The sequence below is a fragment of the Undibacterium sp. GrIS 1.2 genome, assembly GCF_040544435.1.
In the GTDB taxonomy this organism is placed as follows: domain Bacteria; phylum Pseudomonadota; class Gammaproteobacteria; order Burkholderiales; family Burkholderiaceae_D; genus Undibacterium.
This window is the reverse complement of the sequence record NZ_JBEONP010000026.1, coordinates 1-57671: the sequence shown is the minus strand read 5'-3', so window position 1 is coordinate 57671 and position 57671 is coordinate 1. Positions and strand designations below refer to the sequence as shown.

Annotated in this window: 47 protein-coding genes and 1 tRNA gene (1 of these 48 running past the window's edge); 20 read left to right on the top strand and 28 right to left on the bottom strand. The window is 46.2% G+C overall.

The genetic code is table 11. The annotated features are described in order from the left end of the window. Nucleotides 1-723, bottom strand: the start of a protein-coding gene (rpoD, locus tag AAKU61_RS12765) for an RNA polymerase sigma factor RpoD (RefSeq protein ID WP_354332750.1). The gene continues 1521 nt to the left of window position 1, outside the view; the window shows 723 of its 2244 coding nt (coding positions 1-723); it begins with the start codon at nt 721-723; the stop codon falls past the left edge of the window. Here rpoD and AAKU61_RS12760 point away from each other — a divergent pair. Next, a complete protein-coding gene (locus AAKU61_RS12760; protein WP_354332748.1) occupies nt 710-1288 on the top strand; it encodes a hypothetical protein in 579 nt (192 codons plus the stop codon). The two genes, rpoD and AAKU61_RS12760, sit on opposite strands and share 14 nt — an antisense overlap. A gap of 264 nt (nt 1289-1552) precedes the next feature. On the opposite strand, the gene dnaG is transcribed toward AAKU61_RS12760, so the two are convergent. The 4 genes from dnaG to AAKU61_RS12740 all read right to left on the bottom strand — a co-directional run bounded on the left by dnaG (nt 1553) and on the right by AAKU61_RS12740 (nt 5790). Next, nucleotides 1553-3346, bottom strand: a complete 1794-nt coding sequence (gene dnaG, locus AAKU61_RS12755; protein ID WP_354332747.1) for a DNA primase — start codon at nt 3344-3346, stop codon at nt 1553-1555. Nucleotides 3347-3384: 38 nt separating this feature from the next. Next, on the bottom strand, nt 3385-3834 hold the full coding sequence (locus tag AAKU61_RS12750) for a GatB/YqeY domain-containing protein (protein WP_354332745.1): 450 nt from the start codon (nt 3832-3834) through the stop codon (nt 3385-3387). Between the two features lie 176 nt (nt 3835-4010). Beyond that, entirely contained in the window at nt 4011-4223 is a 213-nt protein-coding gene (gene rpsU / locus AAKU61_RS12745; RefSeq protein ID WP_005877634.1) for a 30S ribosomal protein S21, read from the bottom strand. Nucleotides 4224-4539: 316 nt separating this feature from the next. Further along, nucleotides 4540-5790, bottom strand: a complete 1251-nt coding sequence (locus tag AAKU61_RS12740; protein ID WP_354332742.1) for a BaiN/RdsA family NAD(P)/FAD-dependent oxidoreductase — start codon at nt 5788-5790, stop codon at nt 4540-4542. A gap of 691 nt (nt 5791-6481) precedes the next feature. On the opposite strand from AAKU61_RS12740, the gene AAKU61_RS12735 reads away from it, so the two are divergent. Beyond that, the gene (locus AAKU61_RS12735) at nt 6482-8725 is read left to right on the top strand and encodes a TonB-dependent receptor (protein ID WP_354332740.1); all 2244 of its coding nucleotides are present in this window, start codon (nt 6482-6484) and stop codon (nt 8723-8725) included. 111 nt (nt 8726-8836) lie between these two features. Here AAKU61_RS12735 and ybiB read toward each other — a convergent pair whose 3' ends face one another. The 8 genes from ybiB to AAKU61_RS12695 all read right to left on the bottom strand — a co-directional run bounded on the left by ybiB (nt 8837) and on the right by AAKU61_RS12695 (nt 19956). Continuing rightward, nucleotides 8837-9844 carry a DNA-binding protein YbiB gene (ybiB, locus tag AAKU61_RS12730; protein ID WP_354332739.1) on the bottom strand — a complete coding sequence of 336 codons (1008 nt, stop codon included), beginning with the start codon at nt 9842-9844 and terminating at the stop codon, nt 8837-8839. Between the two features lie 71 nt (nt 9845-9915). Continuing rightward, nucleotides 9916-12699: a nitrate reductase gene (locus AAKU61_RS12725; RefSeq protein ID WP_354332737.1), complete on the bottom strand. Its 2784-nt coding sequence runs from the start codon at nt 12697-12699 to the stop codon at nt 9916-9918. Nucleotides 12700-12919: 220 nt separating this feature from the next. Then, the gene (nirD, locus tag AAKU61_RS12720; RefSeq protein WP_354332735.1) at nt 12920-13291 is read right to left on the bottom strand and encodes a nitrite reductase small subunit NirD; all 372 of its coding nucleotides are present in this window, start codon (nt 13289-13291) and stop codon (nt 12920-12922) included. Nucleotides 13292-13330: 39 nt separating this feature from the next. Further along, nucleotides 13331-15772, bottom strand: coding sequence for a nitrite reductase large subunit NirB (nirB, locus tag AAKU61_RS12715; protein WP_354332733.1), 2442 nt, complete (start codon nt 15770-15772; stop codon nt 13331-13333). A gap of 71 nt (nt 15773-15843) precedes the next feature. After that, entirely contained in the window at nt 15844-16611 is a 768-nt protein-coding gene (locus AAKU61_RS12710) for an ABC transporter ATP-binding protein (protein WP_416200163.1), read from the bottom strand. Nucleotides 16612-16694: 83 nt separating this feature from the next. After that, the gene (gene ntrB / locus AAKU61_RS12705; protein ID WP_503012611.1) at nt 16695-17642 is read right to left on the bottom strand and encodes a nitrate ABC transporter permease; all 948 of its coding nucleotides are present in this window, start codon (nt 17640-17642) and stop codon (nt 16695-16697) included. An 8-nt stretch (nt 17643-17650) separates the two neighbouring features. Continuing rightward, nucleotides 17651-18823: a CmpA/NrtA family ABC transporter substrate-binding protein gene (locus AAKU61_RS12700; protein ID WP_503012612.1), complete on the bottom strand. Its 1173-nt coding sequence runs from the start codon at nt 18821-18823 to the stop codon at nt 17651-17653. A gap of 473 nt (nt 18824-19296) precedes the next feature. Next, nucleotides 19297-19956 (bottom strand): ANTAR domain-containing response regulator, encoded by a 660-nt coding sequence (locus tag AAKU61_RS12695; protein ID WP_354332730.1) that lies wholly within the window; start codon nt 19954-19956, stop codon nt 19297-19299. Between the two features lie 146 nt (nt 19957-20102). Here AAKU61_RS12695 and tsaD point away from each other — a divergent pair, with 146 nt between their 5' ends. Next, entirely contained in the window at nt 20103-21143 is a 1041-nt protein-coding gene (gene tsaD, locus AAKU61_RS12690) for a tRNA (adenosine(37)-N6)-threonylcarbamoyltransferase complex transferase subunit TsaD (protein WP_354332728.1), read from the top strand. 59 nt (nt 21144-21202) lie between these two features. On the opposite strand, the gene AAKU61_RS12685 is transcribed toward tsaD, so the two are convergent. The 3 genes from AAKU61_RS12685 to ybaK form a co-directional block, all read right to left on the bottom strand. Then, entirely contained in the window at nt 21203-21667 is a 465-nt protein-coding gene (locus AAKU61_RS12685) for a cache domain-containing protein (RefSeq protein ID WP_354332726.1), read from the bottom strand. A gap of 184 nt (nt 21668-21851) precedes the next feature. Then, the gene (plsY, locus tag AAKU61_RS12680) at nt 21852-22457 is read right to left on the bottom strand and encodes a glycerol-3-phosphate 1-O-acyltransferase PlsY (protein ID WP_354332724.1); all 606 of its coding nucleotides are present in this window, start codon (nt 22455-22457) and stop codon (nt 21852-21854) included. A 125-nt stretch (nt 22458-22582) separates the two neighbouring features. Beyond that, nucleotides 22583-23074 (bottom strand): Cys-tRNA(Pro) deacylase, encoded by a 492-nt coding sequence (gene ybaK, locus AAKU61_RS12675; protein WP_354332722.1) that lies wholly within the window; start codon nt 23072-23074, stop codon nt 22583-22585. A gap of 539 nt (nt 23075-23613) precedes the next feature. Between ybaK and AAKU61_RS12670 the strand changes: the two genes are divergently transcribed. Further along, on the top strand, nt 23614-25143 hold the full coding sequence (locus tag AAKU61_RS12670; protein WP_354332721.1) for a TonB-dependent receptor plug domain-containing protein: 1530 nt from the start codon (nt 23614-23616) through the stop codon (nt 25141-25143). Continuing rightward, complete coding sequence (locus tag AAKU61_RS12665; RefSeq protein ID WP_354332772.1) at nt 25082-26389, top strand: TonB-dependent receptor domain-containing protein; 1308 nt, start codon at nt 25082-25084, stop codon at nt 26387-26389. Before AAKU61_RS12670 ends, AAKU61_RS12665 begins: the two co-directional genes overlap by 62 nt. Before the next feature lie 205 nt (nt 26390-26594). On the opposite strand, the gene xerD is transcribed toward AAKU61_RS12665, so the two are convergent. The 3 genes from xerD to AAKU61_RS12650 form a co-directional block, all read right to left on the bottom strand. Then, nucleotides 26595-27497: a site-specific tyrosine recombinase XerD gene (gene xerD, locus AAKU61_RS12660; RefSeq protein WP_354332770.1), complete on the bottom strand. Its 903-nt coding sequence runs from the start codon at nt 27495-27497 to the stop codon at nt 26595-26597. 41 nt (nt 27498-27538) lie between these two features. Continuing rightward, a complete protein-coding gene (locus AAKU61_RS12655) occupies nt 27539-28069 on the bottom strand; it encodes a methylated-DNA--[protein]-cysteine S-methyltransferase (protein WP_354332719.1) in 531 nt (176 codons plus the stop codon). A 588-nt stretch (nt 28070-28657) separates the two neighbouring features. Continuing rightward, nucleotides 28658-29677 (bottom strand): TRAP transporter substrate-binding protein, encoded by a 1020-nt coding sequence (locus tag AAKU61_RS12650; protein ID WP_503012610.1) that lies wholly within the window; start codon nt 29675-29677, stop codon nt 28658-28660. 156 nt (nt 29678-29833) lie between these two features. On the opposite strand from AAKU61_RS12650, the gene AAKU61_RS12645 reads away from it, so the two are divergent. Then, nucleotides 29834-31954: a two-component system sensor histidine kinase NtrB gene (locus AAKU61_RS12645; RefSeq protein WP_354332718.1), complete on the top strand. Its 2121-nt coding sequence runs from the start codon at nt 29834-29836 to the stop codon at nt 31952-31954. A 40-nt stretch (nt 31955-31994) separates the two neighbouring features. After that, nucleotides 31995-32585, top strand: a complete 591-nt coding sequence (locus AAKU61_RS12640; protein ID WP_354332716.1) for a response regulator transcription factor — start codon at nt 31995-31997, stop codon at nt 32583-32585. 153 nt (nt 32586-32738) lie between these two features. On the opposite strand, the gene queG is transcribed toward AAKU61_RS12640, so the two are convergent. Together queG and AAKU61_RS12630 are read right to left on the bottom strand one after the other, a co-directional pair. Beyond that, the gene (queG, locus tag AAKU61_RS12635) at nt 32739-33854 is read right to left on the bottom strand and encodes a tRNA epoxyqueuosine(34) reductase QueG (RefSeq protein ID WP_354332714.1); all 1116 of its coding nucleotides are present in this window, start codon (nt 33852-33854) and stop codon (nt 32739-32741) included. After that, complete coding sequence (locus tag AAKU61_RS12630; protein ID WP_354332712.1) at nt 33847-34089, bottom strand: hypothetical protein; 243 nt, start codon at nt 34087-34089, stop codon at nt 33847-33849. The genes queG and AAKU61_RS12630 overlap by 8 nt, the downstream gene beginning before the upstream one ends. Before the next feature lie 17 nt (nt 34090-34106). Here AAKU61_RS12630 and tsaE point away from each other — a divergent pair, with 17 nt between their 5' ends. The 3 genes from tsaE to AAKU61_RS12615 all read left to right on the top strand — a co-directional run bounded on the left by tsaE (nt 34107) and on the right by AAKU61_RS12615 (nt 36358). Continuing rightward, complete coding sequence (gene tsaE / locus AAKU61_RS12625; protein WP_322119957.1) at nt 34107-34592, top strand: tRNA (adenosine(37)-N6)-threonylcarbamoyltransferase complex ATPase subunit type 1 TsaE; 486 nt, start codon at nt 34107-34109, stop codon at nt 34590-34592. After that, on the top strand, nt 34556-35980 hold the full coding sequence (locus AAKU61_RS12620) for an N-acetylmuramoyl-L-alanine amidase (protein ID WP_354332710.1): 1425 nt from the start codon (nt 34556-34558) through the stop codon (nt 35978-35980). The genes tsaE and AAKU61_RS12620 overlap by 37 nt, the downstream gene beginning before the upstream one ends. Nucleotides 35981-36088: 108 nt before the next feature. Beyond that, nucleotides 36089-36358: a hypothetical protein gene (locus tag AAKU61_RS12615; RefSeq protein ID WP_354332708.1), complete on the top strand. Its 270-nt coding sequence runs from the start codon at nt 36089-36091 to the stop codon at nt 36356-36358. An 85-nt stretch (nt 36359-36443) separates the two neighbouring features. On the opposite strand, the gene AAKU61_RS12610 is transcribed toward AAKU61_RS12615, so the two are convergent. Then, nucleotides 36444-37088 (bottom strand): VTT domain-containing protein, encoded by a 645-nt coding sequence (locus AAKU61_RS12610; protein WP_322119960.1) that lies wholly within the window; start codon nt 37086-37088, stop codon nt 36444-36446. A 76-nt stretch (nt 37089-37164) separates the two neighbouring features. Between AAKU61_RS12610 and mutL the strand changes: the two genes are divergently transcribed. From mutL to AAKU61_RS12595, 3 genes are all read left to right on the top strand, one after another. Beyond that, on the top strand, nt 37165-39066 hold the full coding sequence (gene mutL / locus AAKU61_RS12605) for a DNA mismatch repair endonuclease MutL (protein WP_354332706.1): 1902 nt from the start codon (nt 37165-37167) through the stop codon (nt 39064-39066). Nucleotides 39067-39106: 40 nt separating this feature from the next. Continuing rightward, the gene (gene miaA / locus AAKU61_RS12600; protein WP_354332704.1) at nt 39107-40045 is read left to right on the top strand and encodes a tRNA (adenosine(37)-N6)-dimethylallyltransferase MiaA; all 939 of its coding nucleotides are present in this window, start codon (nt 39107-39109) and stop codon (nt 40043-40045) included. A gap of 90 nt (nt 40046-40135) precedes the next feature. Continuing rightward, nucleotides 40136-40212, top strand: a tRNA-Met gene (locus AAKU61_RS12595). 39 nt (nt 40213-40251) lie between these two features. Here AAKU61_RS12595 and AAKU61_RS12590 read toward each other — a convergent pair. From AAKU61_RS12590 to AAKU61_RS12565, 6 genes are read right to left on the bottom strand one after another with little or no spacing between them, the layout of a single operon-like run. Further along, the gene (locus AAKU61_RS12590; RefSeq protein WP_354332766.1) at nt 40252-41253 is read right to left on the bottom strand and encodes a tyrosine-type recombinase/integrase; all 1002 of its coding nucleotides are present in this window, start codon (nt 41251-41253) and stop codon (nt 40252-40254) included. Next, nucleotides 41139-41471 (bottom strand): helix-turn-helix domain-containing protein, encoded by a 333-nt coding sequence (locus AAKU61_RS12585; protein ID WP_354332702.1) that lies wholly within the window; start codon nt 41469-41471, stop codon nt 41139-41141. The genes AAKU61_RS12590 and AAKU61_RS12585 overlap by 115 nt, the downstream gene beginning before the upstream one ends. A 42-nt stretch (nt 41472-41513) precedes the next feature. Beyond that, the gene (mobF, locus tag AAKU61_RS12580; RefSeq protein ID WP_354332700.1) at nt 41514-44102 is read right to left on the bottom strand and encodes a MobF family relaxase; all 2589 of its coding nucleotides are present in this window, start codon (nt 44100-44102) and stop codon (nt 41514-41516) included. Then, the gene (locus AAKU61_RS12575) at nt 44103-45335 is read right to left on the bottom strand and encodes a type IV secretion system DNA-binding domain-containing protein (protein ID WP_354332699.1); all 1233 of its coding nucleotides are present in this window, start codon (nt 45333-45335) and stop codon (nt 44103-44105) included. Further along, nucleotides 45335-45658 (bottom strand): hypothetical protein, encoded by a 324-nt coding sequence (locus AAKU61_RS12570; protein ID WP_354332697.1) that lies wholly within the window; start codon nt 45656-45658, stop codon nt 45335-45337. Before AAKU61_RS12570 ends, AAKU61_RS12575 begins: the two co-directional genes overlap by 1 nt. Continuing rightward, nucleotides 45655-45996, bottom strand: coding sequence for a hypothetical protein (locus AAKU61_RS12565; protein WP_354332695.1), 342 nt, complete (start codon nt 45994-45996; stop codon nt 45655-45657). Before AAKU61_RS12565 ends, AAKU61_RS12570 begins: the two co-directional genes overlap by 4 nt. 1202 nt (nt 45997-47198) lie before the next feature. Here AAKU61_RS12565 and AAKU61_RS12560 point away from each other — a divergent pair. The 7 genes from AAKU61_RS12560 to AAKU61_RS12530 all read left to right on the top strand — a co-directional run bounded on the left by AAKU61_RS12560 (nt 47199) and on the right by AAKU61_RS12530 (nt 57530). Beyond that, nucleotides 47199-48755 carry a type I restriction-modification system subunit M gene (locus AAKU61_RS12560; RefSeq protein ID WP_354332693.1) on the top strand — a complete coding sequence of 519 codons (1557 nt, stop codon included), beginning with the start codon at nt 47199-47201 and terminating at the stop codon, nt 48753-48755. Then, a complete protein-coding gene (locus tag AAKU61_RS12555) occupies nt 48739-49980 on the top strand; it encodes a restriction endonuclease subunit S (protein ID WP_354332691.1) in 1242 nt (413 codons plus the stop codon). The genes AAKU61_RS12560 and AAKU61_RS12555 overlap by 17 nt, the downstream gene beginning before the upstream one ends. A 105-nt stretch (nt 49981-50085) precedes the next feature. Next, a complete protein-coding gene (locus AAKU61_RS12550) occupies nt 50086-53301 on the top strand; it encodes a type I restriction endonuclease subunit R (RefSeq protein WP_354332689.1) in 3216 nt (1071 codons plus the stop codon). A 121-nt stretch (nt 53302-53422) separates the two neighbouring features. Continuing rightward, the gene (locus AAKU61_RS12545; RefSeq protein WP_354332687.1) at nt 53423-54277 is read left to right on the top strand and encodes a phosphoribosyltransferase-like protein; all 855 of its coding nucleotides are present in this window, start codon (nt 53423-53425) and stop codon (nt 54275-54277) included. A 1-nt stretch (nt 54278) separates the two neighbouring features. Further along, complete coding sequence (locus AAKU61_RS12540) at nt 54279-54578, top strand: hypothetical protein (protein ID WP_354332685.1); 300 nt, start codon at nt 54279-54281, stop codon at nt 54576-54578. Between the two features lie 161 nt (nt 54579-54739). Beyond that, on the top strand, nt 54740-55723 hold the full coding sequence (locus tag AAKU61_RS12535; RefSeq protein WP_354332683.1) for a reverse transcriptase family protein: 984 nt from the start codon (nt 54740-54742) through the stop codon (nt 55721-55723). 541 nt (nt 55724-56264) lie between these two features. Continuing rightward, a complete protein-coding gene (locus AAKU61_RS12530) occupies nt 56265-57530 on the top strand; it encodes a tyrosine-type recombinase/integrase (protein ID WP_354332681.1) in 1266 nt (421 codons plus the stop codon). Nucleotides 57531-57671 lie beyond the last annotated feature (141 nt).

Here is a 57671-nt window from a genome sequence, read left to right as displayed (position 1 = left end):
GCGCGTCAGCAACTCAACCGAACCCATTTCACGCATATACATACGGACAGGATCAGTAGTGCGACCGAAATCAGAATCAACGGTAGACAACGCCGCTTCAGCAGCAGCCTCAACCTCGTCGTCATCGCTGGTAACGGTAACTACGTTATCAGACAGTAACAATGTTTCAGCATCTGGCGCACGTTCATAGACGGCGACGCCCATGTCGTTAAAAGTACCGATGATGCCTTCAATTGCTTCAGGATCGACCACGTTTTCTGGCAAATGATCGTTGATCTCGGCAAAGGTTAGATAACCACGATCCTTACCTAACTTGATCAAAGTTTTCAGCTTTTGGCGACGACGCTCTAACTCTTCTGCGGTCGCTTCTGGATCGGCAGAGAAGGCATCTTTCAGCAAAGCTTTTTCTTTTGCTTTGCGATCCTTCGCCTTGGCTTTGTCGATCGCTTTCATTTCTGCGCGCTCAACAGCATTCAGCGCAGCTAAATCTTCATTCTCAGGCTGATATTCTTTTGGCTTACGACCGCGACGACCTGGCACTTTAACACCAGGCAAAATATAGCCTGAGGTGTCAATTGCAGCCAACACGGCAGCATCCGTAGTCTGGCTAACAGCAGGCGCAGAACCGGACTTGATTTCCTGAATTTCAGGTGCTTTGTCAGCCTTTGCTGAATTCTTAGTTGGTTTAATCACTGTCTTTGGATCGGTCTTGTTAATTGTCACAGAAGCTTTCAATGGTGCAGTTTGTGGCTTGTCCGCTTTTTTGCCCGCCGGCAGATCAGAAGCGTGCTTATTTGAGTCTTTTAATGCGTCTTTGGATGAATCTTTAGATGCGCCATCAGCCTTCGCTACTGGCTTTGCAGTCTTGCCCGTCGCTTCCTTAGATAACGCTTTAACGCTCGCCTTGGGTTCATCTCTTACAATATTCCTGGCTTTGGATTTATCTACAGCAGTTTTAGTTGCGTCCAGCTTAGCCACTGCTTTTATCACTTTAGGTGCTTTAACATCTTTCGCAACCTCTTTTTTTGCCGGCATTTTTACGGCCGTCTTAGTCACTACTTTTGTTGTTGCTGGCTTAGTTTTACTAGCCGAAATTACAGCCTTAGTAACTGCAACTTTAGGGACAGACTTTGCCGGAGCCGTTTTGGCCACCACTTTTTTTGCTGCTGAGGATATCGGAGTGTTCGCGGGTTTCTTCATTGCTTTAGCCATTGAATCAAACCTACCAGAACAGAGGTGGCAATCTAGTTCATATAAAAAGACAATGATCATCCGTCAGATCAATTGATCTGTACGAAGAACTACACCCTTTTCTATGTCAGACTACCCGAGTCTCAGCGCCAGTATTTTGGGTTACTCGGAGGAGCATTACGCTCACCTAAACAACACATTCTAAGCAGTTCTAAAACCTCTCCGCTCAGAATGAAACAACCTAAGACCTTGAATCGAAAGCTTTTAATTATACCACGAGCATAGGCTTTACTCTAGCCCCACCGTATTTCAGTTCAATTTTATTGAGCAAAAAATAGGCAACGCCATGCTTAACCAAAGATCATCGCACTGCCACTTCTGCCACAGCCTGGCGACGCAAAGCCTCTTGCAACTGCATAATTTCACGATAACGGGCAATATCAACCGCATCACGCAAACCTGATGCAGCCAGCGCCTCCATCTCCGCCTTTAATACCTGAAACCGCATTTGCCGTATTGCACCCGCCAATTCTTGCTTTACCACGTCAATATCGGTTTCGGTTTGCTCGGCTATTTCTGCAATCAAGGCATCATAGTCTGCACCTGTGGTCCGTAAATGCTCAGCCAAAGCCGCAAAATTGGCCTGCTGCCCCATGGTTTGCGCCACCAACACCAACTGCGTCAACATCTCAGCGCCATCGGGCGCAAGTTGTGCTGCATCAGCCAAAGCTGCCGCATCAAGCAATAAAGAGAGCGATGGGTGGGCAACTAAAATCCGCATGATTTGTCGCTCCAGACCAACCGGAGCACTGCGCCTACTTTTTGGCGGCGCAATTTTTATACGCGATACAGGCTGAGCCAATTCAAACAATGCTTCAATTTCTGACGGTGTGGTCTTAGTAACTTGAGCCAGGCTACGCACCATTTGCAAACGCAAACCAGAAGGCGGCATTTGTTGCAACAACGGCTTTGCATCAAACTGGACTTTTGCCCTCCCCTCAGCCGTAGATAAATCGCTATCACCAATCACTTCTTTCATGAAAAACTGTGACAGTGGCATCGCATCCTGAACCTGCTGAGCAAAGGCATCATTTCCTAGCTCGCGGATATAACTATCCGGGTCGTGCTCCGTCGGCAAAAATAAAAATTTAATGACTTTATTGTCATTTGCATGCGGCAAACAAGCATCCAGCGCGCGTCTGGCAGCACGACGTCCAGCACTGTCCCCATCAAAACTAAAAATCACATGATCAGTCTGACGCAACAATTTTTGCACGTGAGTTGGTGTGCAAGCCGTACCCAAGGTCGCTACTGCTTGCGGAAAACCCATCTGCGCTAACGCCACCACATCCATATAACCTTCGGTGACAAGCACATAACCCGCTTCACGTATCGCTTGCCGCGCCTCAAACAAACCATACAGCTCAAAACCCTTTTGAAATAGCGGCGTTTCAGGTGAATTCAAGTACTTCGGCTCACCTTGCTCCAAAATACGACCACCAAAACCTATAACTTGCCCTTTAGTATTGCGAATTGGAAACATGATGCGATCACGAAAACGATCATAGCGCTTGCGTCCACCACCCTCTTCTTCGCTTTTATCGATTACGAGACCAGCCTCAACCAAAGGCGGCGCTGCATAATCAGGGAAAACTGCGCGCAAGCCATCCCAGCCATCTGGCGCATAACCCAACCCGAAACGAGCGGCGATCTCCCCCGTCAAGCCACGCTTTTTCAGGTAGGCAATCGCCCCTTCGGCGCTACGCAATTGTGTACGGTAATGATCGCAGGCTTTGGTCATCACATCAGTTAGCGCCAGACTTTTTGCCTGGACTTCTGCACGTTGCGCAGGAAGTAATTTATCGTCTTCCGGCACTATCATACCGTTGCTTTGCGCCAAGTCTTTGACTGCGTCGACAAAGCTCATTCCCGAATATTCCATCAAAAATCCAATGGAAGTGCCGTGCGCACCGCAACCGAAACAATGATAAAACTGCTTAGTCGGGCTTACCGTAAAGCTAGGAGATTTCTCGTTGTGAAACGGACACAATCCCATGTAGTTTGCGCCGCCTTTTTTCAACTGCACGTACTTACCCACCACATCGACAATATCAACGCGGGCGAGCAAATCCTGAATAAAGGTTTGAGGAATCAAAGCGGCAAACTAAGTGACAAAGAGCAAAACAAGAAATATCAACGAGACAACAAAGCTGCTTTTACCAAACCAGAGACCACCGTCATATCAGCACGGCCCGCCAATTTCGGCTTCAATATTGCCATCACTTTACCCATATCCTGCGCACCAGTTGCACCACTCGCGGCGACAGCGGCGGCAACTTCTGCCTGCATTTCTGCATCAGTCAAACCAGCGGGCATATAGGCACACAAAATAGCCAGCTCTGCTTTTTCGATATCTGCCAAATCCTGGCGATTCCCGGCCTCAAACTGTGTGATGGAATCTTTGCGCTGCTTAATCATTTTTTCTATGATGGCGAGCACCAATGTGTCGGTCAATTCAATTCGCTCATCCACTTCTTTTTGCTTCATGGCGGCAGTAATCAAGCGTATCGTGCCCAGCTTTGTCATCTCTTTGGCACGCATTGCTGATTTCATGTCTTCGGTAATTTGATCTTTTAAGCTCATGGAATTTCCTGACGATAGAATAAGTACAAAAAATTGACTTAACTCCGCTTAGCTAAGTGCGATTTAATGCAAATTGATAAAAACAACAAAGCCCGCTGCGTATTACCGGAGCGGGCATGCTAAAGCCAAATACTAATGCAATTTTTGAATGGCACTGCTAGCAGCACCAAACGAAATTAATACATCTTTTTAGGCAATTGCTGACTACGAATGCGTTTGTAGTGGCGTTTTACTGCGGCTGCCAGCTTGCGCTTGCGCTCGGCAGTTGGCTTCTCGTAAAACTCGCGTGCGCGCAATTCGGTCAACAGACCGGTCTTTTCGATGGTGCGCTTGAAGCGACGCATAGCGACTTCGAACGGCTCGTTTTCTTTAAGGCGAATTGTGGTCATTTAAGTTCGGAACCAATGAAAAATTTATAGGAAGAACGAGATAATAGCAGAGTTTTTAGGCGTTTGGAAGTAGCTTGATTAAATCTTACGCAATCTTGTGCAAAAAAGTAATCGTAAACCTGCTTTACTGGCATTACCAAAACTCAAAAACCACATCGTAAAATTCAACACTTTAGGGAGTATGGTTAAAAACTATAGCTATCGTCCAGATATCGTCTGGACAAATAAAAATACAGTAGGCAGTACCTTAGTCCGATAAAAAACAACGCCAGTCTTTTATTATTAAATCAAACTTTATTCGAACCTGCTAATCCTGCTAATCAACCGCATTACCCGCAGCAACGCCCGATGCCCAGGCCCATTGGAAGTTATAGCCGCCTAGCCAACCAGTCACATCAACCGCCTCGCCAATAAAATATAAGCCAGGAACATTCTTCACCATCATGCTTTGCTGCGACAGCTCGCGTGTATCAACCCCGCCGCGCGTCACCTCAGCTTTACGATACCCTTCCGATCCGTTCGGGATTAATTGCCAGCGATTAATGCTGTCACCCACTTGGCGCAGGCGCTTGTCGCTCATATCCGCCACTCTGGCATCGCCTGCAAAACCATTTGCGGTCAGCAATCCATCCACCAGCCGCGCAGGTAAATGCTGCGCCAGATGATTGGATAAATTTTTCTTAATGCTAGCTTTGCCGGTGATTAGCTCCTCCGCGATATCAATTTCTGGCAGCAAATTAACGGTAATAGATTGTCCTGCCTGCCAGAAACTAGATATCTGCAATACCGCTGGGCCAGACAAGCCGCGATGGGTAAACAATAAATCCTCACGAAATACTGCTTTATTCTTTTTCTCGCCTGTTTCTATATCAACTTCCAGCGAAATACCAGATAAGGGTACAAACGGCTCCCACGTTTTGGCATCGAACGTCAGCGGCACTAATGCTGGACGAGGCTCGACAATTTTCAAGTCAAATTGCCTTGCGATTTTGTATGAAAATTCGGTTGCGCCAATTTTAGGAATCGATAAGCCACCAGTCGCAATCACCAGCTGCTTTGCTGTGATAGCGCCCTGCTCGGTCTGAATCAAGAATCCATCATCAATATGCTGGACCTCAAGAACTTTGCACGGCATGCGCCATTGCACCTTACCGGCATCGCATTCCGACTTCAGCATAGAAATAATGTCCTCTGCGCTGTTATCGCAAAATAATTGCCCCTTATGTTTCTCGTGGTAGGCGATGTGATGGCGTTTGATCAATGCCAAAAAATCTTGCGGGGTGTAGCGCGATAAAGCGCTTTTACAAAAATGCGGATTCTCAGATAAGAAATTATTCGGCCCCGCTTGCATATTTGTAAAATTGCAACGTCCGCCGCCAGAGATACGGATTTTTTCTGCCAACTTGCTGGCATGGTCAACTAGCAACACTTTTTTGCCACGCTGCCCGGCAACGGAGGCGCACATCATGCCCGCTGCGCCTGCGCCAATGACGACGACATCATATTGTTTGCCAGGGGTACTGGATATGCCGGAGGGCTTGGGTGTGATGCTGACGGAGTCGTTCATTTTTATTTTCTTACTTAGATAGTAGAAGCGATTACATAGAAGCCGTGATTGTAGCCGATGAGCAAGTCAGTCACGGACAAGCCAATATACTCCCCATCATTTTTATGAAAAATCTCTTGCAGACCAATGATTATATAGACAATTAAAAATACATCCTTCCAGTATATTGATTTAACGCAATTGAATGAATGATCACTAAGCTCGCAAAATCAGAAAAACGCCCTTTGACTTTGTTAAAAACATGTCCGTAATTATTGTTCGCGCAAGTCCCCGCTATTCTTTTTTAAAACACGTTTCAATATCAGCAAGATGGCCTCATAAGATTCCCGCATACCAATATTCTGTTTTAAATCCGCAACGTAATTTACACATATTGACGAAATTTGAAGACAAGATTAACTAAATCTTGACTTGACTTACGCAAGAAGAGATAACAGAAACATCGGTGACGCAAACGATTGCGCTGTCGGTCACAAAATCAATGTAACGAGTTCGATAACGACGCTTTAAGCGAATGTGTAAAGACACTATTCACACGCTGCTTTGAACACTCATTCAATGGGTAGATGCCCTCCCCGGCCTCCCGATCTGATGCGATTTAATCTGATGTAAATGTAACTCGGTAGATGTAACTCGATGTGACTTGATCTGACTTGATGTAAAAATTATTTAACCTGAAGGATGAAATCAAATGCCTAAACCGACTATTAAGTTAAGCCTGCTCGCGATCGCTGTTGCGACAGCTTTCCCGATGCACGCAGCTATGGCGCAGACCGCGCCTGCATCAACCGACGCCAAAACTGATCCGACTAAATTGGAAACAGTGATCGTTACCGCCAACCGCCGCTCAGAAAACATCAAAGAAGTACCGATGTCGATCTCTGCCATCAAAGGTGAGGCACTCGATACTTACAACGCAGCAGGTATGGATATTCGCTTCCTCGCCTCCCGCGTGCCAAGTTTGAATATTGAATCGGATTTTGGCCGCACTTTCCCACGTTTTTATATCCGTGGTCTGGGCAATACTGATTTCGATTTGAATGCATCCCAACCAGTTGGTCTGATCTATGATGACGTAGTACAAGAGAGCCCGATTCTCAAAGGCTTCCCCGTGTTTGACGTTGATCAGGTTGAAGTTTTGCGTGGCCCGCAAGGTACTTTGTTCGGACGTAACTCACCAGCCGGTGTAGTAAAGTTTGAATCCACCAAACCAACCGGTGTCTTTGAAGGCTATGGCAATGCAGGCTTCGGTAATTATGGCGCGGTCAATCTGGAGGGTGCTGTCAACGTACCATTGAATAGCGATTGGGCATTGCGCGTTTCCGGACAATCCCAAACCCGTGATGACCGCGTGACCAATCCACGCTCGACCGGTACCAAGACACTGGAAGGTTATGACGACAAAGCTGCACGTATCCAGTTAGCCTACAAAAATAGTGGTTTCAGCGCTTTGTTTAATGTGCATGGCCGCGACATGTCCGGCAATGCCACCTTGTTCCGCGCCAATATCATTCAAAAAGGTACGAATAACATCGTCCCTGGTTTCGATTATTCCGTCTATCCTACTGACGGTATCAACAAGCAGACACTCAACTCCAGCGGCGCCAGCATGCGTCTGCGCTGGGATTTAGATGGCATGACTCTTTACTCCGTGACTGGTTACGACAAAGCCAGAGTGTATAGCCGCGCTGACGTGGATGGTGGTTATGGCGCTTCATTTGCATTGCCGATGGGGCCTGGATTTATTCCATTCCCGTCAGAAACAGCCGACGGCATTCCTGATTTGAAACAAATCACTCAAGAATTCCGGGTACAGTCCAATACCAAAGATCCGCTGCAATGGATTGCTGGTGTGTACTACTTTAAAGAAGATATCCAGGTCGATAGTTTTGACTACAACTCTTTAGCTGGCAATGTCCAAGATGGTTATGCCAATCAGCATCAACATTCCAAATCCTGGGCAACTTTTGGCTCGCTTAATTACGCTGTCAATGACCAGTTGAAATTACGCGGCGGCGTGCGTTATACCAGCGACAAAAAAGACTTTGATGCACAACGTTTTGTGACTCCAGGAGGCGGTGCAGGCACGGCACAACTGACAGCGCATCCTAGCTCTACTAACGTCAGTTGGGATTTGGGTGCGAACTATGCAGCTGATGCGCAAACCAACTTTTTTGGACGTATTGCAACCGGCTATCGCGCACCAAGTATCCAGGGTCGCGTTCTGTTTGGCAATGATATTTCAGTTGCAAACCCAGAGAAAAATCTGTCGTTTGAAGCTGGTGTGAAGAAGGACATTCTTGACAATACTGCCCGTATCAGCGCAACCGTATTCCAATACACCGTTAAAGATCTGCAATTAACCGCAGGTAGCGGCAGCGTCAATCAAAACAAACTAGTCAATGCAGATAAAGCAACTGGTCAAGGTTTTGAACTGGAACTGCAAGCTAACTTAAACCGCAATTGGAAAACCACGTTTGGCACCAGCTATAACGAGACTGAAATCAAGGATGCCAAATTATTCGTGGCACCTTGCGGTAACGGCTGTACCGTCACCAATCCTGCTGGCCCAGTTGCCGGTACAGTGCTCATCGGTGGTAATCCATTACCACGCGCACCGAAGTGGGTTGGTAACTTTACGCTGAAATACACGACACCAATTGGCAATGGCGATCTGTACGTATTTACCGATTGGGCATACAAAGATACTTACAATATGTTCTTGTATGAAGCAAAAGAATACACAGCGAAGTCTTTGTTAGAAGGCGGATTGCGTGTGGGTTACAAATGGGGTGACGGCAAATACGAAGTCGCTGCGTATGGCCGCAACATTACGAACAAGCAACAAGTCATCGCCGCAATTGACTTCAACAATTTGACAGGTATTTTGAATGAGCCACGCAGCTATGGTATTCAGCTGAAGGCCAATTTCTAATTGATTTAAAGTCTTTATAAAAATCGACTAGATGCTCGTCAAAAAAACGCCGGATTTAATCCGGCGTTTTTATTTGTGCAGCGACGATCAGTCACTTAACGATTCAAGCATTCAGGTATTCACCGTGCGCTGTTTCAATAATTTTGCCACCGAGATACAGTGCTCAAGCTGATCAGCAATATTCGCAGGGACAGGAATATCACCTGCCAATACCGACCTGATCCAGTGTGCCGTAGTTATAGCATCACAAGTCTCCGGCGTGTCGGGTAAGTCGCCAGACAAACTTTGATGTGTCTGTACCAATGTCGTACATTCACCGGCATGAAACCAATCAATCTGCTGCGCTCGACCGGTACTGGCAACCGTTTCTCCCTCAGTACCACGCATTAAAAATGCATCACCACGCTCATGCGGCGCACTATGAGAAAAATACTCGCGCAACATAATCTGATATTCGGGGTGGGTATAAGAGGTCAAGCGCAAGGCAGCGCTAGTGAATGGCTGTAAGATTTTCACCAGCGTGTGGGTAGAATTGCGCACACCAAGAATACGGCGCATCGCCAAGATGCGCGTCATCGCTGGCGACAAGACATTGATCGGCATAAAAGCTGGTTCTCGCTGTGACATCAAGGCTTCGGCCTCTGCAGCAGAAGTCGCTAACGGTTTACCAAGTGCCTGAAAAATCTCAGCAGTCGTCACGCGCCCGGCATCGGTTAAAACTCCATGTACCAATACTGGCACCCCCTGTCGCGCCAATAGCAAGGCCAGCAAAGGCGTTAAGTTTGCTTTTTTACGAGCACCGTTATAAGTTGGGATCAGCACCGGGGCGTAATCGCTATCGACTGGCGCGGTCAGACGGACTACAGCATATTGCGCAGCCGCCATAAAACCGGCAATCTCTTTGACCGACTCGCCTTTAATCCGCATCGCTAATAAGATGCCGCCCATTTCTAAATCTGAAACCCGGCCTTCCAGCATGGCGCTGTACAGCAGTTGCGCATCTTCTTGCGACATACTGCGCGCACCTTCCTTACCACGTCCGATTTCTTTGATAAACCGGGCTGCAGGGAAAGCCTCTTTATTAGAGGATTGATTGATAGAGTGATCTGTATTTGTCATCTGCATAGCTTACACCGAAGGTCCGCCAACGAGCAAACCGCTCGGCAATCATGGGAAAGCAGCTATTATATTTAAGCAGGCACGGGCGCTGCACGCTGCACTATCATCTTCTTCAACTCAGGTACGCAAGAGCCGCAGCTCATGCCACATTTTAAGCGCGATTGTAAACCTGCAAGCAACTCATCTGGCATGCTATCCGATGTGCCACCCATCAGCGTCAATGCTCGATTGATTTCGGTATCTGCAACGTTTAAACAATTGCAGACAATTTTGCCGCGCACCGCAAAACCTTGCGGCGCGCTGGTGCTTGGCATCAGTAGTAAACGACCTAATTTGGCGACCGGTTCCTGATCAGTTAAATAGGCTTTGAGCCAACCCTCGGCCGAGATATCGCCCGCTAATGACACCGCTGTAAGAGCACCGTCTTTAATCGTGATATGTCGAGCATTGCCACGTCTGGCGTCGTCGTAACGCAAAACCTGCTCACCTGCGATACCAAACAATTGTTCTATCTCCTGTATCAGTTCTGGTGTAGCAGCGACATCATCGGCGGCGCGGAAAATAATGCCAGTTTTTTCACGTCCGAAAGGGATGCAGGTCGCATAGGCAAACTGGCGCATGAATGGGCGCAAGGCTTGCTGCAACTGGAATACTTGCTCAGGCTCGGCCCAGGCAAAGGCGACAAAGCGCCACGGTAATTCTGCTTTCACAATTTTGACCGCAGCGGCTTTAAGTTCCGGCTGTTTAGAGCTTGGATCTATCGCTGGCGAAGTCAGTGTGTTCACACCATAAGCAGCATTCTCACCGTGGCCGCGACCTGATATGTATTCTTCACCCCAATGCATCGCAACAAAAACCTGACCGGCACGCATTTCATCGCTCTCTTGCGCGGCAAAAATCTGTGAGCCGCGCTTGTTAGTCACATGTACCAGATCGCCATTTTTTAGCTGACGTCTTTCCATATCTTGTTTAGTCATCGCGATACCCGGCTCAGCAGCATGCGCGAATAGCTGTGCTACCGTGCCAGTGCGACTCATGCCATGCCATTGATCACGCAAACGTCCGGTATTGAGTTGGAAAGGGTGGCGCGCATCGACCTTATCTTTTACCGGCTGGTATACCGTATTGACAAAGCTAGCGCGTCCGCTGGCAGTCGGAAAAATACCATCCTCATATAAACGTAATTTACCCTGGCTGGCACCCTCCGCGTAGGGCCATTGTTGTGCACCGACAGTTTCTAAAATCTCGTATGAAAGGCCGGTAATATCCAAATCACGACCACGTGTACTTTCGCGATGTTCGTTCCAGACTTGCTCAGGTGTTTCGTAAGGGAAAATTGAGGTAATTTTACCCATCAAAACTTCCAGCTTACGTGCAAACAGGGTGGCGATTTCCCAATCATGTTTGGTCTCGCCTGGCTTATCCAACGCTGGATTAACACGCGTGATGCGGCGCTCCGAATTGGTGACGGTTCCAGACTTCTCCGCCCATGTGGTGGCAGGTAATAAAATGTCGGCATAAGGCACGGTGGCAGTCGTGCTGTAGGCCTCCTGCACGATCACTAACTCGGCCTTTTTCAGAGCAGCGCGAATAAGATTTTGCTCTGGCATTGATTGCGCAGGATTAGTACAAACAATCCAGATAATTTTGATCTCACCTGCAAGCACGGCGTCGAATAGCTCCACCGCTGTTTTACCCGGCGCGGCGGGAACATCGTCTACGCCCCAGAGTGCAGCAACCTCGGCACGGTGTTCTGGATTCGATAACTCTCTGTGACCCGACATCAGGTTAGCCATACCACCGACCTCACGCCCGCCCATGGCATTGGGTTGCCCGGTTAAAGAGAAAGGGCCTGCGCCGGGCTTACCGATCTGATGTGTTGCCAGATGCAGATTAATCAGCGCCGTGTTTTTTGCCGTGCCCGATGCGGATTGATTTAGCCCCTGACAATACAAAGAGAGCGTCGCCTTGGATTGCCCAAACCAGCGCGCCGCCTGCACCAGATCTGCCTCGCTAATTCCGCAAGTTTGCGCGACAAATTTCGGTGTGTAATCTCGTACGGTTTGTTTCAGCTGCGCGAAGCCCTCAGTATGTGCTGCAATGTAATCAAGATCGACTAAGTCTTCCCACAAACACAAATGCAGCATCCCATTGAACAAAGCGACATCGGTGCCCGGCAGGATGGCTAAAAATAAATCGGCATCGCGGGCTGTGTCGGTGCGGCGCGGATCAGCGACGATGACTTTGAGTTGCGGATTATTTTTTCTGGCATCTTCAATCCGGCGATACAAAATGGGATGCGCATAGACCGTGTTGGAGCCAACAATAAAAATGACCTCAGCCAGATCAATATCTTCATAGCAGGCAGGTGGCGCATCGGCACCTAAGGTTTGCTTATAGCCAGCGACCGCGCTGGACATACACAAGCGCGAATTGCTATCGATATTGTTGGTACCGATCAAACCCTTGGCGAGCTTATTGAAGACGTAATAATCTTCCGTCAGCAATTGTCCTGAGACATACAAGGCCACGCTATCGGGGCCGTGCGTTTTGATCGTAGTGGCAAACTGCTCTGCCATGTGTTGCAGCACATCATCCCAGGCCACTTGCGTGCGAGATTGGTCGCGGGCAGATCGCATTTCGGGATACAGAGCGCGGGTTTGTCGCTGGATTGCAGGTTGCGCTGACAAATGCAAAGTGCTGCCCTTACTGCACAAGCGTCCAAAGTTGGCAGGATGTTTGGGATCACCACGTACGCCAATGACTTGCCGTTGTTTGGCAGCGTCCTCTCCGGTCTCAATAATAACGCCGCAACCGACCCCGCAATAGCAACAGGTGGAGAGGGTTTCGGTCATGTTTTTACCTTTTTGATGATTGCCTGAAGCACTGAACAAGTAGATTCAATACATACACAGATTAAATATACTCATTACCAGTATATTTTATTGTCCATATATTCTATGGACAATCAGGCTATTTTTATAAAAATGAGGGGGAGTATATTAAATTTCAGTCTATAACTTGGGAAGTTTTGTGAGTTCTCGTAATTTTTTGTACAAATTAAAAACTTAAAAATCACGTAGTGACTAAACTCATTGCTCCAGCTACACCCAGCCCTAGACTTTTCAGCTCGTCAGCATCTAAAAAAATCTGCTCATTCTCCACCTTGATACTAAATTTTTGCGTACATCCTTCATCGGGAGACACCGCACAACCCGTCTGCAATTCGATATTCCAGTTATGCAGCGGGCATGCAACTTTCTCACCGAAGACGATGCCCTGAGAAAGTGGCCCGCCTTTATGTGGGCACTTGTCCAGTAGCGCAAATACTTTATTCTCGCCATTACGAAAAATGGCGACGTCCGGTTTGGCGCTACGGGTGACGATGCGGGCGCCTAAAACTGGAATGTCATCGACTTTGCAAATCGGCTTCCATTGTTGAGACATAGTATTTCCTTCCGGTTCAACGATTGTTCTGTTCTTGGCTCAGGACGCAGATAACATTTCAAACTGCCGCGTATCGACTTGCGCTTTTTCTGGTTCATGCCAAGGATCGGATTCGCCTTCCAGCGAAAACAGCAAGCGCTGATATAAATCTTTACGACGCTCTTCATCTTCCAATACGGCTTGTTTGACATGATCAAGACCGACGCGCGCGATGTAATGCACGGTGCGCTCCAAATACCAACCTTCTTCGCGGTACAGTTGCAAAAACGCGCCGGAATATTCCATTACTTCTTCATGCGTTTTCAGCTTGACCAGAAATTGTGCGACCTCGGTTTTGATACCTCCGTTGCCACCGACATAAATCTCCCAGCCCGAATCGACACCAATCACACCGACGTCTTTGATACCTGCCTCGGCGCAATTACGCGGACAACCTGACACCGCCAGTTTGACTTTATGCGGCGAATACATCAGCGCCAGTTCACGCTCCAACTGTTGTCCCATCAAGGTCGAGTTTTGAGTACCGAAACGACACCATTCGCTACCGACACAAGTCTTCACCGTCCGCAAACCCTTGGCGTAGGCCAAACCGGATGGCATTCCTAAGTCATGCCAGACTTCACGCAGATCTTCTTTTTTTACGCCAAGTAAATCGATCCGTTGACCGCCCGTCACCTTCACCGTCGGGATATTAAATTTATCCACGACGTCGGCGATCCGGCGCAAATCGCGGGCATTGGTCTCGCCACCCCACATACGCGGAATGACAGAATAGGTGCCATCTTTTTGAATATTGGCATGCGAACGTTCATTAATGTAGCGCGATTGCGGATCGTCGATCGCCTCACGCGGCCAGGTAGAAATCAAATAATAATTGATCGCTGGCCGGCAAGATGAACAGCCATTTGGTGTGCGCCATGCCATGGTTTGCATGGTGGAGATAACCGTCAATAGCTTCTCTTTTTTGATCGCGTCGCGGACTTCCTGATGCGTATGATCGGTGCAGCTACACATGGCTTTGGCTTTGTTTGGCTTGGAGTAATCGCCACCCGCGGTGAACATAATGATCTGCTCCACCAATCCCGTGCATGAACCGCAAGAGGCTGATGCCTTGGTATGTTTGCGCACATCTTCCAGGGTAAACAAGCCCTTCTCTTTAATCGCTTTAACGATGGCACCTTTGCACACACCATTGCAACCGCAGACTTCGGCGGTATCTGGCATGGCAGCCGCCTTAGTAAAACCCTCATGTCCGACATCGCCAGGACGACCGGTATTGGATTCGCCAAACATCAGCGTGTCACGAATCTCAGAGATGTTTTTACCTTCACGCAGCAGAGAGAAATACCAGCTACCATCCACCGTATCGCCGTACAAACAGGCACCAATCAGCTTGTCATCTTTAAGTACTAGTTTTTTATACACGCCACCTATCGGGTCGGACAAAATAATTTCTTCTGTATCTTTGCCGCCCATAAATTCGCCAGCAGAAAACAAATCAATGCCAGTGACTTTGAGTTTGGTAGAGGTGACGGAACCCTGATAACGACCAATGCCAAAATTGGCTAAATGGGTCGCACATACTTTGGCCATTTCAAACAAAGGTGCCACTAAGCCGTACACCGTACCGCGATGATTGACGCATTCACCGACGGAATAAATCCTTGGATCGTAGGTTTGCATCGTGTCATTAACGATGATGCCCCGGTTGCAATAAATGCCTGCGGATTCTGCTAATGCGGTGTTGGGGCGAATCCCAACTGCCATCACAATCAACTGTGCAGGAATTTCTAGACCATCCGAGAAGCGAATCGCTTTAACGCGACCATGTTCGTCGCCGATAATCGCTTCTGTATTTTTTTCTAATAAGAAGTTAAGGCCGCGATCCTCTAATGATTTTCTCAGCATGCCACCGGCGACTGGGTCTAATTGTCTGTCCATCAACCAACCTGGCAAATGCACTACCGAGACATCCATGCCACGCAATTTCAGACCATTCGCCGCTTCTAATCCCAGCAAGCCGCCGCCGATCACGACCGCATGTTGATGCTGTGTCGCAGCCTCTATCATGGTGTTAGTGTCGTGGATGTCGCGATAGGCAATCACTCCTTTTAAATCTTTGCCTGGCACTGGCAACATAAATGGCGTAGAGCCAGTTGCCAGCAATAAGCGATCGTATTCGGTCTGGGTACCATCCTCGGCAATCACCAGACGTTTTACCCGGTCAATCTTGACGATCTTTTTACCCAGATACAGAGTGATATTGTTTTGCTCGTACCAGTCCACATCATTAAGCATGATGTCTTGTATAGTCTGTTCTCCTGCCAGAACGGGGGACAATAATATCCGGTTGTAATTAGCATACGGCTCTGCGCCGAACACCGTAATGTCATACAGATCAGGTGCGATCTTTAGTAATTCTTCTAAGGTGCGGACACCGGCCATGCCGTTGCCTACCATGACCAATTTAAGCTTTTTCATTTGTTACTCCTCAAATCACTGTCTGCCAGCGGACACGGAACATCTGTCTCTATGTCAGTTTTGTATTAGTTTTAAGCTGCATCTTTTGATGGATGCGATTGCCTGTGATACAAAAACTCCAGCACGGCACTGCGATATTCGGCGTACTGCGGATTTTGTGACAGCTCTACCCGTTCACGTGGCCGGTCTAATTTCACACTGAGAATTTCACCGATAGTCGCTGCCGGACCGTTGGTCATCATCACGATACGATCAGACAGCAAGACTGCCTCGTCCACATCATGCGTCACCATCACGACGGTGGATTGTGTCTTGGCGACAATCTTCAACAGCTCGTCTTGTAAGTGGGCGCGGGTGAGTGCATCGAGTGCGCCGAACGGTTCATCCATTAGCAAGACTTTGGGCTCAATAGCGAGGGCGCGGGCGATGCCGACACGTTGCTTCATCCCGCCGGAGATTTCATTTGGACGTTTTTTTTCTGCGTGGGTTAAACCAACCAGTGCCAGCGCTTGCATGGTGCGTTTTTGTAGCTTAGTTTTGTTTTCCGCTGCGCCAAAAACCCGCTCGACTGCCAGATAAATGTTTTCATAGCAGGTCAACCAAGGGAGCAAAGAATGGTTTTGAAATACCACACCGCGTTCTGGCGACGGGCCGGAAATTTCTCTGTGCGCACAAAGCAAAGTACCGGATGTGGCGACAGTTAAACCAGCAATCAAATTGAGCAAAGTGGATTTACCGCAACCAGAGTGACCAATCAGGGTAATAAATTCGCCTTTGCGGACTTTGAGATTAATATCACGCAGCGCATGGAAGCTACCCTTTTTGGTATTGAACATCATCTCGACTTGATTGACTTCAATATATTTTTGATCGCCCGCAGGGTCTTTAGATTGTTCTTCTATCGTGAGGAGTTCAGATGCGGTCATGACGATACCTCTTCATAAGTAAAAGCACGAGCAATAGCGACTAAAATTTGTTCCAAAACCAAACCCACTAAACCAATCACAACAATCGCGATGATGATGTGGGGAACGTTGAGATTATTCCATTCATCCCAGACCCAAAATCCGATACCGACGCCACCAGTCAACATCTCTGCTGCAACAATGACGAGCCAGGCAGTACCAATCGCAAGACGCACACCTGTCAACATATAGGGCAATACCGAAGGGAATAAAATCTTGGTGATAATCTTCCATTCAGATAAGTTAAGCACCCGCGCTACGTTCATATAATCTTGTGGTACTCGCTGTACGCCAATCGCGGTGTTGATAATCATCGGCCAGATGGAGCAGATAAAAATAGACCAGATTGCAGCAGGGTCAGCCGACTTAAATACCAGCAAACCGATAGGCAACCATGCCAAAGGTGAGACCGGTTTTAACAAGCTGATGATAGGATTAAACATGCCCGATAAAAACCGGAATCTGCCGATCATAAAACCTAGCGGAATGCCGACGACGGCTGCCAGACCAAAGCCTAGAGCGACGCGTTTGAGGGACGCATAAATATTCCAGCCTATGCCTTGATCGTTCGGTCCATTGCGATAAAACGGGTCTGAAAAAAGATGAATAGCCTCTTGCAAAGTAACCCAAGGGGATGGGAAGGAAGTCGTTTTAAATGCGATGATTTCCCACACCAGCACTAAAAAACCAATACCAAGTAATGGTGGCAAAACACTGAGAAAAAATGGCCGCATGGAGCGCTGTTTTGAGGCCTTCTTTTCAGACTTTTCTTTGCTCCCTGTATTTTCTATGCTCGGCATGGCGTTGACCTCTTTTACTTCATCAGCAAACTTTACGGTGGATACTTGCTCTACGTTTGTCGTATCGCTCACAACACCATTAACGCCCTGGACCAGTATGCTCATGACGACTCCTAAGCCTTAATCTTGAACGCTGCGGCATAGGCCGCTGGATTTTTCCCGTCCCATACTGTGCCGTCGATTAGCTTGCTACTACGCATCGCCTCTTTTGGCACACTGACTTTTGCCATCGCCGCAGCATCTTTATAAATATCGATACGATTCACTGCTTTGGCAACCTCCAGATAATCAGGATCAGTCTTAAGCAAACCCCAGCGTTTGTGCTGGGTCAGGAACCACATACCATCGGACAGATAAGGGAAATTGACCACGCCATCATTAAAGAATTTCATGTAGTTAGGATCGTCCCAGGTTTTGCCCAAACCATTTTGATAGCGACCTAAAATACGTTGATTGATCACGTCAACTGAGGTGTTGACATAAGACTTATCTGCGATGGTTTCTGCCATCTTATTTTTGTTGGTCAGCGAAGCATCGATCCAGCGACTCGCTTCTAAAATAGCGGCGGTCATTGCTCTGGCAGTATTCGGATTTTTTTGCACAAATTCAGCTGTGGTACCCAGCACTTTTTCTGGATGATCTTTCCAGATATCTTGTGTCGTTGCAGCAGTGATGCCAATACCATCGGCAATCGCGCGATGGTTCCATGGCTCGCCAACGCAATAGCCATCCATATTGCCAACACGCATATTGGCAACCATTTGCGGTGGCGGTACGGTGATGACTTTGGCGTCCTTCATAGGATTGATGCCATAGGTCGCTAGCCAGTAATACAACCACATCGCATGCGTACCGGTAGGGAAAGTCTGCGCGAAGGTGTATTCGCGTTTATCCATTTGCACTAGCTTGGCGAGGCCAGGACCATCGACTGCGCCTTTATCTGCCAGCTTTTTAAATAAGGTGATTGCCTGACCATTATTGTTTAAGGTCATGAGAACATTCATGTCTTTTTTGGTACCGCTGACACCCATTTGCACGCCATAAATCAAGCCATACAAACAATGCGCCGCATCAAGTTCGCCATTGACTAATTTGTCGCGTACGCTAGCCCAGGAGGATTCTTTGCTCGGTATGATTTTGATGCCGTATTTTTTATCAAAGCCCAGCACCGACGCCATGACCACCGAAGCGCAATCAGTCAGTGGAATGAAGCCAATACGGACCTCTTCTTTTTCTGGCTTGTCGGAACCTGCTGCCCACACACCACCGGTCGATAAACCCATCATGCTAGCTCCTGCAAGTAAGCTGGCACTTTGCACAACGCTACGACGCTTAAGATTGATTGCCTGATCATCGTGACCGCCTTCATTATTGTCGGAATGAGTTATTGCGTCGCTACTTGCTTGCTTAAATGTCTGCTTTCGTACCTGCTTCGGTGTTTCGTGATTCGACATAATTGTGCTCCAGCATAAAAAATCGGGACAAAAAAAAGGCGCCTGACCAGCAAACTCAAAAGAGCTGCATGGAAAGACACCTTTGTCTGATACGAACCGACCGCCGTTAGCCTGATTCGCAATTGCGCCATCGTTGGCGCTTGCTATTTCTAATGCAAATGCCGTGCCATGGTTTTTTTCAGGATTTTTCTACATTTAAAGCGTTTAAAATATTCTTTTACCAATAAAAATTGATTTACATTCGCTGACTGCACGTAAATGCGGCACTTAATTTGTGCAGCGCACTATTTTTGCACGCATCAAAATCAACCCAGAAGATCGGCGACATCCAACATACGCTGCGCCAGATCGACCAGTTTCAGGTTTTTTTCCATCGCTTGCTTACGCAGTTTTTGATACGCATCGTTCTCTGACAAATGGTAACGCTCCATTAGCAAACCTTTAGCACGTTCGATGGTTTTACGCTCTGCCAGTTTGGCCTTGGTATCCGATAGCTCGGAACGCAACTTTTGATCGGCATTGAAGCGCGCCATCGCAACATCCAGCACCGGCTTAATACGTTCGGCGTGCAAGCCAGCAACGACATAGGCAGAAACGCCCGCTTCCATCGCGGCCGCCATATTGGATTGATTGCCGTCCTCGGTGAACAAGACGATGGGTCTGGGCGCGTCGCGGGTCGCCAGCACCATATGTTCTAGCACATCACGCGAATCAGATTCAGCATCAATAATGATCATATCAGGCTGTAACTGCGCGATGCGATCTATCATGTAGAAATCGCCTGGAATAGAAGCGATGATGTTATAGCCAGCTTGCAATAAACCAATGCGCAAGGCTCGTGAGCGCGCCAACTGCGCCTGTACCTGCAGGTCTTGCTCATCCTCATGCAAGACGACCGTATTCACCACCACAATCTTGAGGCTGAGAGGTGTTACACCAGAATCTGGAGGCTTGCGGTTGGTCATCTGATCCTAGTGCTTACTGATAGTATTGCTGCTAGTCGCTATAATCCTGATCTTGCGCGAAATTGGCATGTTCTGTTGAACACACTTGTTGGGAACAGACATGCAAGAATCGCTCCACTCTGTTACAAATTACCAGAAAAAAATCTATGATCGTTCTTGGCATTGAATCTTCTTGTGACGAAACCGGTCTCGCTTTGTATGACACCGAGCACGGTTTATTGTCGCATGCCTTGCACTCACAAATTGCGATGCATCAAGAATACGGCGGTGTGGTGCCAGAGCTGGCATCGCGTGACCATATTCGCCGCGCCATTCCCTTATTAGAAGAGGTACTGAGTAATGCGCAGTTGTCACGTGACCAGATTGATGCGATTGCCTATACCCAGGGACCCGGTTTGGCCGGCGCTTTATTAGTAGGCGCATCGGTTGCTTGCGGACTTGGCCTAGCCTTGGATAAGCCAGTCTTAGGCATACATCATCTTGAAGGACATCTACTGTCGCCTCTATTGGCGAGCAAACCGCCAGCATTTCCATTTATTGCGTTATTGGTGTCCGGCGGTCATACACAATTGATGCGAGTCGATGGTGTAGGCCAGTATCAATTGTTAGGAGAAACGCTGGACGACGCAGCAGGCGAAGCTTTTGACAAATCTGCCAAACTGCTTGGCTTGACGTATCCGGGCGGTCCTGCGATTTCGCGTTTAGCCGAATCTGGCGATCCGCTGGCGTATAAGTTTCCACGTCCGATGCTGCACTCTAAAGATTTAAATTTCAGTTTTTCTGGCTTGAAGACAGCAGTACTAACGGTCGTCAAAAATCATCCGAACGCCATTAATGGACAGCTTGGCGACCAGGACAAGGCCAATATCGCCCGTGGCTTTGTCGATGCTTTGGTGGATGTACTGGTAGCAAAATGCGTCACTGCGATGAAAGAGCATGGGATGAAACGGCTGGTTATTGCCGGCGGCGTCGGTGCTAACTCACAGCTACGCAGCGCACTCAATGCTGCCGCACAGAAAAAACGATTTCAGGTTTTTTATCCAGAGCTGGAATTCTGTACTGACAACGGCGCGATGATCGCTTTTGCGGGTGCCATGAGGCTCAAAAAAAATCCTGCTCTGGCGCAGCGGGACTATAGTTTTAATGTACGGCCTCGATGGCCTTTGCATGAGCTGGCTGCGGCTTAATTCGGCCGGTTGCTACTCAATCCGCCGAATGTATAAAGCATAGCCTTACTCAAAAATGTTTATTTGTAGATACCACAACCGATGATGACGTTTTCGTATTTTTCGACATATATCGACTTAGATTCTATTTGTTTGCTGATAGGATTCAAGAATCGGTAGTCTTGCCATCCACTGCCCTTTTTCTTAGCGATCTCAATCCTGTCCTTAATGAAGGATTTTCCATCTTCGTCCTTGAGTTCTATCATGTCTTTACCGACCATTTTAGGATTCAAGTGCGCCAAATTTTTTCCCGCCATATCGTAGACGACGACATAGAGATCTTTATCTGAATACTGCCCATCACGCTTATTGATTTCTGCAACGGTGGCATCAACACTGGTTTTTTTCATCGCTGCAATCACCTTTTGCACCATCGCTTTTGCTTCTGTTGCAGTGCCATGCTCCGCAGCAGAGGCTGAGTTCAATAGTAGAAAAAAAGAGGCTGCAACTAAGGTGATTGTGGACGAAGCAAATTTCTTAATCATAGTATGTCTCCTGAATGAAAGAAAAAGCAAAAACTACAAATGGCTTAGGCTGCATTGTTAGTATGTCCTAGCTTTTTTATTATCAGACATATCAAGTGCAATGGCGAGGCAAACTTATTGTCACAGCACGGAGATGACACATCAACAATCAGGCTTTGAAGAAATTGTCGGTGGCGAGATAGGATCAGGTCTTTTTACTACCTAGGCGACTTTCTTTACCGTTAATCAAATTCAGGATATTTTGATAGTGACGGTACACCAATAAAGCGCTCATCACTACAACGGCAGCAAGTTTGATATTCAAGCCAAACATCAAGAAACAATAAAACGGTGCAAACACTGACGCAATTAAAGCCGCAAGGGACGAATACCGGAACGCAAACGCGATAATTACCCAGGTCGCCAAAGTCGCCAGCCCCAGCCAGGGATTTAGCGCCAGCAACACACCTAGTGCTGTCGCGACACCTTTGCCACCGACAAATTTAAAAAATACCGGCCAAAGGTGTCCGATAAAAACTGCGATTGCGACCAGCGCAACCGCGTTGTCATCTATTCCAAATGAAGGCCCCAGTTTAATCGCCAGCCAGACCGCTAACCACCCTTTAAATCCGTCGCCAAGTAAAGTCAAAATTGCCGCGGCCTTATTACCGCTGCGCAGCACATTAGTAGCACCGGGATTTTTTGATCCGTAAGTACGAGGATCAGCAAGGCCAAAAGCGTGACTGACGACCACCGCGAACGACACGGACCCGATAAGGTAAGCGGCAATCACCGCGAGCAAAGTAGGCATGCAATTCTTTCTTTTGTTCTATTTAAATTAAATATACTCAATACAGTATATTTTAACGTCCAATAATTATTTGAACAATATAGGGTATTTTTACTGATACTCCCCTAAATTAGTCAATACAGGCTTTAATCCTCTAACGCGCATTGCACAGAAATCGCCTGCAACAACTCCACCAATAACTGCGGTGCAATTCCCACCAGATACCCGCGCCGGCCGCCGTTGATATAAATTTTTTCCAGCGTCAATATACCCTGCTCTACATAGACAGGCATCTGCTTTTTTGTACCAAATGGAGAAGTGCCTCCGACCAGATAGCCTGAATGCTTTTGGGCAATCTCTGGCTTACAGGGCTCAACTGACTTGCAGCCGATCTGACGCGCCAGATTTTTGGTTGATACCTTGCAGTCGCCATGCATTAGCACAATCAAAGGCTTAGCGGCGTCGTCTTGCATGACTAAGGTTTTGACGACCGCGTGCTCATCAACACCCAGTTCGCGTGCAGATACGGCGGTACCGCCATGCTCCTCATAGGCATAGGGATGTTCAGAAAAAACCGCCTTATGTTTGCGCAGGAACTGCGTCGCCTGCGTCTCGGATACATGTTCTTTTTTTGCCAAAATAGTCTTTTTTAAGTGTGTTAAATATTGGCAATTATATCGCCTTGATTTTTTTATTAAGCACTTTTGCCATTCTTGCGCCACAAAGGAAGGTATAGGCCACGCACCAAAAAAGCTCATTTATTAAGCATTAACATCTGTGCAGATTGTTTTGATCAAGTTTTTTTATTCAAGCAAGAAATATTTTTTGTTACATCAAATAATTTCTAAATTACATAAATATTGTTTTGTTAACAAAAAAATAAAATTTAAATTTAAACGTTGATTTAATTAATTAATAATCATTAAAAATTAAAAATAATAGCCAATGTTACTGGTTTTTGTGTCTTAATCGCAACAAATTGTTACAGATAAATTACAAAAACTTACATAATAAGGAAAATTTTTTCAAGTGTTAAAAATTCTTGATTTGATTTTTTTCATGATTTTTACAAGAAAACTTAACGTATACAGGGCATATACAATTCTAGACAAACTACTATTTTATGTAGGAGCGTCGAAAAGTTTTACTTATTGACAACAACTAACAAGGAAAAATGATGATTTTCAATGAAAAAATCGGAGTCAGATCTGTGCGAGTTGCACTAACTACACTGGCCGCTGGCTCTATTGTGATATCAGGTTATGCTCGAGGGCAAACAGCAACAGAATCCGTACAAAAAATTGAGATCACTGGATCAAATATTAAACGTACTGAAAGCGAAACGTCGTCCCCCGTACAAATCGTTAGTCGTCAAGAAATCATTCAATCTGGTGCAAATACGGTTCGTGAAATTTTAGATAATTTGACATCGAACACTGGAGCTCTTAGTGACAAAGGCGGCAGCAACTCGTTTGCTGGAGGCGCATCTGGCGTTTCACTTCGTCAATTGGGCAAATCATCTACTTTGGTTTTGTTGAATAGCCGTCGTGTCTCTAACTACGGATTTGCAGATGGCGCGCAAGAAACGTTCGTTAATATCGATACAATTCCTGCTGCAGTGATTGATCGTATTGAAATTTTGAAAGATGGCGCATCTGCAATTTATGGCTCTGATGCTGTCGCCGGCGTTATCAACATCATCACAAAAAAAGAATTTAAGGGATTGCAATTCAATGCTGGAATACAACGAGCTGGTACAAATAATTCGACCGATAAGGAAAAAATCTTATCGATCACCGGTGGTCTTGGCGAACTAAACAAAGATGGCTTCAACATATTTGCTCACCTCGAGTTATTTCAACGTGATGCTTTCACGACTCGTTCAATATTAGATAAGGTCGATCCTTGGTTTGCCGCATATGTGAATCCAAACGTTGGAGTAAGATCAACTTACGCCTACCCAGGAAACTTCATCAAAACCTCTGGCAAAGGTATTACCGGTCCTGCGTCAGGTTGTACTCCTGAGAATATTGAGGGTGGTCTTTGCCGCTTCGACCAATGGGCTCGTGTTGAACAAAGTCCAGCTGCTGATCGAGTCAACTTACTCGCAAGTGGGCGATTAAATTTGTCAAACGATGTAACGGCATTTAGTGAAGTGCAGTACTCTAAAACAAAAACTACTTACAATAGTACGCCGCCAATCATGCAGTATACGGGTGCGGCATCGACTTGGTACAACGCAAAAACTGGCACAATTGCGCGATATACAGAACCTCTATTGCCTGCTAACAATCCGTTTAATCCGTTTGGCGCACCAGTTCAACTACGCTACCGCTATGCAGACGACGTCAGTATTTTCAAGAATGTAGCAGAAGCATCTCAGTATCGTGTCGTCGCTGGTTTAGAAGGAACTACATCTGGCTGGGATTGGAATGCGGCCATCGGAACTATGGGTTCTAAAGCCGAGATGAGACAACGTGGGCCCAAAAGTGTTAACGGCTACCTGAACGCTATCAATAGCGGTGAATACAAATTCGGTGGAACAAACAGCGCTGATTTACTACTCCGCATGTTCCCCTATGTCGGGTTTAACGGTGAATCAACTACGCATTTTGCTGATGCAAAAGCAACGCGTGAACTGATGAATCTTCCGGGGGGGGCCACTGGGTATCGCAGTTGGCGTCGATTTACGACGCGAAACATTTAAGCAACTTGCAACTGACAATATTCTAAACGCAGAAATTGTTGGTTTCGGCTCTACTGACATTTCAGGCAGTCGTACGCTCGGCGCCGCATTTGTTGAGTTAAACGCACCTATAACTAAACAACTGGAGGCAAGCTTTGCTTTGCGCGCAGATAAAGCATCTACCGCAGAGGCTTCGCTAGTTCCTAAATTTGGCTTAAGCTATAAAGTATCTGATTCATTGCTATTGCGCGGTACTGCAGCAGAGGGTTTCCGGGCACCTAACTTACCAGAAACTGGAAAAGGATATGTATCTGCTTTTCAAAATAGTCTGAATGATCCAAAACGTTGTGCGACAGCTACCCAACTCTATAACGTACTGAAAACAGGTAATGCCATTGATGTATCCGATGGCTTACGCATTCGTGATTCAGGCTGCTCTGCAAGCGCTGGCTTGTTGATAGTACCCAATAAAGATTTGGAAGCAGAAAAGTCAAAGAGCTATACACTTGGCTTTGTGTTTGAACCGAACAAGCATTTCAACATTGCAATTGACTATTTCAATATAAAGCGCCGCAATGAAATTGGTACAAAATCCATTGATCAGGTTTTAGCTCAAGAAGATAAGCTTCCAGGTAGTGTTGGTCGCAACGCTGTGAGTGCCGATGACCTGGCAGCATCAGACCGCGCAAAGCAATTGTCTGGAAAAGATATTCAGTTCACAACTGGAACTTTGTCTGTGATCAAATCTCGATATGAAAATCTGAATAAAACTCGCGTATCTGGTATTGATCTTGACATGTCCACCCGATGGGATTTAGGGAGTAATAAATTAATGGTTGGTATGGAGGCCACTTATAATTTGGACTACCGTGGCTGGGATGAAAACGTTAATGACTATACTGAAAATTTAGTTGGTAATTACGAAAATTATCGTTTTGTAGGAGTAGGAAAAATATCGCTAGAAAGCGGCAATTGGGTAACTGGCACTCGCATAAAATACGCTAGTGCTACTTCACTTAACGACAATAAATATGACAGCAACAACTCCATACAAGGCTGTGAAGATCGAGGCATTCCAGCAACTGATTGCGGTCTAGGCGCAGACACAACGGTAGATTTCTCGTTGCAATATAAGGGTTTCAAAAACCAGTCGATTGTATTAAACGTGGGTAATCTTTTCAAACGTCATGCCATCACTAATGTACGTTTAACTAACCCGCCACTTCGTGATCGCGTTTTAAAACTGAGTTACGAATATAGATTTTAACTACGGCAAAATTAATATCGAAAACTGGCATCTGGCGAATTATCTAAAACTTTATTTAGATGCTTATCTCATACTTCTGATTTGAAAAATATAAAAGCTGAATTAAACGGCTCATTCATATTTTTGAATGGGCCGATTTTATTGGTATATTGAATCTAAAACGACACGGAATTCAAAATCTTGCTCAGTTTAAAATCTATAAACACTAACCCCGTGGATGATGCAAAGCATGCAGCTTTTTCAAACGCTCTTTCGCTACATGCGTATAAATTTGGGTAGTTGAGATATCCGAATGCCCTAGCAGTAATTGTACAACCCTCAAATCGGCGCCATGGTTGAGCAGATGGGTGGCGAACGCGTGACGTAAAGTGTGTGGGGATAAGGGTACCAGTATGCCCGCTTGCGCTGCGTATTTTTTTATCAGTATCCAAAACATCTGGCGTGTCATTGCGCCACCGCGGGCGGTGACGAACAACGCATCGTCTACTTGCCCGTTAAGGATTTGGGCTCTGGCTTCGCTGAGGTAACGCTCTATCCACATTCTGGCGACTTCTCCAAACGGCACTAATCTGGTTTTATTGCCCTTGCCGGTGATGCGCAATACGCCGTCATTTAAGCTCACCTCGATAGACCGTAAAGACACTAGTTCTGTCACGCGCAAACCACAGGCATATAAGACTTCCAGCATCGTACGATCGCGCAAACCATAGGTGGTGCTATCGTCTGGCGCTTGCAACAACGCAACTACCTGTGCCTCGCTTAAAGTATGTGGCAAACGGGTCGCTTGCTTAGCCGATTTCAGACGGGTACAGGGATTCGTGCTGACTAGATTTTGGCGAAACGCAAGTTGATAAAAACGTTTCAGAACAGTAACTCGGCGGTTGGCAGAAGTCGCCTTCGACACTATGTATTTTTGCGCGACATAGCTTGAAATATGATTGTCGTCTGCCTGATACAAATGCTTTTGATGCTTACTGTATAACCACTCGGCAAAAAAACGCAGATCGCGTCGATAGGCTTCTAAAGAATTTTTTGCGAGACCATCTTCCAACCAGAGAGTATCGCAAAACTGATCAATTTGTTCTTGTATTTGTGCAGGCAAAACGATAGCAACCGGGGGTTCAGTGGCCGATTTAACTTTTACCGTTCTCACTTCCACAAAGTCTCCTGAATTGATTTGGTAAACGTATCTGACACGCCTTCATGTGCCAGCAACCAGCGCTTTACACCTAGATGGAATCCTGTCTCATCATCATGGTGTGCAAAGCCTCCCAAACCACCTGCGGCAGTCACCCGATGGCATGGAATAATCAAAGGATACCAGTTTGCACCGCAAGCTTGTCCGACGGCGCGCGGTACTGATTGGATATGCTTCGCAATCTGGCCATAAGTTCTGACCTCGCCACGAGGAATACTTGCGATTGCTTGCCAGACCTTGGTCTGAAACAGGCTACCAACAGGTTTTAGGGGAAGATTAAATTTAAAATCGGCTTGCGCAAAATAACGGGTAATTTGCTGTGCGGCTTTATCTGCGATCTTATCGGTCGCCGATTTTTCTGAGAAGCGAGGAGGGAGATAGACCAATTCGCTGATCAACTGCGACTCGGTGCGAATACCGATTGCACCGAACGGGGCGTGCACAATAGCGGAGAATAATCCGGTTTCTCTGTCGTCTTGCATCGTAATCCCTGGCAAAGAATAAACAAAAAGAAAAACAATTAGAACAAAGAAAAAAGGCGCATCTGGGATGCGCCTTTAAAACATCTTTCGCGTTTCGGGCTGTTTAGCGCTAGCTCACTCTTTTAGCACTCAGCTTGTAGTAAAACGCGTGTCTCCTCAGTGTGTACGGCATGAATACCGTTTTTTGCACTACCGCCTTGTAAATTCGTTCTCTTTATTTTCTTTGATAACTTTTGATCTGCCAAGAATATAGCACTTAACACACTGGCTTTCAAACCAAAATCGTATAAAATTCGCACAAAATCGGGGCGTTGTTGCATATAAGTATAAATACTGAGATTGACTTTAAAATCTACTGGACAATACAAACTTCTTCAAATAAAAAAAGACAGTGCCCATATTTAGATTTGAAAAAACCATTTTTTTCCATTTTTTATTAGAATCCAATCGAAAATCGGAAGGGAAAATTTGATCCCCTATAGTAAAAAATTATAAATATCGTCTACAAAATAAAAGCTGTTTGTAGGCTACGGCACTCAGTTAAAAGCGCTATTTTGGTGATTTTTCCGCATCATAAAGATACAAATGCTATTTGACACCTGTCATAGAGACTTTACGAATAGACTCGATCAACTCTTTACCAATGCGTACTTCCATCTCCGTCTGCACTGGCAATAAAGCCTTACGCCATTCAGCTTTTTCTTGCGGTGTAAGCTCATAAATCGTGGTTTTCCCTGACTTTCTGATCGCGTCAATTGCGCGTCCGTTTTCTTGATCCGCAATCGCGTTGGCATAAGACGTTGCCGTCTTCATCGCTGCTTCTAGCTGGCTACGTATATCCACTGGCAAACTGTCCCAGAATTTTTTATTCACAATGACCGCATAGCCAAGGTAGCCGTGGTTTGATATGGTCATGTACTTTTGTACTTCGTGCATTTTTTGTGTGTACATATTGGATGGTGGATTCTCTGTTCCATCCACGACACCATTTTGTAAAGCTTGATATACCTCGGAAAAAGCTAATACTTGTGGGCTAGCACCGAGAGCACGCATTTGCGCATCTAATACTTTAGAGGACTGAATACGCATTCTCAATCCTTTAAAATCAGCAGGCATATGTAACGGCCTGTTAGCGGACATCACTTTAAATCCGTTATCCCAAAAAGCTAATCCTGTAATTCCTTTTGGCTCTAATTTTTGCATCAGCGCTTTACCAATCGGTCCTTCAGTAACCTGATACAGAGCATCTTTAAACGGAAAAATATAGGGCAAATCAAATACCTCAAACTCTTTAACCCCCAGAGGGGCAAACTTTGCCAGAGATGGCGCCAGCATCTGCACAGCACCGAGTTGGAGCGCCTCTAATTCTTCTTTATCCTTATACAAAGTACTATTGGGATACAGTTCCACTCTGACACGACCATGCGTATTTTTTTCTGCCAGTTCTTTAAAGCGCTCAGCAGCCTTACCTTTTGGAGTGTCACTAGCAACCACATGACTAAACTTGATAACGATAGGTGCTTGTGCAAACGCAGTGCTAATGAGGACAGACGGCAGACAGCAAGCAGCCGCCATTACCACGATGTACAGCCGCGATTTGAATTTCATACCGGTCTCCAGATGTATTGGTATAACTTTTTTGTTCTTTGATTATTCGGGGGCTGCATTGTTTCTACAAGTGTGGATAACCACAGTTGAGCTGAGACGAAACGATACATCAATCATGCTCATACCAATCAAAGAATTCATTAAACTAGCACCACTATGATGACTTTTGTTAAATCTAAAACTTGGCCTAACCAGAAATGGCGTTGGCTCTTACCCATTTTACTGGTTAGTCTATTTGTTACCACATTGATATGGCTGCCATTGCAAGCGCAAAAGATGGAGACCAATGAACGCCAGGAACAATTGATTGCGGATACGCTGTGGGTTGAGCAAGCAATCCAGTTTCAGTTCTTACGTAACGACGATTTACTGCGGCAAATAGGCGCTGAGATAGGCACAAAAAAATTAGTTCCGTTAGCCGCATTAGATCGGTTCAACTCCATACTAAAAAGCAATCACGAAATCCAGCGCATTGATTTGTTTGCCAACAATAATGCCATCATTACATCGACATCAGGGTATCCACTGCCTAATACAGATAACTTATTCCCAAAGCGCGCGCATATCAGTGCCGGAAATTCTATCCCCCCGGTAAATATCGATCAGAAAACTCGCTGTATGCAACCTCTACTCGACCAGAATAAAAAAAATACGTATTTACTGAGCTGTCAGATCCCGCTAGTAAGCGACCGCCAGTACGCGGGCAGCATCATTGTTACTTATTATTTATCAGGTATTTTGGAAGAGATGGTGCCCTGGTGGTTCGCACAGGATAATGAAATTTCGTTAATTGATCTTGACGAAAAAGTTTATGCAAAACGTGCAGCAGGGGGCTCCAGCAAAAACGTTTACACCCATAATCGCCCGTTAGATTTACCAAACGTGACACTGATTTTGCGTACTAATAGTAATAAGAGTGAACCTAAATTACTCTCTAATTTATTGGTGCTGTCCGTCATATTATTGTCGTTTGGACTGATCTGGAGTTTGCTGGCGCTATGGCGTGACATTAATCGTCGGCTGGCGGCAGAAGATGCTTTGCGCCAGCAAGTCGCATTCAGAACCGCGATGGAAAATTCTCTGATTACCGGTTTGCGCGCGCGCGATATGGAGGGCCGGCTTACTTACGTCAATCCTGCATTTTGTAAAATGGTGGAACATCCTGCAGAAGACATCGTCGGCAGATTGCCACCGATGCCGTATTGGGCACCAGAAGCGTTTGAAGAATATCGCCATCGTTTTACTCAATTGCTGGCAGGTACGGTGCCGTCAGAAGGGTTTGAAACGATTTATCAACGTGCTAGTGGTGAGCGTTTTCCCGTGCTGATTTACGAGTCTCGGCTAGTGGATGAGAACGGTGTGCAAACCGGTTGGATGAGTTCTATTCTCGATATTTCTGAACTCAAACGCGCTCAGGAACTGACACGGCAACAGCAAGAGATGCTACACGCCAGTGCTCGCTTAGCTACTATGGGTGAAATCGCATCGATCCTTGCGCACGAGCTGAATCAGCCATTGGCAGCAATCTCCAGCTATACCACGGGCGCTATCAATTTGCTGCAATCATCACAAGAGAATAATCAAGATAATCCGCAAACAAACTCAACGACACCTGATCAGACGCCACTGCAATCATTGCTCTTAAGCGCGTTAGAAAAAGCCAACGCGCAGGCGCAACGTGCAGGACACATCATCCATAGCGTGCACGATTTTGTGAAGAAACGAGAATCCAGCCGCGAGCCGGTCAGTATTGCCGCGCTGTTGCAAAGCGTGATGCCATTGGTGGAATTGCAAGCGCAAGCCTCGTATGTCAACATTCAGTACACCATCGCGGAGCCCTTGCCGATGGTGCAAGCGGATCGGATTTTGCTAGAGCAGGTCATACTCAATCTGACGCGTAATGCCATTGAGGCGATGGAGCATTCGCCACCTGAGCGCAGTATTTTGCGGATCGTCGCGCGGACAGAACATGGCAATGACAAGCAGGATGTCAGCACTACCGATGTCACGAATCACGTCACGAGTCACAGCACGAATCACAGCACGAATCACGTCACTCCGGGTCACTATATTGCGGTAGAAGTGATCGATCAGGGTCATGGTATTTCTGCCGAAGTGGCGGCACAATTATTTTCACCATTTTTCTCTACCAAGCCTAGCGGCATGGGCATGGGCTTAAAAATCTGCCGTACCGCGATCGAATTCCACGGCGGCGTGCTTAGCCATCATGACAATCCCGCTGGTGGTACTATCTTTAGATTTTTATTGCCCATTTAAAGAGAGCGTTCACGCTCCTCAATCGTCTACTGGAGACTGCATGCTTCATATTATCGATGACGAAGAAGTCATCAGAGATGCCCTGTCATGGTTAGCCCGCTCCAGAAATATTGTGGCGACCAGCTACGACAGTGCAGAAAAATTCTTGGCAGCGCTGGATCATCCTCTGCAATACGATCCGCAAGGCGACTGCATCTTGCTTGATGTGCGTATGCCGGGCATCAGTGGTACAACCTTATTTGACATGCTGACCGTTCGCCAAGTGACCCGGCGCTTACCCGTCATATTTTTGACTGGGCACGGTGATGTACCAATGGCGGTCGATACGCTGAAACGCGGTGCCTTCGATTTTTTTGAAAAGCCATTTAACGATAATAAGTTAATGGACAGAGTGCAGGGAGCTTTGGCGCAATCAAGAGAAGCCATCGCAGAGGCCGCCGTGCACGAACGCCTGGCAAGACTGTCCGCGCGCGAACGTGAAGTCCTGGATTTGATCTTGCTCGGAAAAATGAATAAAGTGATCGCCGACCAGTTAGGCATCAGCATGCGTACAGTCGAAGTCCACCGGGCGCATATTTTTGACAAGATGCAAGTCAAAACCGCAGTTGAATTGGCCGGCTTACTAAAATAAGCGACGCTCTTAATTGTAAAATAAGGGGAGTATGTTTAATTTTAGCCTTATTGACCAGCGATTACCTGGACAACTAAAAATACACCATACCAGTATATAATAAACAGTCTTTAAGACTTACTTACTATGAACTGGCTCAGAACTGACTGCAAGCTAACTACCAACGTCAGTAGCGTCAGCAGACACAAACGCAATTCCATGCTGATGCAAAGCCCAGCGGACATGCTCTCTGACCATATCAGACGGGTGCGTCAAGCGTGCTTGCAAGGCACTGACGATGGTCTTATCGCCACGTAAAGAACTGGCAGCATTACCCAAACCCACGGCCAGATTACGCAACCAGCGCTCATGTCCAATACGGCGGATCGCACTACCCTCCAAGTAGCGCATAAACTGCGGCTCAGTCCAGGCAAACAAGCTCACCATGCTGGCGCTATCCAGACCATTTCTCACCTCAAAATCATCCACACTCGCCTTTTGAGCAAACTTATTCCACGGACAAAATAGCTGGCAGTCGTCGCAACCATAGACACGATTACCGATCAGCGGGCGCAATTCCACTGGAATACTACCGTGCAGTTCTATCGTCAAATAAGAGATACAACGGCGGGCATCTAAATCATATGGCGCGATAATCGCCTGGGTCGGACAAACGCTGATGCACGAGCTACATTGCCCGCAATGGTCGCTGATCGGCGCATCCACCGGCAAGGGAATATCTACCAAAATCTCTCCCAGAAAAAACATCGATCCGGCTTCCCGACTCAATAGTAAAGTGTGTTTTCCACGCCAGCCTATACCTGCTTTTTCTGCCAGAGCCACTTCCATCACGGGAGCAGAATCAGTAAACACGCGATAACCCAATGCCCCGATACTGGCTTCAATCCGCTCCGCCAATTGCTGCAAACGATTACGCAATACTTTGTGATAATCACGGCCACGGGCATAGACAGAAATGACGGCGGTATCAGCACCATGGGATTTTTCTTTGACGCGCCAATCGCCGTCACCACTTTTGGGCAAATAATTCATGCGAGCAGAAATCACCCGCACCGTACCCGGCACCAACTCAGCCGGACGAGCGCGCTTCATGCCGTGCGATGCCATATACGCCATCTGCCCGTGATAACCGGCATCCAGCCATGCTTGCAAACCCGGCTCGGCCTGCGACAAATCAACGTCGGCGATCCCCAACTCGGCAAAGCCCAGCTCTTTGCCCCAAGCTTTGATCTGATCTGCCAATGCAGACAAATCGGCTAAATCATGCATACGGAGATCCGGCGCGGTATGATGGCGACTGCGCTGATGGTGACTGCGCTAATGGCAAATACAATGCGAGCCTGAGATAATGATGGCAAGCAGCAAAGCCATCTGAATTAGAACTTACGCAAAATTGTCCCAGCAAGGCGTAGCGACGACACCAACACTCTAGTACGCCTAGCCGCTGCAAAGTAGTTAGGGCAGCTTTGCGCAAGTCCTGTGAATTGAAGAATTGAAATTTCATGTTTAGTCTTACAGCAAATGTCTCATTATAAAACGACCCTCGCGGATGAAGCGGCCACACAAGCTCTGGGCAAACGTCTGGCATTGCACCTGCAAGCCGGACTGAGTATTTATTTACACGGTGATCTGGGTGCAGGTAAAACCGCCCTGACCCGCGCCATGCTGCATGCAGCAGGACATCAGGGCCATGTCAAAAGTCCCACCTATAACCTGGTCGAAACTTACACCGTGCAATTGCATGGGCAAGCGGTGAATATTCTGCATTTTGATCTGTATCGGATGACTAGCCCAGAAGAATTTTTAGAAGCTGGCTTCCGCGAAGAATTCAATGACAGCACAATTTGTATAGTCGAATGGCCAGAAAAAGCCGATGGTATCTTGCCACCCGCCGATTTGAACATCTTTTTAAGCGTCGCAGGCGAGGGGCGTAAGGTAGAATTGCAAGCCTTGTCTGACAAAGGTAATGCATGTTTAGCAAAATTGAATTTCGCTCCCAATCTGTAAGCCAAAATGAGGCTTCAGTAGACGCAGCTGAGGTTATAACTAAAGGCGTAAAAACCCGGCGCACCTTCCTCAAGGCGGGGAGCACGCTACTCATTTCCATCACTGTTCCCAGTCTTATCCCGAATATTGCGCAGGCGGCCCAAATTTTGGCAGTACGCGTCTGGCCCGCTGACGACTATACCCGCGTCACGCTGGAAAATGACAGCGACTTAAAGACTAGCCATTTCATCGTCAAAAATCCAGAGCGTCTGGTCGTAGACATTGAAGGGATAGAACTGAACCCTACTCTCAAAGAATTAGTCGCAAAAATTCAATCTAACGACCCCTACATCAAACAAGTACGGGTAGGACAAAATCGCCCGAATGTCGTCAGGCTGGTGTTTGATCTGAAAGAAGAAGTCAATCCACAAGTATTTACGTTACAGCCAGTCGGCAATTACAAACATCGCTTAGTGTTTGATCTGTACCCATCCAACCCGCCCGATCCTATCGCTGTGATGATAGAAAAGGGCAACTGGAATACTGAACTACCAAAAGATCTGACTCCATCTAAACCCGATAGCCCGGGATTGAAACCCGAAATCAAGCCCGAATTAAAGTTTGGGAATAAACTAGAAAATAAACCTGATCCGGCAAACTCCGAGACAAATAAAGCACCAGAAAAAATTTCCGGCCTAACCCGTATGATCACGATCGCAATTGATCCAGGTCATGGTGGCGAGGACCCCGGTGCGATCGGGCGTGGCGGCAGCCGGGAAAAAGATGTCGTACTGTCGATTGCTAAGCGTTTAAAGGCCAAAATTGAGCAGCAACCCAATATGCGCGTGATGCTGACACGCGATGCGGATTTTTTTGTGCCGCTGAATATGCGGGTACAAAAAGCCCGGGCGGTGCAGGCCGATTTATTTATGTCGGTACATGCAGATGCGTTTGTTAATTCCAGCGCGCGCGGCTCTTCCGTATTTGCGCTATCAGAAAAAGGAGCCAGCTCCACTGCGGCACGCTGGATGGCAAACAAAGAAAATTCGGCAGATCTGATTGGCGGCGTGAATATTAAAACTCATGACAGACAACTGGCCAGCGTCTTATTGGACTTATCCACGACGGCGCAAATCAACGACAGCCTAAAGTTGGGTAAAGTCGTTCTGAATGAGATCAAAGGCATTAACGACTTACACAAAGGCTCGGTCGAACAGGCGGGCTTTGCGGTACTCAAAGCACCAGACATCCCCAGTATTCTGATCGAGACAGCATTTATCTCCAATCCGGAAGAAGAAGCTAAACTGACCGACGATGCTTATCAGGATCAAATGGCAGATGCGATTGTCAAAGGGATAAAAAAGTATTTTGCTAAGAACCCGCCGCTGGCGAAGAACAGATTGACTTAGTGTTGGATTAGTTTTAAACGTCAGACTGAATTTAAGCTGAAGAAATTTAAGCTGAAGAATCGTCGCTAACGGCAAGGATTTCAGCGTCTGAATCACAGCCAATACCGGATGCAATCCAGCGTCGTATTACTCGCTGGATTATTTTTTCTGCCTCCGTTTGCCAACTCAGCGGTACGCATTTTAAAACGTATCTCAGCCAACGCAAATAATCCCTTGGCTGCACCAGCAAACCGCAGCGATAAATTTTCTCAGTATCTTGCCACTGCAAAGCACGGCAAGCACCGTGCCGCTGCCATAAAAAAACCCTGGCCACTGGACAGGGTTCTGCTGTACAACACACACCACAACCATTACAAACTTGACCCAGCGCCGGCTTAACCGGCGCTTGCTGCTTAAGCCAAATAGTGTGCTGCGCTTTATTCATTCACTTTAGCCGAGGTCAACTTAGCTAGCCACTGAGAAATCACTTTTTCAAAAATCGCTTACCTAATTTCCAAAGAGCACCCAAAACAATAGGGAAAACAGCCGCACCAACACCGATTAATACAATCAAATTAAGGTGGTCACGGACAAAAGGAATATTCCCAAAAAAGTAACCGCTCAACACCACCGAGAATACCCAAAACAAAGCACCGATGACGTTGTATATCTGAAATGTTCTATGCGTCATGTCCGACACACCCGCCACAAATGGCGCAAACGTACGCACTAAGGGGATAAAGCGCGCCAGCACTACTGTTTTACCGCCATGCTTTTCATAAAATTCATGCGTTTTTTTGATGGCATTTCTATCTATCCACCGGAAATCTCGCTCTAACACTTTATGGCCGATTAAACTACCTATCCAATAATTTAAAGAGTTGCCACTAATCGATGCCGTGATGAGCAACACCATCAATAGCGCCAGATCCATGTCCCCGCGAGCGCAGAATGTGCCGGCAATAAACAAGAGCGAGTCGCCTGGCAAAAATGGAAAAATAACGAAGGCAGTTTCACAGAAAATGATCGCAAATAAAACCACATACACCAAGGTGCCATATTGCGCGATAAACAATCCTAATGATTTATCGACATGCAAAATCATGTCTAACAACTTTACAAAATCCATAAGTCTCCCGGGTAGAGGCGCAATCATACACCAACAGATCGCAGAATCTAGTACTTAGCACAGGTATAATCTGCGGATGAACGCGACACCAAATATATCCCCTGCATCCCCCTCACCCCGCCCTATTTTGGCGCTACCCGATCAACTGATATCGCAAATCGCTGCGGGTGAAGTTGTGGAGCGGCCATCGGCTGTGGTCAAAGAATTACTAGAAAACGCTCTGGATGCCGGCTCTACCAGCGTCCAGATCCGCTTAGAGGAAGGCGGCGTCAAACGGATAGCGATTAGCGACAATGGACGCGGGATTCCTGCCGACCAATTGCCACTTGCAGTAGCACGCCATGCCACCTCAAAAATTGCCTCGTTAACCGATCTGGAGAATGTGGCAACCCTGGGTTTTCGCGGTGAGGCACTTGCCTCGATTGCCTCGGTCGCCTTGTTGACATTAACGACTCGCACAGCAGAAGCGCCGCATGCCTGGCAAATTGAGAATGGCAAAATCTCACCCGCGTCTGGCGCGCAAGGGACGACTGTGGATGTGCAGGATTTGTATTACAACACGCCCGCACGCCGTAAGTTTCTTAAATCAGAACAGACAGAATTTGGTCATTGCGCCGAGATCGTCCGCAGAATTGCGCTGGCGCGTCCCGATGTGACATTTTCACTGTCGCATAATGGCAAAGCCGTTGATCACTGGAACATCAGCGCGATTGATAAACGCAGTGCCCATATTCTTGGCGACGCTTTCGCCAATGCCCGGCTGGCACTGGATGAGAGCGCAGGCCCTTTGCGCCTGCACGGCTTTGCAGGTCTGCCGACAGCTTCCAAAGCCAGAGCTGATGCCCAATATTTTTATGTCAATGGCCGCTTTGTCCGCGATAAATTATTAACCCATGCAGTACGCGCTGCGTATCAGGATGTATTGCACGGAGACCGCTACCCGTCTTATGTATTAGCGTTAGATTTAGACCCTGCACTTGTCGATGTCAACGTACACCCATCCAAAATTGAAGTCCGCTTCCGCGATGGCCGTGCTGTACATCAGTTTGTATTCCATGCTGTTAGTCGTGCATTGGCACAAACTTCGGCAACATCGTTTGGCACAGTGCCCGCCCCTGCCACTGCAATGGGATCAACTAATAACGGTAGCGGAAAAATCCCCTGGACGAGTGGCGAGCAAACATCATTTAGCCAACAATTTAGTCAGGAATTCAGCGCTAAGCCAAGAGAATTTAGTGGCTACGCTTTTGAGCCACAAAACAATCCGCAAGGCGGCGTTGCACAGACGACGCAAAGCTATGGGGCGCTGTTTGCACGCGATCTCAATCCTATGGGCGATGCGCTCACGCAGACAAACACTGCCAGCTTTGCGGGCAGCGAGTTACCCAATGATGAGCATCCGTTAGGCTTCGCACTGGCGCAGCTACATGGTGTTTATGTGCTGGCACAAAATAGCAAGGGTCTGGTGCTGGTGGATATGCATGCAGCACATGAGCGCATTTTGTACGAACAACTAAAAAATGCGCTGGATGAAAACAGTATGCCAGTACAACCGTTGCTCATCCCTATTACTTTTTATGCCGACGGGATTGAAGTCGGCACGGTGGAAGAGCATCAGGCGGTTTTACAATCATTGGGATTTGATATCGCCGCCATCTCGCCAACTACACTAGCGGTACGTGCTGTGCCAGCGCTACTCAAGAATGCTGACGCGCAATCACTGGCACGCGATGTATTACGTGAAGTCAGAGAATTTGGCGGATCACGAGTGCTAATTGACCGTCGCAACGAATTGCTCGGCACTCTGGCCTGCCACACCGCCGTGCGCGCCAATCGTAATCTGACGGTGATAGAAATGAATGCACTGCTACGCCAGATGGAACTCACTGAACGCGCCGATCAATGCAACCATGGTCGTCCAACCTGGGTACAGATGGGCTTGAATGACCTCGACAAAATGTTTTTGCGCGGTCAATAAAAAATGAACATAAGTTGAAAAATAAATTGAATAAAATAAATTGAATACCCGCCCCAAAGTCATCGCCATCATGGGCCCAACTGCGTCTGGCAAAACTGCCGCCGCGCTGGAAATCGCACGCCATATTCCATCAGAAATTATCTCCGTCGATTCCGCATTGGTATTCCGCGAAATGGATATCGGTACAGCAAAACCAAGCGCAGCAGAACTCGCCTCCGTACCGCATCACCTGATCAACATCATCGATCCCAGCGAAGCCTATTCGGTCGCCCAATTTTTAACCGATACCAAACGTTTAGTAGAAGATATCCACGCCCGAGGCAAATTACCGCTGCTAGTTGGCGGCACCATGATGTACTTCAAAGCACTGGTCAACGGCCTGGATGATCTGCCCGCGGCAAACCCGGCAATCCGAGCAGAACTGGATGCCGAAGCTGCACGCGACGGCACACCCGCATTGCACGCACGGCTCGCCGCACTAGACCCGATTACCGCCGCCCGATTAAAACCAAACGATACACAACGCATCCAACGCGCATTAGAAATCATCGCACTGACCGGCCAGGCAATGTCCTCATTACTAGCGCTACAACCCAAAAGCGAAATGCCATTTGACATGCTATCGCTGTCGCTAGAACCATCCGACCGGGCGGTTTTACATCAACGTATCGCCCGACGTTTCGACATCATACTGGAGCAAGGCTTTTTGGACGAAGTCCGCGCACTACGCCAGCGCGGCGACCTCAACCCAGACATGACATCCATGCGCTGCGTAGGTTACCGCCAAGCCTGGGAACATCTGGACGGCATCATCGACTACCCAGAACTACACGAACGCGGCATCATCGCCACCCGCCAGTTAGCCAAGCGCCAACTCACCTGGTTAAGGTCAATTCCAGAACGCATTGTGATTGATTGTCTAGGACAAAATCCGACAGCAGCCATACTAGAGCAAGCAATTTCTTATCAAAATTCCTAATCTAAAAAGCAAAACAGCCATCGCAACAGCGGAAAATCAGATTTTAATATTGACACCCCCAAGTCGAAATGGCATAATTTCGGGCTTCTTGGTGATATAGCTCAGTTGGTTAGAGCACAGCACTCATAATGCTGGGGTCGGTGGTTCAAGTCCACCTATCACCACCAGAATTCAAGGGCTTACAGCGATGTAAGCCCTTTTTGGTTCTAGGACTGTGCCGAATTTGTGCCGCTGAGCAAATCATCAACAACACGTGCATGCATTGTGAACTGCTCAGGAGCCAAATGTGCATACCGCCGCACCATCTCCGGTGACTCCCACGCCCCCATTTCCTGTATCACGTTAAGCGGAACACCTTGCTGGGTAAGCCAACTTGCCCAAGTGTGCCGCAAATCATGCCAGCGAAAATTATCAATTCCTGCACGTTTTAGAGCTGTACGCCACGCCTTAGTATTCACTTGAGTAATTGACTTTCCCTTATAAGTGAACACCGCTGTTGCGTGTTTACCAATTTGCTTAGTCAATACCTCAAGTGCCGTAGCGTTCAATGTGACATGAATCGGCTTTCCCCCTTTAGCCTGATCGCCATGAATCCACGCTACCCGCCGCGCAATATCCACCTGCGACCATTCCAACTTGGTGACGTTCGCTTTTCTTAGTCCCGTCGCCAGAGAAAACTTTGTCATATCTGCCAAGTGCTCAGGCAATTCATTCAAAAGTATGTTTGCCTGAACAGGAGTCAAATAGCGAATCCTCGTTTTCTGCACACGATATAGCTTAATAACTGGAGGTTTATCGATCCACTCCCAATCAAATGCTGCTTTACGTAAGATTGCTCGAACTAACGCAAGGAAACGATTTGCTGTTGAGGGACTTGTTTCCTTCGCCTTTATTTCCGCCACCTGTGCGATTAGATCCCGCGTCATATCGTCAAGCAACTTGCCTCTAAAATGTCGCTGGAACCAAGTAATTCTTGAAACGTCGTCAAGATGCGACTTCTTATACTGAGTCTCCATCAACCATTTGTAAGCAGCATCATCCCAAGTACGCTTTGGTTTATCCCCAAGGTTTTGGACTCGCCACGATTCCGCTTTTAGCTTGTCGTGCAGTTCTTGCGCCTCAGTCTTACTTTTTGTTGCAGCAGAGCGTCTAATTCGCTCTCCTGACGTCGTGGTAAAGTCGATCCACCACGTATTACCGCGTTTAATAAGTGACATTGTTCTTTCTCCTTTGTCGGGGTCACTTGCAACGCTTGCCGTGGATAAGCATAGTGTGAACGCACATATTCGGCAAGATCGTTTTCAAGGAATACCCATGATTTCCCTGGCTTAGCCCCAGGCAAATAGCCCAACTTTGCGCGTCGCCGCACTTCCTCCGGATGCATTTTAAGAAAGGCAGCAGCTTCTTCGAGATCGAGTGTACGCATACTGAAATTTTCTTAAGTTTAATATCGTTACTCATGCGGAGCTTAAAGCCCGAAATCCGCTTCAAGACTAGCTTTATCAATATCTAAGGCTGCATGTTTGCAGTCTTCTCGCCCCATAGATTCAGGTAAAAGCTCTTTATCATCTGTGTAGATTTTGACTTCAGAACGCGCCCGACTAATCGCCACGTAATAGGCACTCTCGTTTGCCGTGGTACTTTTGGTGTCCGCTTCAATTAATATCCGTTCGGCGGTCTGCCCTTGTGCCGCATGGATCGTCGTGCAATAACCATGATCGAGGTGTAAATAATTATTCCAATCAAGCGAGAGAATGCTGCCTTTTGCCGTCTCCACATTCACCACTTGCCTTTCGTGATCAATATCAATCACCTTAGCGCGATCACCATTAATGAATCCTTGAACACGATCATTGGAGGTGAAACGCACCTGATCCCCCACACTAAGCTCACGCACATTTTCTTGATACACATTGATGTTAGTCTGCAAGGCAGGACTCCATTGCACCCGCTCACCATCAGATCGTTCCAGAGTCACCTTTCCTTGTTCCGCCCCAACGACAAGGGCAAATTCGCCCCGCTGCAAACCAAGCGTTGTGTAATCTTTTCTGGCTTGCACCACATCGCCTGCTTGGTAAGACAGACTCATCCGTGATTGCGCTTGCGTCAAATCCTTGCGTGTTAGCGTGGCCACCTCCACCCCTTGATTCGTCAACCCTAACTCATGCCGCACATTGTCATTAATTGCCGTACGTGCCATGTGCGTGCCAGCCACCACCAAAGTCTCGGCGCGTTCGCGCGGCGCCAATGCCACATAGTCCTTGGCAATTTGGGTATAGCGGTCACGATCACTATCTATTTGCTGAACGTGTTTGTTGAGTACCGCCAGCGAGTGCTCAACATTGCCCTTGGAAGCCAATTCAACCGCGTGCTTTAACTGGGCATCGTTTTGTCGTTGAATCTCTCCCATTTCAATACGGGTAATACCAGCGTCCTGCAACTGCGCAAATGGACGACCTGCCTCCACCGCTTTCAATTGCTGCGTGTCGCCAATGAGTACAACACGTGCACCGCCAGCTTCTGCAGCATGCAATACCTGATGCATATCTTTGGCCGCAACCATTCCAGCTTCGTCTACCAATAAGATGGTCTTATCATTGAGTCCAGCGTGCGATTTAGCCTGAAATGCGCTCAAGGTCTGGCTCGAAATACCTGCTTTCATTAGCTCATGTGCAGCCGCTGCCGACGGTGCCAAGCCCTGCACGCGGTAACCCCGTGCTTCGGCCAGCGCCTTTGCTTCGCGTAGCATCGTGGTTTTACCAGTACCTGCAGATCCTTGAATCGCGACGACTCTTTCCTGCGTACTCAGTACCATCACAGCGGCGGCACGCTGGCCATCGTTCAAGGAAGTCGCGGCCAGTCGGTGTGTCGCTTGTTGCTCGCTCATGATCGACACCATCGCACCTCGGCCACGGGCGGCAACATTGAGCATGTCACGTTCGCGCTGCTGTGCGGCGTCTGAAGTGTAGCGCTTACCCGCAGTAATTAATTGACCGCTGTGCGTCTGACGGATTATTTCACCTTGGATCGCAGCCAGATTCGTGCGCCCTGTGCCATGTTCGAGCGCAGCCCGCACTAAGGTCGCTTGACTAACGATAGCTTGCCGTTCAGTGGTATGCGCAATCGCATAGCCAATCGCCCTCTGTGCAGCCGCGTCCCGTGTTTCCGCACTCGATGCCGTCAAAGTGAGATCTGGCTGGTAGTTGATACGATGCTCTCGACTTTTGTCCTGCCAGTGTTGGTGCAAGGCTTGATGATCCACCTCGGTTTTTTTATCACGAGTGGATAAATTGGCGACCTCCTTTTCTCGTGCAGTAGCTTGCTCTCGCGTCTTGCCTTTGGCAGTTAAGGCTGATTCAATCGCCTGACTCCGCGTGCTAAACACCTCGATTTGATTGGCATCAATATGCGCCAACTCAAACCGGCCGTCCGCATGCGTCAAACGTACTTCGTAGCCTAGATGTTGCACTTCCAAGGCCAGCTCCGTGCGATACATCGCGCCCATCAACATCTTTTGGTGATAGAAATCGGTTTGCTCTAACGCCCGCCATTCACCATCTGGCCTTTGCGTCGCGTTGAGTACCACGGCATGTGTGTGCAGATTGGGGTCTTGCGCCCGACTCAGATCGTGTCTGAAGGAGGCCATGATCAAATTGCCGCTCGCTTCACGTTGTGTCACACCATTTTCTGTAACGCGGTAGGCAGCTAATCCTTGTGCATACTCCAAGGTACGGGCGACTGCTGTTTCATGCGCATCGATGAGCCTGTGATCATCACCGACCAAGGCTTGCATCGACACGCTTTTGGGCGCACTGAAGGTGAAGTCCGTACCACCACGCCGCCCTTCCGCGGCATTGTGGATTCGACTGCCGTCAGGCATGTTACCGTCTAACAAATCTCGGAAAGTGGCGGCATCCACTTCGCCCTGCAAGCCTAAGCGTTGCGCGCCTTCACCTTGCCAACATGAGGGTGCGTGATCTTTGCTGTAGTAATCGTTGGTGTCTTCGTAGTAACTCGCAGCGGCTGTGCCGGTGGCGACTTTGGCTAAACTTAACATTTATTCCTCCATGGATTTTGTGATCTGCGGCAGATTGCGCGGCGTGACTTGAATGCGTCGGGTCGGCGTATCACCGGACAGCGCTAAAAAGGCAGAGAGGTTGGGCAACTCGGTAATCTGGCTGGCAATCGCAATACGCTCTGACACGCGCTGCAAACTGACACCCTTTGTGATACCGTTCGGCCCCTCACTACGTGAATGCTGTTGCCGATCCACTTCACGTTCACCCAAGGAACGAGAGAGCATTTCCGCCGTGTCCGGGTCGCTCTTGGCGACGGCAAACACGACTAAATTTCGGAAACAACTTCGCAGAACAATGGCCGATTCGCGTCCATAGGTGCGATCTAATTGCGCAGTCGATTGCAGTCCTGCGACCACGCATAAGCCATGTTTACGGCCTCTGGTTAACACACTTTCCAGTGAATTGAGTCTACCTAGCGCACCCAATTCATCGAGTATTAACCAGATACGCCGCTCGCGGTCGGCCGCCAAACTGAGTACCGCATTTGATACGATATCCGTCCACGTGCTGATCAATGGCATCAAGGCAGTTTGCATGTCTTCACGCCAGGTCAGATATAAATTGCCTCGGCCACTTTCCAACCAAGTACGCAAACTGAATTCACCCGGTTTTAAATATTTGTGTGGGTTAAGTTGGGTGGTCAGAATGAAGCGAGTCGATGCCAACGCCTTGACGGCATCTTTATCGAATAGGCCTTGCGCTGGTGTTCCAGCCAATAATGTGGCAAGTTCTTCGGCTTTGGCAATCGTCAACCAGTGCATCAGTTTTTCAGTATTACCATCGCCGCGCAGCATCAAGGCGCGCATCGTCTCTGCGCATAACACTTGGGCATAGTGGTGCCATTGTTTATCGCTGCCATGACCATCTGGCACCAACGAGCGTGCAAGGCGATCATAATCAAAGTCTTTGCGCACTTCATTAAAAACAGACCAGCCAGGACTGCGGCGATCGAACGGATTTAATACCGTGTCACCCGCTTGGGCGAAGCGACTAAGATGATACGCACTCGGATCGCAAACAATGACACGGTCATGGCGTGGAATGGCGATGCTTAAAATCTCATCCACTAAGGTTGTTTTGCCTGTGCCAGTTGAGCCTGCAAGCAAACAATGTAAATTTTCTGATTCTTTGGGGAGCGGTACACCACCCAGTGTGATCGCGTCACACTGGGTGGACGACCCGCCCAAGAAGCTCTTGAACAGGTCTTTCATTACATTTCTCCTTCGCCAAATCGTGCGCCGCGCCGGTGGACGTCACCACGCTTTTTCCACCATTTACTGACCAGAAGATAAAATACCGTCGTCGTTAATATACCGATCGCTAATGAGCCATAAAGAATTACCGCCGGCAATTTATTGTCAATTGTAGGAGACCAAGCTGCACGCAACCAAAACTGTAAATCATTGTTCGTCACGTGAATTTCAACTAACAGCACCCACAATGAAAGTGCGATTGCCTGCAGTAACGCCACCACGATAAATAGCAGCGTGCGTCGGAACCAAATTGCAAAATGGTCAATAATTGGATCGCTCATACTTTTTTCCTCGTTGGATAAAGACTGTTAAGTTGGTTAGCAACGCGACCCAGCACTTGGGCATTGCGTTCGGCGACTAATTCGCGGATGAGAAACAAGAGTTCGACCAACAAAGGTTCCAAGTCTGCGGTGGAATTTTGTGGCTCCGAAGTTGGTGCAATGCAGGCGAGTTTCGCGTCAATTTTTGCTAAAACATCTCCTTGCTCTAACGCTTGTTGATCGCGTTGTAAAACGCAACGAACGTGTTCGCTGATGGTTAAACCAGATAGATCTGCGGCGATTTTTAATGCCGTATATTCAGCGCCTGGCAGCCTTGCTCTTAAGTGTCTATCTTTCATATCCCCCCCTCAAGAATGAGCTTTCATGCGGGTTACCGCGTGTTCGAGGCGGCTTGGTGGTACGGTGTTGCAATGCGCGGCGCAGCGCGTATTGCTTCGGTGTGTAGTCTTCATGCTTTGCGCTTTTGATGTGCGCCTGTAAAACGGTCATATGACCCCCTTATCGTTAAATTTTCAAATGCAAAAAAAGAACAAAAGGCGGCCTTGTCGAGTACCAAGTCGAGGATTATTTTCATGGGTCGGCCGCCTGACTGCACCCATGCCAAGCACGAAGCTTGGAAATTTTTTGATGTGATTGAAGGCGCTTGTCGAGAACCGAAAGCCCTATTTGATATTTTCAGTACTCACCGCGAAAGCGGGCGTACTGACGATGGCAGCGCACGAAGGCACTGCATGATTTTAATGAGTTGAACTCAAAAACGAGGACGTGCGAAAACACATTCTTGTGTTGATTTTGGCGCGAGCCAATAAACGAATGGGACGTTTTTGTGATTTAAAAAGCCAAGCAAGCTAGCTTTTGTTGGGACGTGCATCGACCGAGGCCGTGCATTTTGATTTAAAAAACATTCAAAAATACTGGATGTTTTTCGTATGCTGCAAGAGGCAGCTCTTTTGAACGATGCCAGTTGCCTGACAAAACTATATTACTACATTTTTTACAAACTACGTAAAAAATGGGAATGATTTTATATTGCTGATTCTGTTTTCTGCCACAAATTCATGGCAGATGATCTCGTCTTGGTGAGCACATTATTGTGCGTTTAAAAAAGCTTGTCAAGCGCGTCGATTTTGGAATACAAATTGGCAGGGTATGGGGGCGCTTTAGCCCCCATGTAGACCACTGCGGTTGAGGCGAACTAACCTCTTTTGCGGCCGTTTTGGTCTCATTCCTGTTGGCCATATTCGCGCGGTGCTAAACAATATTTGGGTTCTTGCAGTTTTACAGACATCCAAAATTCACCGCAAATCTCAGTTAGCGTACAGTCGCTTGCGCAATGAAATTACACTCACTTTCATTTGTGGCGAGATGTCCATTGTTCTATTAACTATTTTGTGAATTAATAAACTGTTGTAAAGGCTTCATTGACCGAAAAAGTTAATTTGCACATTGATTCAAGATTGCCTAAAAATCAAGTTGCTTTGTATTAAAATCACACTTACGAAAAGATAAAATTTTTACTTAATCTAGGCACCAAAAAATCATGGCGAAAAAAGAAGTTAAACAAAAGAGCATAGAAGAAACGCTATGGGAATCCGCTAACAAGTTGCGCGGTAGTGTGGAACCTGCCGAATACAAGCACGTCGTTCTGGGGCTTATATTCCTGAAGTTTGCCAGCGATAAGTTTGAAGAGCACCGCAAATCTCTGATTGCGAAGGGGCAGGAAAAATACATTGAGATGGCTGAGTTCTACAATCAGGCGAATGTGTTTTTTTTAGATGAAGAAAGCCGCTGGAGCTATATCATCAAAAATGCCAAGCAAAACGATATTGCTTTAAAAATTGATACCGCGCTGCATCACATCGAGAAAAATAACAAAGCCCTCAAAGGCGCATTGCCCGACAATTATTTTTCTCGCTTGGGTTTAGATATCACCAAACTCGCCTCCCTGCTCGACACCATCAACGATATCGATACACTCAAAGACAAAGAGCAGGATATTGTCGGCCGCGTGTATGAATATTTCCTCTCTAAATTTGCGCTGGCGGAAGGCAAAGGCAAGGGAGAATTTTATACCCCTAAGAGTATCGTCAATCTCATCGCCGAAATGATCGAGCCTTACAAAGGCATCATTTACGATCCAGCATGCGGTTCAGGCGGCATGTTTGTACAGTCAATGAAATTTATTGAAAACCACCACGGCAACAAAAAAGAGATCTCAATCTACGGGCAGGAATACACCAACACGACGTACAAACTCGCCAAGATGAACCTCGCGATACGCGGCATCAGCGGCAACTTGGGTGAGAAAGCCGCTGACACGTTTGCCGACGATCAGCACAAAGACCTCAAAGCCGATTACATCATGGCCAATCCGCCTTTCAATCAAAAAGACTGGCGAGCGGAAAACGAACTTAGAGACGATCCGCGCTGGCGTGGTTACGAAGTACCACCCAAGAGCAATGCCAACTATGCGTGGATTCTCAACATGGTGAGCAAACTATCCGACAATGGCGTGGCTGGTTTTATCTTGGCTAATGGTGCGCTTAGTGGTGGTGGTGAAGAATACAAAATCCGCAGAAAGCTGATAGAAAATAATTTGGTGGAAGCGATTTTGGTGTTGCCACGAAATTTATTCTATACCACCGACATCAGCGTCACGCTATGGATTCTAAATAAAAACAAAAAATTCCAGAGCAAAAATATCGGTGATGAACAACGCAAATACCGTAATCGTGAAAGTGAAATCTTGTTTATGGATTTGCGTCAAATGGGTGTGCCATTTGAGAAGAAATTTACACAGTTTTCCGACGAAAATATTCGACAGATCGCCAGTACATATCATCAGTGGCAAAGTATAGCGATAGAAAACATTCCTGAGTTCTGCTACGCAGCCCAACTTGATGAAGTTATCAAGAAAGATTTTTCTCTCGTTCCCAGTAAATACATTGCATTTGTTAATCGAGATGAAAATATCAATTTCGATGAAAAAATGCTTGGCTTACAAAAGGAATTTGCAGAAATGCTCAAAGCCGAAATAAGTTCAAAAAATGACTTGCTGAGTGTATTTAAAGAGTTGGGCTATGAGATCAAACTTTAAGCCTTTAGGTAACTTCATTCGCGAGGTAGATATTCGCGACGTTGAAAAATCAGTCGATTTGCTTTTGGGCGTCAGCATTCAAAAGAAATTTATTCCCTCCATTGCCAATACTATTGGCACGGATATGTCGACTTACAAAATTATCAAAAAAAATCAATTTGCTTATGGACCAGTCACTTCGCGAAACGGTGACAAAATTTCCGTTGCCTTGCTCGAGGAAGTTGAGCGGGCGATTATTTCGCAGGCTTATTTTTCTTTCGAAATAATCGATTCTAACGAGCTCCTGTCAGAGTATTTAATGATGTGGTTTCGAAGGCCTGAGTTTGATCGGTATGCCAGATTCATGAGTCACGGTAGTGCACGTGAACTATTTGATTGGGAATCGATGCGTAACACTCTCTTGCCTGTGCCATCTATCGCTAAACAAAAAGAAATCGTCAAGGAATACAAAATCATCCAAAATCGCATTGTCCTGAATCAGAAACTAATACAAATGCTGGAAGAAACCGCGCAGGCGATCTACAAGGAATGGTTTGTGGATTTCGAATTTCCTGATGAAAACGGAAGACCATATAAAAGCAGTGGTGGCAAATTGGTGCCGAATAAGGAATTGGAAATCGAGGTCCCAGAAAAATGGAACGTAAATAAGCTTTCTGATTTTTGCGAAATTAAGGGAGGGAAAAGATTGCCAAAGGGGCAAGAATTAAATGATGAAAATTCAGGAAGGCCATATATTAAAGTTGCTGATATGAGCAATTCAAAATTTGTCGTTTTAAATGAAAAATTTCAATATGTTGACGATGAAACGCAAAAAACAATTTCACACTACGTTGTTTCGAACGGTGATGTCATAGTTTCAATCGTAGGAACAATTGGAATGATAAACGTAGTTGATGAGTCGCTAGATAAAGCAAATCTTACAGAGAATTGTGTAAGGCTGACAAATTTTGAGAATATTAATTCTGACTTCATCTACCACTACTTGTATTCATCAATTGGGCAGAGAGTAATTGAAATGAGAACAGTTGGCGGAGTTCAAGGTAAGTTGCCGCTATATAACATCCAATCGATTCCTATACTTACCCCGAATCCAGGAATTATGGAGAAATTTGAGAAAATCATAAGAAATATTAATGTTTTACTTAGAAATTATTCAAACTTCAATTGCAAGTTAACTGATTTGAATGATGTCCTTCTCTCAAAAATCGCAACCATAGAAAACTAGACCTATGAACAACAGCTACATCCTTTTTTATCAGAATCAAGACGGTAAGATAAAGATTGAAGGGCTGCTTGTGTGCGGCATCAAAAAAATAGGAACATACCGCACATGAAATTCACAGAGGAAAAATTAGAAAAGGCTTTTATTGATTTGCTGGAAGTTGAAAAGTTTCCGCATCAGCTGGGTAATAGTGTCAGCCGAGCGTTGGATGAGGTGTTGATTGAGGAAGATTTACTTAGTTACTTAACTAGCAAATACGCCGATCAACAACTCACTGTGACGGAAGCCAAATCGATTCTTCTACAACTAAAAAGTTTGCCTGCCAGTGATTTGTATGAAAGTAATAAAACTATACTTCGTTGGTTGAGTGATGGTTTTATTTTGAAGCGGGAAGATCGCAATCAAAAAGATATCCATATTGAGCTGATTGATTACAATGGTTTAGAAACGCAACTTTCTGCACCGGATTTAGATACAGTAAATGTCGCGCAAGATTTGACTGAATACAAAGCCGATTTTAATATCTATAAGTTCGTCAATCAGTTAGAAATTCTTGGTTCAGAAAAACGTATCCCAGACGGCATTATTTACATCAATGGGCTTCCGTTGGTGGTATTCGAATTCAAAAGTGCAATACGTGAAGAAGCAACTATTTTCGATGCTTTTAACCAGTTGACCGTGCGATATCGTCGGGATATCCCTGAGCTATTTAAATACAATGCGTTTTGTGTAATTAGCGACGGAGTCAATAATAAAGCAGGGTCATTTTTTGCACCTTATGATTTTTTCTATGCGTGGCGTCGGGTTGCTGGTTTAGCCAAAGACGTAGATGGTATTGATAGCATGTACACCTTAGTGCAAGGCATGCTCAATCAGAACCGATTGCGCGATATTATCCGCAATTTCATTTACATTCCCGACTCTTCTAAAAAGAATGAAAAAATCGTTTGTCGCTATCCTCAGTATTACGCCGCCAAACGCTTGTTCGACTATATCAAGTTAGCGCAAAAACCAGAAGGCGATGGTAAAGGCGGCACATATTTCGGCGCTACCGGCTGCGGTAAAAGTTTTACGATGCTTTACCTTGCTCGGCTGCTGATGAAGAGTGAGCATTTTGCTAGCCCCACGATTGTGATGATTACTGATCGCACTGATTTGGATGATCAATTAGCGGGTGAGTTCACCAACGCTAAGAAATTTATTGGCGATAGTACGATCGTTAGTGTGGAGAGCCGCGCCAAGCTACGTGAATTGATTCAGGGGCGCCAAAGCGGTGGCGTGTTTTTGACGACTATCCATAAATTCACCGAAGATGCGCAATTACTCACTGACAGAAATAATGTGATTTGTATTTCAGATGAGGCGCATCGTAGTCAGATTAATTTAGACCAAAAAGTAAAAATCACTGAAAAAGGCGTGACTAAAACGTTTGGCTTCGCCAAGTACCTGCATGATTCTTTACCAAATGCGACTTTCGTTGGATTTACTGGAACACCTATCGATGCCACATTGGATGTGTTCGGCAAAGTTGTCGATGCCTATACCATGACTGAATCGGTCAAAGATGAGATCACAGTCAGAATTGTGTACGAGGGCCGAGCCGCTAAAGTCGCGTTGAATAATACTGAATTAGAGAAGATCGAGACGTATTACCAAGAAGCCGCGGATGCTGGTGCGAATCAATATCAAATTGAACAAAGCAAAGATGAATCGGCGAAGATGGACGCCATATTGGGTGATCCAAAACGACTGCAGGCTGTTGCAGAGGACTTTGTGGCACATTATGAAAATAGGGTGTCAGAAGGTGCGACTGTAAAAGGCAAGGCAATGTTTGTTTGTAGTAGCCGCGAAATTGCCTACGATCTCTACAAAAGGATTATTGCCTTACGCCCTGAGTGGGACGAAATCAAAGTTGCTGCAGACGGTGTTGAATTAACGGAGGAAGAAAAACAAAAAATCAAACCAATGGAGCGGATCAAGATGATCATGACCAGAGGTAAAGATGACGATGAAACTCTTTATAAATTACTTGGGACTTCCGACTACCGAAAGACGCTCGACGCTGAATTTAAGAACGAAAATTCAAACTTCAAAATCGCCATTGTTGTTGATATGTGGTTGACTGGTTTTGATGTTCCGTTCTTGGACAGTATCTATATCGATAAGCCAATTAAGCAGCACAATCTCATTCAGACAATTTCAAGGGTAAACCGTAAATTTGAAGGCAAAAACAAAGGCCTGGTTGTCGATTATATTGGCATCAAAAAACAAATGAATTTGGCTCTTGCCACATACGGTAAAGGCGACAAAGATAATTTTGAGGATATTGCAGAGTCCTTAATCATCGTTAGAAATCACTTGGATCTTTTGTCGAAACTCTTTCACAAGTTTGACAGCATAAAATATTTCAGTGGCACTGAACTTCAGCAATTAAATACCTTGAATTTGGCGGCGGAGTTTGCACAACAAACCAAAGATATCGAAACCCGATTTATGGGCTTGGTGAAGCGTTTGAAGGCAGCCTATGATATCTGCGCAGGCAGCGAAAAATTAACTCAGATTGAGCGTGATACTACCCATTTCTACCTTGCAGTGCGGTCAATCGTGTTCAAACTGACTAAGGGCAATGCACCTGATACTGCGCAGATGAATGCCAAAGTGAGAGAAATGATCAAAGACGCCTTGCAAAGTGACGGTGTGCAAGAAATCTTTAAGCTAGGCGATGACAATGAAACTGAACAAGACCTATTTGACGAAAATTACTTGGCAAAGATTGATAAAATCAAATTACCAAATACGAAGATCAAGTTGCTTCAACAATTGCTTGCAAAAGTTATTGGAGAAATGAAAAAGGTCAATAAGGTTAAGGGCACTGACTTCTCAAAGAAAATGCAGGCTCTCGTCGAGAAATATAATGAACGTGATGAAAGTGATATTTTACGTAGTGAAGTCTATGAAGAAATGGCGGAACAACTTACCAACTTGATCCTGGAAGTGCACAAGGAATTTGCGGCAGGTGATAGCTTAGGAATTAATTTTGAGGAAAAGGCGTTTTACGACATTCTCAAAGAACTCTGCGCGAAGTATGACTTCAGATACCCAGAAGACCGACTAATTGAATTGGCGAAAGCAGTCAAAGATCTAGTTGATGGTCAAGCTAAGTTCCCTGATTGGAACAAGCGAGATGACATCAAGTCCGCTTTAAAAGTTGGGCTGATTCTATTGCTTGATGAGTTTGGCTACCCGCCTGTCGAGCGAGATGAGGTGTATGTTGAAATTTTTGAGCAGGCAGAGAATTTTAAAAAAAATCAAATCTTAAATTAAGTTGTTTTAATTTACTCGATGAACTTGAGTGTTTTTTTGGATGAGTTCAAAATAATAAATTACTGCCAGCAATGTTGTTAATATGTATAAATACGTATATCGATTAAATTGAGATGAACTAATGTCCATAGTTGCAGAAAAGATTTCAGCAGACTTGCTGTATGACATGATTGAACTGTTTGATGCCCAGCCTTGGGTAAAACATCAACACGAAGAGATTGCAGCTTTGTGGAATATTTGTGAAACCAGAGAACAACAAGAGCTTCTGAAGCTATTGATCAAGAAGTTTGTTATTTTTGATGCAGCGAAAGAGAGAGATGCTTGTGCAGCGATTGAGGGAAAGTTCCAACAATGGGGGTTAGTACCACAGTCAACTTGGGTCGTCGCTTTGGCAAATGCACGTGAACCAGATGGCTCTCAGGTGGTATTGCAAAGATTGAAAAATAAGATAGAACCGATTGATAAATGGCATTCGCGGTTTATTTCCAATATACCGAACGCTGTGGAAAAGATTTCGAAGAATCAATCAGTCGTATTATTAGACGATTTTATTGGTTCTGGTCAAAAGTTCATTAAACACATGAATTGGCTCAAACGATTATTGACTGACGAAATTGCCGAGAGTACAAAATTTTATTGTGTTAGTTATTCTGGAATGCAATTTGGTATCGATTCTCTATCTGCTACTACTGGGTGCGAAATTTTTTCGTTTCTCCCGATGAAAAAAGCTATATCCGAAGAGTTTGATTCAGATACAAGTGAGAAATATCGACAAATAATGATCGCTATTGAAAGCAAACTTGCACCAAAGTATAAGAATAAATCACTCACTGATTTTACTTTGGGATTTAATTCTAGTGAGTCACTCTATTGTGCAGAAAGTGATAATTGTCCTAACAATGTTTTCCCCGTTTTTTGGTGGGCGAAACTTGTAGATAATGTGCCATTTAGAACCCTTCTAAAACGGGCAGGATAAAATGTCTGAGGATGAAAAAATTGCGATCAAAGAATTTGTTTCTGTCCTTAAAGATAGAAAGTGGCATAATTTATATGAGCTTCACACAACTTATAACCTTTCGCCAATTTTAATATTTAGCTCGATGGTATTTCTATTGGAGCAAAATATTATTGTTAGAGATGGAAAATTTGTTTGTTTGTCGGAAAATTTAGATAACGAAAAATTGTCCTTATTAAATCTAATCTCAAAAACGAAAAGGCCTGTAACTCTTTGCACCTACACTAGAAATTTCTTGCCCCGTTGGCAACATCGTGTATAATTTTTTTGCTGGGGTCTCCCATTAGCAATCGAAGGTGTATTCGCCTTCATCAATAAGGCTGCTTTTAGCCAGTAATTAAAATTAACTGTGACTGCTTCAAAAGGCGCGAAGCAGCCACAGTTCAATATTATTCACTGACGTGAATACTATTGATATGAAAAATGAGAGCTCGTAATGGTTGGTCCCAGCCTATACTATCAATGGAAAACTTCGCCTGTCTACTATCATATTTTGAAATTGATGATCCTTTCTTCCCGTCGCTCATTGGTTCGATTCTTGCTGCCCCTGAAAAATACTATCGTTCGTTTCTGATACCGAAAAGGAAAGGCGGGCAGAGACGTATCACATGCCCATATCCCTCCCTCGGATCTATTCAAAAAGTTATCTTTCAAAAGACGTTAAGGTCACAGGAAGTGCACTTTGCATCTTACGCGTTTTCTAAAAATAGGAATGCGATCATGCACGCCTCGAATCATTTGAACGGTGAAGAACTATTAACGGTGGATATCAAAGATTTTTTTTCAAACATTACCAGGCAAATGGTTTTCGGAGTTTTTCATTCGATCGATGAAACGAGGCAAATAGCAAACTTCCTTTCACACATTTGTTGTCTAAATGGGGCGATTCCTCAAGGAGCCTGTACAAGTCCTGCACTCAGTAACTTAATCTTTAGAAGATTTGATTATCGATTCTCTCAGTTAGCAGATCGTTTGAATTTAAGATACTCGCGCTATGCGGATGATTTAGCTTTTTCTGGTAATAGAGTACCAAGAGACCTGCCAAGCTTGATTTCTAAAATTTTGTCTGACAAAAATTTCCAATTAAATCCAGAAAAAATTAGACTAAAAATTAAGCGCTCAAAGAAAATTGTTACTGGTGTTTCCATTTCAAGCGGTGTTATGAAAGCGCCAAAAGAATTTAAGAGAGCATTAAGGGCTCAGATCTACGAACTTGAGAAGAATGTGGATAATGTGTCGAGAGCGCCCATATTTGATCCTTTCATTTATGAGCGAGTATTGGGTCGACTAAATTATGTTTTACAGATTGAGCCCGATAATGAGTATGCAAATAAAAAGAAAAAAATCATTTCGGAACAACACCAAAATTTTCTAAAGTTAGCTTTTCTCTCTGCCAAGCAAGGTTGATAGTACTTTGATACTTTAAGCAAGAATATCTTGAGCTCGATCGACCATCTATATCAGTCAGTGTGAAAATATTGGATGTTTTATGAAAATTGGCATTCTGAAAATCTTTCGCAATTTAGATTAGATCCAAACTACGGACTAATCTACAGGAAAGCTGACACGTTGATACTTAACAAAAATAGACCACGGTTTATAGTAATGATTACTGTGCCGTATTTGTGTCGTAGATAGAGGGTCCATAAATTTACTGCCCTTGTGTGAGATTGGGAATGAAAGTTGGCAAGCATCGTAAGTAACTGATTATTCAAAATATTTAAAAAGTCGTTTGGGACTCATAATGCTGGGGTCGGTGGTTCAAGTCCACCTATCACCACCAGATTACCGTTTTTGATCATCCAAAGACGTATGAAAAAGCCTCTCTAGCCTAGTGCTACAGGGGCTTTTTTGTTCTCTAAGCGTTTTTAACGTCCATTGACATCCAATTCTTTTGACAGTATGTTTGGCACAAGTTCTCATACTGTCAAAACAAGGTACTGTCAAAATGCCCAAACTAGCCACTCCCCTCCTTGATATTCAAGTTCGCAATGCCAAAGGCAAGGAAAAAGACTATCGTTTATCCGATGGTGGCGGTATGTACTTGCTGGTCAATACAGACGGTGCAAGGTATTGGCGCATGGATTACCGCCTAAATGGAAGGCGCAACACTCTAGCCTTTGGCAAATATGATGACGTGTCATTAAAACAAGCCAGAGAACAGCGTGATGCAGCGCGGGAGCTAATCGCCAAAGGATTAGACCCAGCACAAGCAAAACGGGTAGAGAAAGCCACAGCGGCAATTTCAGCGGCAAATACCTTTGAAACAATCGCCCGCGAATGGCACGCCAACAAACTAGAGTCTTGGCAAACCCGCACCGCCACCAACGTCTTGCACCGATTAGAAAAAGACGTTTTCCCGTTGATCGGCAAATATCCTATTGCTGAGATCAAAGCGCCTGTCATGCTGGATGTACTGCGACAGATTGAAAAACGGGGTGCGGTAGATATGGCAAAGCGCCAAGGGCAAGTATGCGGGCAGATATTCCGCTATGCCATTGCGACAGGTAGAGCCGAAACCGACCCAGTGCCACACCTACGGGGCGCACTCAAAGCCACTGCCAAGGGCCATCACGCTGCCATCACACCAGACGAGCTACCCGACTTTATCCGCGCCTTTGAAGCGATCAAGGGCAGAATGTACCCGCCTACCAGAGTCATGTTTCGATTGATGATGCTTACCTTCGTGCGTACTAGCGAACTGACCACGACAGAATGGGCAGAGATCGACCTTGAAAATGAAAGCTGGGTAATTCCATGGCAGCGCATGAAGATGGGCAAAAAGAAGCTCAATCCGCGCAAGGTAGATCACCATGTTTTTTTACCGCGCCAAGGTTGGGCATTATTGCGCGATCTTCACCAATACACGGGCGGGGGAAAATTCCTCTTTCCTAATCTGCGAGATCACGAAGTGGCAGCGACCAACTGGGGCATCTTGGCAGCGGTGAAGCGCATGGGCTACAGCGGCAAAATGACAGGACACGGCTTTAGATCATTAGCCATGGGCGTGATTAAAGAGCGTCTAGGCTATCGCCACGAGGTTATTGATCGTCAACTATCCCATGCGTCCGGTGACACCTACGGCGAAGCCTACGACCGCGCTATGTTCCTTGATGAGAGAAAAGTGATGATGCAGAACTATGCCGATTATTTGGACAATGCAACGGGCGGCAAAGTCATTGCGGGTAAGTTTGGCATGGCGGCTGCTAGATGATCGGCTGGCGCTTATTCTTAATCCTGCTGATAATGTGATTACGATGGAGGTTCTTGCAAAACGAAACACCGGAGAGTAATTTTATTGCGAGAAGCGCAAAATAGATGAGAAAGGAGCGGCCATTTCTGGCAAGATGAAAGT

Excerpts from the sequence above, each read along its gene's own strand:
- AAKU61_RS12565 (WP_354332695.1), bottom strand. The coding sequence starts at position 45,996 with ATGAAAGATAGACACTTAAGAGCAAGGCTGCCAGGCGCTGAATATACG.
- AAKU61_RS12725 (WP_354332737.1), bottom strand. The coding sequence starts at position 12,699 with ATGACCGAAACCCTCTCCACCTGTTGCTATTGCGGGGTCGGTTGCGGC.
- mutL (WP_354332706.1), top strand. The coding sequence starts at position 37,165 with ATGAACGCGACACCAAATATATCCCCTGCATCCCCCTCACCCCGCCCT.
- AAKU61_RS12585 (WP_354332702.1), bottom strand. The coding sequence starts at position 41,471 with ATGCGTACACTCGATCTCGAAGAAGCTGCTGCCTTTCTTAAAATGCAT.
- AAKU61_RS12535 (WP_354332683.1), top strand. The coding sequence starts at position 54,740 with ATGAGAGCTCGTAATGGTTGGTCCCAGCCTATACTATCAATGGAAAAC.
- AAKU61_RS12645 (WP_354332718.1), top strand. The coding sequence starts at position 29,834 with ATGATGACTTTTGTTAAATCTAAAACTTGGCCTAACCAGAAATGGCGT.
- AAKU61_RS12710 (WP_416200163.1), bottom strand. The coding sequence starts at position 16,611 with ATGATGTTCAATACCAAAAAGGGTAGCTTCCATGCGCTGCGTGATATT.
- AAKU61_RS12555 (WP_354332691.1), top strand. The coding sequence starts at position 48,739 with ATGAGATCAAACTTTAAGCCTTTAGGTAACTTCATTCGCGAGGTAGAT.
- plsY (WP_354332724.1), bottom strand. The coding sequence starts at position 22,457 with ATGCCTACTTTGCTCGCGGTGATTGCCGCTTACCTTATCGGGTCCGTG.
- AAKU61_RS12685 (WP_354332726.1), bottom strand. The coding sequence starts at position 21,667 with ATGATTAAGAAATTTGCTTCGTCCACAATCACCTTAGTTGCAGCCTCT.
- AAKU61_RS12570 (WP_354332697.1), bottom strand. The coding sequence starts at position 45,658 with ATGAGCGATCCAATTATTGACCATTTTGCAATTTGGTTCCGACGCACG.
- AAKU61_RS12540 (WP_354332685.1), top strand. The coding sequence starts at position 54,279 with ATGTCTGAGGATGAAAAAATTGCGATCAAAGAATTTGTTTCTGTCCTT.
- mobF (WP_354332700.1), bottom strand. The coding sequence starts at position 44,102 with ATGTTAAGTTTAGCCAAAGTCGCCACCGGCACAGCCGCTGCGAGTTAC.
- AAKU61_RS12575 (WP_354332699.1), bottom strand. The coding sequence starts at position 45,335 with ATGAAAGACCTGTTCAAGAGCTTCTTGGGCGGGTCGTCCACCCAGTGT.
- ybiB (WP_354332739.1), bottom strand. The coding sequence starts at position 9,844 with ATGACAAATACAGATCACTCTATCAATCAATCCTCTAATAAAGAGGCT.
- AAKU61_RS12615 (WP_354332708.1), top strand. The coding sequence starts at position 36,089 with ATGCAATCCAGCGTCGTATTACTCGCTGGATTATTTTTTCTGCCTCCG.
- AAKU61_RS12700 (WP_503012612.1), bottom strand. The coding sequence starts at position 18,823 with ATGATGGGTTTATCGACCGGTGGTGTGTGGGCAGCAGGTTCCGACAAG.
- AAKU61_RS12650 (WP_503012610.1), bottom strand. The coding sequence starts at position 29,677 with ATGAAATTCAAATCGCGGCTGTACATCGTGGTAATGGCGGCTGCTTGC.
- nirB (WP_354332733.1), bottom strand. The coding sequence starts at position 15,772 with ATGAAAAAGCTTAAATTGGTCATGGTAGGCAACGGCATGGCCGGTGTC.
- AAKU61_RS12670 (WP_354332721.1), top strand. The coding sequence starts at position 23,614 with ATGATTTTCAATGAAAAAATCGGAGTCAGATCTGTGCGAGTTGCACTA.
- AAKU61_RS12550 (WP_354332689.1), top strand. The coding sequence starts at position 50,086 with ATGAAATTCACAGAGGAAAAATTAGAAAAGGCTTTTATTGATTTGCTG.
- AAKU61_RS12655 (WP_354332719.1), bottom strand. The coding sequence starts at position 28,069 with ATGCAAGACGACAGAGAAACCGGATTATTCTCCGCTATTGTGCACGCC.
- AAKU61_RS12735 (WP_354332740.1), top strand. The coding sequence starts at position 6,482 with ATGCCTAAACCGACTATTAAGTTAAGCCTGCTCGCGATCGCTGTTGCG.
- queG (WP_354332714.1), bottom strand. The coding sequence starts at position 33,854 with ATGCATGATTTAGCCGATTTGTCTGCATTGGCAGATCAGATCAAAGCT.
- AAKU61_RS12560 (WP_354332693.1), top strand. The coding sequence starts at position 47,199 with ATGGCGAAAAAAGAAGTTAAACAAAAGAGCATAGAAGAAACGCTATGG.
- AAKU61_RS12750 (WP_354332745.1), bottom strand. The coding sequence starts at position 3,834 with ATGAGCTTAAAAGATCAAATTACCGAAGACATGAAATCAGCAATGCGT.
- tsaD (WP_354332728.1), top strand. The coding sequence starts at position 20,103 with ATGATCGTTCTTGGCATTGAATCTTCTTGTGACGAAACCGGTCTCGCT.
- nirD (WP_354332735.1), bottom strand. The coding sequence starts at position 13,291 with ATGTCTCAACAATGGAAGCCGATTTGCAAAGTCGATGACATTCCAGTT.
- AAKU61_RS12620 (WP_354332710.1), top strand. The coding sequence starts at position 34,556 with ATGTTTAGCAAAATTGAATTTCGCTCCCAATCTGTAAGCCAAAATGAG.
- AAKU61_RS12630 (WP_354332712.1), bottom strand. The coding sequence starts at position 34,089 with ATGAAATTTCAATTCTTCAATTCACAGGACTTGCGCAAAGCTGCCCTA.
- AAKU61_RS12530 (WP_354332681.1), top strand. The coding sequence starts at position 56,265 with ATGCCCAAACTAGCCACTCCCCTCCTTGATATTCAAGTTCGCAATGCC.
- rpsU (WP_005877634.1), bottom strand. The coding sequence starts at position 4,223 with ATGACCACAATTCGCCTTAAAGAAAACGAGCCGTTCGAAGTCGCTATG.
- AAKU61_RS12740 (WP_354332742.1), bottom strand. The coding sequence starts at position 5,790 with ATGAACGACTCCGTCAGCATCACACCCAAGCCCTCCGGCATATCCAGT.
- AAKU61_RS12640 (WP_354332716.1), top strand. The coding sequence starts at position 31,995 with ATGCTTCATATTATCGATGACGAAGAAGTCATCAGAGATGCCCTGTCA.
- AAKU61_RS12610 (WP_322119960.1), bottom strand. The coding sequence starts at position 37,088 with ATGGATTTTGTAAAGTTGTTAGACATGATTTTGCATGTCGATAAATCA.
- tsaE (WP_322119957.1), top strand. The coding sequence starts at position 34,107 with ATGTCTCATTATAAAACGACCCTCGCGGATGAAGCGGCCACACAAGCT.
- AAKU61_RS12695 (WP_354332730.1), bottom strand. The coding sequence starts at position 19,956 with ATGACCAACCGCAAGCCTCCAGATTCTGGTGTAACACCTCTCAGCCTC.
- AAKU61_RS12545 (WP_354332687.1), top strand. The coding sequence starts at position 53,423 with ATGTCCATAGTTGCAGAAAAGATTTCAGCAGACTTGCTGTATGACATG.
- ntrB (WP_503012611.1), bottom strand. The coding sequence starts at position 17,642 with ATGAGCATACTGGTCCAGGGCGTTAATGGTGTTGTGAGCGATACGACA.